Source organism: Peribacillus sedimenti, assembly GCF_046237635.1.
GTDB classification, from domain to species: domain Bacteria; phylum Bacillota; class Bacilli; order Bacillales; family DSM-1321; genus Peribacillus; species Peribacillus sedimenti.
On the sequence record NZ_CP143547.1, the window covers coordinates 159,240 to 216,910 of the forward strand.

The window sequence follows — 57,671 nt, forward strand, 5'->3', positions numbered from 1 at the left end:
GGGATATCAAATCGTCCTACCGTTAGAGAAAATAAAATTATTCCTGTGGAACGTTTTGGGGTTAAAATCATGTCTATGGGATTTTTCGTCGAGGACAATGCCCCAATCATTTGGAGAGGCCCTATGCTTGGCAAGATGCTTAACAGCTTTTTTAATGAAGCGGAGTGGGGAGAGCTTGATTACCTGCTGTTAGACTTACCGCCGGGAACTGGAGATGTAGCTTTAGATGTGCATACTATGCTTCCTGCCTGTAAAGAAATTATCGTCACTACACCGCATCCTACAGCGGCATTTGTTGCTGCTCGCGCAGGGGCGATGGCAATCAAAACAGAGCATGAGGTTATTGGCGTTATCGAAAATATGGCATACTTTGAGAGTAAGCTGACTGGTGAAAAAGAATACGTATTCGGACAGGGCGGCGGACAAAAGCTTGCGGAGGAACTTAGGACACAAGTATTAGGACAGCTGCCGCTTCAGCAGCCCGATTGGAATGAAGAGGATTTTGCTCCGTCCATTTACAGTGAGGACCACAGGTTAGGAAAAATATACACAGAGATAGCGAACAAAGTCATTGATATAGTCGAAAGGTAAAAAAAGCTGGCTCTCACCTGAGCCGGCTTTTTCTGCATTTTAACTTCATTCTAAGGGGAAATCCCCTCACTTCTTCTGCTGCTGTGCAGCAGCCTGGACAAGGATGTCCTGTATTTTTGCCCGAACCAGAGGGCTATCCATTGTCTCAATCAATGTTTCCTTCGTTAATTTACGCATCTGTGTGCTTTTTGCTAAGTCACTAAATTCTTTTTGGATTTCTGGATCCTGCATCAATTCCATTACCATTGCCCTGTATTCCGGATCTTTCATCATATCTTTTAACAGAGCCTGGTGCTGGTCTTTCATACTGCTGGCATAAGCAGCCGCAAATTTAGGATCCTTAAAGGCATTTTGCCAGAATTGCTTATTCTTATCGGACGTCATCGTCTTTTCAATTGTATCTTTCACTGCTTTTTGATCCATAATGATTTGTGTGCGGATTGCTTCATCTTTCATAATTTCCTGTATAGCTTTTATCCCATCGTCCGTTTTTAATATATCAACAACCATTTTCTTTGTTTCTTGGTAATTCATTTCGTTGCCACTTGACTCATTCTGGGCACAGCCAGTCACGAGTAAGCCAAGAATGGAGGCGAGTAACAAAGAAACTCCAGATTTCATATAAAAGAGCCCCTTTCACCACTTTGTTTCATCATTAATATGGATGTTTCTCAGTTCGTTTATTCTCTAGATTTTTAATGGGCGGATTGGTACAATCAAAGGAGTGAAAAGAAGAATATGGGGGAGCATAATGAATAGCCGAAACATAGTACGTTTATTTTTGAGTACTTTGCTGATTGGCGGACTGACGGCAGGAATCGTAGGTTTCATACCTCGTTGGAGTTATTTCCAGCCAATGTTCACATCGCTTCAATTGGGAGAAATATTTTCATCGTTTACGTGGATGGTGGGGGTCGGGTTGATCTTTAGCTTGATTAGCCAAGCCGGTTATTTCGCTTATTTAACTGTACATCGTTTTGGGCTGGGAATCTTTAATAGCGTCTCGCTCTGGAACGCGGTTCAGGTTGTGTTTATTATTTTTGTAATGTTTGATCTCGTATATTTACGTTTTATAACCTTTTCCAAGGGGGAAGGATTAGTATCCTATCTTGGCTGGGCTGTGTTGATTTTGCTAATCGGGCTAATTACGGCTTATCTGAAAATGAAGCAAACAAATAAACAGGCTTTTGTACCAGCTTTGTTTTTTATGACCGTGGTTACAATCTTAGAATGGGTGCCCGTATTAAGGTCGAATAATGAGAGCTGGATGTACTTCATGCTATTTCCTCTCTTAGCCTGCAACGCTTATCAGTTATTAATCCTGAATAAGCTTATAGCTAATTCCCGGAAGGAGCTATCTGAAAAGCGGGTCGGAGGTAATGGCTCTAGAGCTGTAAAGCAAAAAACTAATGGGAATTCCAAAGCAGTCCTTAAATAAGCTGGCTGCTGAAAGTATTATTCAACAGCCAGCAGGCCAGGGGGAAAACCTTTGGCCTTTTTTGTTCACTTTATTTCCTCGTTTTTGGCAGTTGAATTGGAAATCATTTCAGAAACAGTCACCATGGGAATATTCTTATCTCTAATCTCCTGTATCAAACCAGGCAAAGCCTTATTCGTTTGTTTAGCCGAATCGGAGGCATGAAGAAGGACAATGTCTCCTTTCCCGGCATGATCGACATTTTGTATGATCTTATTCACACCTGGGTTAGTCCAATCCTTTGAATCGATGCTCCAATGTACTACAGTATAGCCATAACGCTCGCTTATTTTTAACAGACGTTTGTCAAAATGCCCAGTCGGAGCTCTAATCAGTTCAATGTTTTTTACGTTTAGTTTTTTAAATACAGTCTGTGCTTTGGTTATATCCCGAAGGATTTCTTCATCCTTTATGCTGGAATAATCTTTATAAGAGTAACCAAGCATTCCGATTTCGTAGCCCTCTTTCACAATCTGGCTTACAATGTTTGGATGTCGTTCAGCCCATGAACCTGAAAGGAAAAATGTCGCTGATTTTATTTTTTCCCGTTTTAATGTTTGTAAAATGGGCTCGGCCTTTTCATCTCCCCAGCCGATATTAAAAGTCAGTGCAATATTCTTCTCTCCTTTATAAACCGCTTTTGGTCCAGTCGGAGTCGAGAACACAGGTGCATGTATAATGTTTTGGACAAACAAGAACCAGGCTGTAAATAGAGCGGTTAACAAAACGATTGAATATTGTTTTAACCTTCGGGCATTGAAAACCATAAAAAAGTTCAATTCCATCACCTCGTCCCAACACTCTTGTGTCCATCATATGGCTCCGGCTATCTGTTTATGCTAAATAACGAAAGTCTTAAACATAAAAATAAAGGTTTTGGAAAACTATAAACATAAAATATCAATTGCACCTGAGGTGATCTCATGCTAGGGTTCCTAATAAATGATCAGGAAAAGAAAGAGATGGAGTATATTGTAAAACGCGAATTAGATGAAATTCTATTCGACCTTCAGGATGGCCGAATAGATGCTTTGGTCAAGCGGGCAATGGAAGACAGATACAAGGTCCTTTTTAATATTTTTAAAAGAGTCGCCTCTTCAAAGGAATGCATGAAGTATATAAGAACAAAAACTGCCTCCAGGAGAGATCATATATAAAACAATTGTTTTACCTTTTTAAAGAATGGGTATTGACGCGTGGTTCAAACGCTGTTATATTATAAAAGTTGCTGTTGAGACATTGTTTTAAATTGTTAACACAACATTAAAATTAAAATGTGTTGACATTAACTTTTTAATTTGATATTATAATAAAGTCGCTTCTGAGAGAAACGGCATTAGGATTGCTCTTTGAAAACTGAACAAAACAAGCGCCAGATTCTTGTTTCTTCTATAAGAAATAAGACGTCTAAATAATAGTGAGTACACACTTTAAAAGTACAAGAGTTAAGGATCATCGGCTAAGATCGTCACGTCCTGTGACAACGCCGATGTTAGCACATCCATGTGCGTCACAAATTCTATCGGAGAGTTTGATCCTGGCTCAGGACGAACGCTGGCGGCGTGCCTAATACATGCAAGTCGAGCGGACAGAAGGGAGCTTGCTCCCGGAAGTCAGCGGCGGACGGGTGAGTAACACGTGGGCAACCTGCCTGTAAGACTGGGATAACTTCGGGAAACCGGAGCTAATACCGGATAGGTTCTTCCCCCGCATGGGGGAAGATGGAAAGACGGTTTCGGCTGTCACTTACAGATGGGCCCGCGGCGCATTAGCTAGTTGGTGGGGTAATGGCCCACCAAGGCGACGATGCGTAGCCGACCTGAGAGGGTGATCGGCCACACTGGGACTGAGACACGGCCCAGACTCCTACGGGAGGCAGCAGTAGGGAATCTTCCGCAATGGACGAAAGTCTGACGGAGCAACGCCGCGTGAGCGAAGAAGGCCTTCGGGTCGTAAAGCTCTGTTGTCAGGGAAGAACAAGTGCCAGAGTAACTGCTGGCACCTTGACGGTACCTGACCAGAAAGCCACGGCTAACTACGTGCCAGCAGCCGCGGTAATACGTAGGTGGCAAGCGTTGTCCGGAATTATTGGGCGTAAAGCGCGCGCAGGCGGTCCTTTAAGTCTGATGTGAAAGCCCACGGCTCAACCGTGGAGGGTCATTGGAAACTGGGGGACTTGAGTGCAGAAGAGGAGAGTGGAATTCCACGTGTAGCGGTGAAATGCGTAGAGATGTGGAGGAACACCAGTGGCGAAGGCGACTCTCTGGTCTGTAACTGACGCTGAGGCGCGAAAGCGTGGGGAGCGAACAGGATTAGATACCCTGGTAGTCCACGCCGTAAACGATGAGTGCTAAGTGTTAGAGGGTTTCCGCCCTTTAGTGCTGCAGCAAACGCATTAAGCACTCCGCCTGGGGAGTACGGCCGCAAGGCTGAAACTCAAAGGAATTGACGGGGGCCCGCACAAGCGGTGGAGCATGTGGTTTAATTCGAAGCAACGCGAAGAACCTTACCAGGTCTTGACATCCTCTGACTTCCCTAGAGATAGGGCGTTCCCCTTCGGGGGACAGAGTGACAGGTGGTGCATGGTTGTCGTCAGCTCGTGTCGTGAGATGTTGGGTTAAGTCCCGCAACGAGCGCAACCCTTGATCTTAGTTGCCAGCATTCAGTTGGGCACTCTAAGGTGACTGCCGGTGACAAACCGGAGGAAGGTGGGGATGACGTCAAATCATCATGCCCCTTATGACCTGGGCTACACACGTGCTACAATGGATGGTACAAAGGGCAGCGAAGCCGCGAGGCCGAGCCAATCCCATAAAGCCATTCTCAGTTCGGATTGCAGGCTGCAACTCGCCTGCATGAAGCCGGAATCGCTAGTAATCGCGGATCAGCATGCCGCGGTGAATACGTTCCCGGGCCTTGTACACACCGCCCGTCACACCACGAGAGTTTGTAACACCCGAAGTCGGTGAGGTAACCTTTTGGAGCCAGCCGCCTAAGGTGGGACAGATGATTGGGGTGAAGTCGTAACAAGGTAGCCGTATCGGAAGGTGCGGCTGGATCACCTCCTTTCTAAGGATATACAGACGTCAGGCGCTTATGTTTTGTTCAGTTTTGAAAGAAGCAATTCTTTCAAGCTTTAAATATTGTGAGTCTTAAATGAGTCTTCTTTTAAGACGATTGCTCCTGCGCCACAGCATTTTCGAAGAGGTAACTCTTCAGCTCGTCGCATGGCAGCACGCAGTATCGCTACCGTTGGTGAATCACGATGTGATTGAAATCCGTAGCCATGTTCCTTGAAAACTAGATAACAGTAATAAGGCAAATTTTTTGCGTCAATTTTCAAAACACCGAGATGTAAAACTGATAATTTGTCAGGACCGAGGGATTCGAGGAAGCAATCGAGCGAGCACCGGAGCGTATTGCACATACGTGAGGAGTGAGCGAGTGAAGCTGACGAAGAAGGCCGACGGTCATCACAAATTAGCAATGGTTAAGTTAGAAAGGGCGCACGGTGGATGCCTTGGCACTAGGAGCCGATGAAGGACGGGACTAACACCGATATGCTTCGGGGAGCTGTAAGTAAGCTTTGATCCGGAGATTTCCGAATGGGGAAACCCACTGCCCGTAATGGGGCAGTATCCTTACCTGAATAAATAGGGTATGGAAGGCAGACCCGGGGAACTGAAACATCTAAGTACCCGGAGGAAGAGAAAGCAAACGCGATTTCCTGAGTAGCGGCGAGCGAAACGGAATTAGCCCAAACCAGAAGGCTTGCCTTCTGGGGTTGTAGGACACTCTATATGGAGTTACAAAGGAACGGGGTAGATGAAGAGGCCTGGAAAGGCCCGTCAGAGAAGGTAAAAACCCTGTAGTCGAAACTTCGTTCCCTCCTGAGTGGATCCTGAGTACGGCGGGACACGTGAAATCCCGTCGGAAGCAGGGAGGACCATCTCCCAAGGCTAAATACTCCCTAGTGACCGATAGTGAACCAGTACCGTGAGGGAAAGGTGAAAAGCACCCCGGAAGGGGAGTGAAACAGATCCTGAAACCGTGTGCCTACAAGTAGTCAGAGCCCTATGGTCTTTTTAAGACAACGGGTGATGGCGTGCCTTTTGTAGAATGAACCGGCGAGTTACGATTTCATGCAAGGTTAAGTTGATGAGACGGAGCCGCAGCGAAAGCGAGTCTGAACAGGGCGAATGAGTATGAGGTCGTAGACCCGAAACCAGGTGATCTACCCATGTCCAGGGTGAAGTTCAGGTAACACTGAATGGAGGCCCGAACCCACGCACGTTGAAAAGTGCGGGGATGAGGTGTGGGTAGCGGAGAAATTCCAATCGAACCTGGAGATAGCTGGTTCTCTCCGAAATAGCTTTAGGGCTAGCCTCAGCGTAAGAGTCTTGGAGGTAGAGCACTGATTGGACTAGGGGCCCCCATCGGGTTACCGAATTCAGTCAAACTCCGAATGCCAAAGACTTGTCGCTGGGAGTCAGACTGCGAGTGATAAGATCCGTAGTCAAAAGGGAAACAGCCCAGACCGCCAGCTAAGGTCCCAAAGTATACGTTAAGTGGAAAAGGATGTGGAGTTGCTTAGACAACCAGGATGTTGGCTTAGAAGCAGCCACCATTTAAAGAGTGCGTAATAGCTCACTGGTCGAGTGACTCCGCGCCGAAAATGTACCGGGGCTAAACGTATCACCGAAGCTGCGGATTGACACCGATGGTGTCAGTGGTAGGAGAGCGTTCTAAGGGCGTCGAAGCCAGACCGGAAGGACTGGTGGAGCGCTTAGAAGTGAGAATGCCGGTATGAGTAGCGAAAGAAGGGTGAGAATCCCTTCCACCGAATGCCTAAGGTTTCCTGAGGAAGGCTCGTCCGCTCAGGGTTAGTCGGGACCTAAGCCGAGGCCGAAAGGCGTAGGCGATGGACAACAGGTTGATATTCCTGTACCACCACTTCATCGTTTGAGTGATGGGGGGACGCAGGAGGATAGGGCAAGCGCGCTGTTGGATATGCGCGTCCAAGCAGTCAGGCCGGAAACGAGGCAAATCCCGTTTCCACAAAGGCTGAGCTGTGATGGCGAGGGAAATATAGTACCGAAGTTCCTGATTCCACACTGCCAAGAAAAGCCTCTAGCGAGATGAATGGTGCCCGTACCGCAAACCGACACAGGTAGGCGAGGAGAGAATCCTAAGGTGTTCGAGAGAACTCTCGTTAAGGAACTCGGCAAAATGACCCCGTAACTTCGGGAGAAGGGGTGCTTTTTAGGGTGAATAGCCCGGAAAAGCCGCAGTGAATAGGCCCAGGCGACTGTTTAGCAAAAACACAGGTCTCTGCGAAGCCGCAAGGCGAAGTATAGGGGCTGACGCCTGCCCGGTGCTGGAAGGTTAAGGGGAGAGGTTAGCGTAAGCGAAGCTTTGAACCGAAGCCCCAGTAAACGGCGGCCGTAACTATAACGGTCCTAAGGTAGCGAAATTCCTTGTCGGGTAAGTTCCGACCCGCACGAAAGGCGTAACGATCTGGGCACTGTCTCAACGAGAGACTCGGTGAAATTATAGTACCTGTGAAGATGCAGGTTACCCGCGACAGGACGGAAAGACCCCGTGGAGCTTTACTGCAGCCTGATATTGAATTTTGGTACAGCTTGTACAGGATAGGTAGGAGCCTTTGAAGCCGGAGCGCAAGCTTCGGTGGAGGCGTCGGTGGGATACTACCCTGGCTGTATTGAAATTCTAACCCGCGCCCCTCATCGGGGCGGGAGACAGTGTCAGGCGGGCAGTTTGACTGGGGCGGTCGCCTCCTAAAAGGTAACGGAGGCGCCCAAAGGTTCCCTCAGAATGGTTGGAAATCATTCGCAGAGTGTAAAGGCACAAGGGAGCTTGACTGCGAGACCTACAAGTCGAGCAGGGACGAAAGTCGGGCTTAGTGATCCGGTGGTTCCGCATGGAAGGGCCATCGCTCAACGGATAAAAGCTACCCCGGGGATAACAGGCTTATCTCCCCCAAGAGTCCACATCGACGGGGAGGTTTGGCACCTCGATGTCGGCTCATCGCATCCTGGGGCTGTAGTCGGTCCCAAGGGTTGGGCTGTTCGCCCATTAAAGCGGTACGCGAGCTGGGTTCAGAACGTCGTGAGACAGTTCGGTCCCTATCCGTCGCGGGCGCAGGAAATTTGAGAGGAGCTGTCCTTAGTACGAGAGGACCGGGATGGACGCACCGCTGGTGTACCAGTTGTCTTGCCAAAGGCATCGCTGGGTAGCTATGTGCGGACGGGATAAGTGCTGAAAGCATCTAAGCATGAAGCCCCCCTCAAGATGAGATTTCCCATGGCGCAAGCTGGTAAGATCCCTGAAAGATGATCAGGTTGATAGGTCAGGGGTGGAAGCGTGGTGACACGTGGAGCTGACTGATACTAATAGATCGAGGACTTAACCAATATATATCGGTTCGCTGGCTAATGGCGTCACATCCTGTGACAACGCCAGCATGACCCACATCCTGTGGGCCTGGTGACTGCTTAGCTTCGACAGACGTTGGAGAGCCGGACCGCAAATCCCTCGGATTTGTGAGGACGGATCGAAACGGCCGAGAAGTTAGGAGCCGTAGCTGGACAACATTCATTGTTTTGAAAACATGCAAAAACCTTACCTGTTATCTAGTTTTGAGGGAACAAAATTTCCTCTTGAAAAACTATATCAAAAGAATTATAATAAATATTGTCTTTTGATAGTTAAAAGAATAATGTCTGGTAGTGATGGCGAAGAGGTCACACCCGTTCCCATTCCGAACACGGAAGTTAAGCTCTTCAGCGCCGATGGTAGTTGGGGGATCTCCCCCTGTGAGAGTAGGACACTGCCAGGCAGCATTATTCTAAGTAATGCGAAGACGAGTATTAGGAAACATTATATTATTCCGCAGTAGCTCAGTGGTAGAGCATTCGGCTGTTAACCGAACGGTCGTAGGTTCGAGTCCTACCTGCGGAGCCATGCTTCCATAGCTCAGTAGGTAGAGCACTTCCATGGTAAGGAAGAGGTCAGCGGTTCGAGCCCGCTTGGAAGCTCTCTATTTAAAAGAATTTAGTTATGGCCCCTTGGTCAAGCGGTTAAGACACCGCCCTTTCACGGCGGTAACACGGGTTCGAATCCCGTAGGGGTCACCAGTTTCATATATTTGGAGGATTAGCTCAGCTGGGAGAGCACCTGCCTTACAAGCAGGGGGTCGGCGGTTCGATCCCGTCATCCTCCACCATATTTATGCCGGTGTAGCTCAATTGGTAGAGCAACTGACTTGTAATCAGTAGGTTGGGGGTTCAAGTCCTCTTGCCGGCACCATTTTATGTGGAGGGGTAGCGAAGTGGCTAAACGCGGCGGACTGTAAATCCGCTCCCTCCGGGTTCGGCGGTTCGAATCCGTCCCCCTCCACCATTTTCAGTGACTGATTATATTTTCTTATATTTGGGCATTATATAATTAGTCGATGAATCTGCCTCATAATTTTTGGGCTATAGCCAAGCGGTAAGGCAACGGACTTTGACTCCGTCATGCGTTGGTTCGAATCCAGCTAGCCCAGCCAAGAGCCATTAGCTCAGTCGGTAGAGCATCTGACTTTTAATCAGAGGGTCGAAGGTTCGAGTCCTTCATGGCTCATTAAAACATAAATATATTTCACTTTCTGCAAGAAATTACGATTATTTATAATTAAATGCGGAAGTAGTTCAGTGGTAGAATACAACCTTGCCAAGGTTGGGGTCGCGGGTTCGAATCCCGTCTTCCGCTCCACTGCAAATGTTCAATTGGGGCCTTAGCTCAGCTGGGAGAGCGCCTGCCTTGCACGCAGGAGGTCAGCGGTTCGATCCCGCTAGGCTCCACCATCTAACTACATAACACCAAATATATCGTCTTAAACCGTTAGGTTTAAGGCTTTTTTTATGCATTAAAGATGGGATTGCTAGATGATAACCTATAGTATTCATAGCATCTCGGTTTTTCCTGTGGCCATTTTTTTAATATTCGCTGTATCATATCATCCCCGTGAATTTAAAGAACGTATTGAATATCGTTTTTCTGTTAATCGGAAAACGTATACTTATACATTTTTTTGTCGAGTTGAACCATCTGAATTTTCAGTTATAAAATAGAGAAAAGGAGGATGGATTTATGAGTGTCAAAAAGATAACTATGATTGGGCTGCCGATGGACCTTGGGCAAACCAGGCGGGGAGTCGATATGGGTCCTAGTGCAATCCGTTATGCAGGTGTGGTAGAGAGGTTAGAACGTTTGAATATAGAAGTAGATGACTTGGGAGATATAGCAATCGGACGGCCTAAATTGGTACATAATCCAAACTCAAATCTGAAAAATTTAAAGCTTGTTGCAGAGGCCAACGCATTGCTGGCACATAGAGTCGATGAAATTATTGAAAGTGGCTCCTTTCCGTTGGTACTTGGCGGTGACCATAGCATTGCGATTGGTACACTTGCCGGAACCGCTAAACATTATGAAAACCTGGGTGTTATCTGGTATGATGCACATGGTGATTTAAATACAGAAGAAACATCTCCTTCAGGAAATATTCATGGTATGCCATTGGCTGTAAGTCTCGGATTGGGACATGAGGATCTAGTGAATCTGCATGCCTACACACCGAAAATAAAACCCGAAAATGTAGTGATCATAGGGGCCAGATCTCTTGATGAGGGAGAACGCCAGTTGATTCGTGAGAAAGGCATAAAAGTATTCACCATGCATGAAATTGATCGTTTAGGCATGACTAAGGTGATGGAGGAGGCTATCCGTTATTTAAAGGATAGAACAGATGGTGTTCATTTATCACTTGATTTGGATGGTTTAGACCCGTCAGATGCTCCAGGTGTAGGGACACCGGTCATTGGCGGGATCAGCTACAGGGAAAGTCATCTGGCAATGGAAATGCTGGCGGAAGCAGGTATCATTACATCTGCTGAATTTGTTGAGGTAAACCCTATCTTGGATGAGAGAAATAAAACGGCAACAGTTGCTGTTGCGTTAATGGGTTCGCTTTTCGGCGAAAAACTCCTATAGGCGGTTAAGCTCAATATTAAAAAAACAGTAACCTTCGGGTTACTGTTTTTTAGAAAGATCGAAGTATTTTATGATTAATTTATCTAATTCAGTACTCGCTTCTACAACTTGCTTATCGATCATGGAAGAATAGGATGCCAAGTTTATCATTTTCCTTCTGGATTCCTCTATGCGGTTTAATAAATTTTCCCCTGTCATCACAGCTTCCCTCATTTCCAATCAATCTTTAATTGCTTTTTACCCATATAAGCAATTAGCAAACATAAACTGTAAATCTTTGTTAAAATTAAAGGGGTAATTTTGTAACCTTTTAGCTAGCGATTCGTAAATATCGTATAGCCGCATGAGCGGGGGTAATTTAATTAAATGGAAACAGTCGTTAAAGCGAGAATTAAACAGGTTTTAAAGGGAGACCAAAATGCTTTTGGAGAGCTCGTCGAACTCTATAAGGATAAGGTTTATCAGATTTGCTACAGGATGCTTGGAAACCGACATGAAGCAGAGGATATGGCCCAGGAAGCTTTTGTGAGAGCTTACGTAAATATACGTAGCTTTAATATCAAAATGAAATTTTCCACTTGGCTTTATAGAATTGCGACGAATCTTTGTATCGACCGTATAAGGAAGAAAAAACCGGATTACTATTTAGATGCGGAGGTAGCAGGCACCGAAGGGCTGGATATGTATTCTCAAATAGCAGCCGATTCCGCCCAGCCGGAGGAAGAATTGGAATCTTTAGAGCTTCGGGAAGCCGTACAGGCAGAAATCCTGAAACTGCCTGATAAATATAGATCAGTGATCGTGCTTAAGTATATGGAAGAACTATCGTTGAAAGAAATCAGTGACATTCTTGACCTCCCGGTGGGCACTGTGAAGACCAGGATACACCGAGGCCGGGAAGCATTAAAAAACAAGCTGCGGCATTTATAAAGAGTAGGTGAGCGAAATGAAATGTCCTCAAGAGATAATAGTTTATATGCATGAATTTTTAGATCAAGAAATTAGCAAGGAGCATGAGAACGAATTGAGGCAGCATTTAAAGGGCTGTGAATCATGCCAAAAATACTTCCAGGAATTAAAAAGAACAGAGGCACTTGTGCAAAGTACTTCCAGAATCACAGCTCCCGCTGACTTTACACAAAAGGTCATGTCCAGTCTGCCTAAGGAAAAGCGTAACGTTGGGGCAAGGCGCTGGTTCCGCAACCACCCACTGGTGACTGCAGCATCGCTTTTTATCCTTCTAATGGGAAGCGCTATGTTTTCCACATATAAGCAGGATCAAAATTTCTCGGTAACAAAACAGCCTAACTTAATTGTTCAGAATGAGACGGTAATCGTTCCCCAAGGAAAGACCGTGGAAGGGGATATAGAGGTCCATAATGGGGATATAAGGATTGAGGGTAAAGTAAATGGAGATGTCACCGTCATTAATGGACATCAATATATGGCAGCAGCGGGCAATGTGACTGGTGAGATTGAAGAGGTAGACCAAGTTTTTGAATGGTTATGGTTTAAGATTAAACATTTATTCTAAAAACGAAACTTCAAATATTAAGCTATCCCAGGCTTGCTTGGTTAGATGGACAGTTAGCAATTCACATCAAACCAGCCGGCATCGCGGGATAGCTTTTTTTGGACATCCTATCTAGTATGAATCTATAATGTTTAGGAAAAAGACCGATAAAACTATGTTATAATAATTAAGTTATCATTTTTGAATCAATTGCCTAAAAGCATTGCCGACTGGAGGAAGTAACATGTCGTTAACTAACTTTACTTTCCTTGACTCCTTAGTTAATTTAATTGATATTCTCCTGGTCTGGTTCGTTATATATAAACTCTTGATGGTAATTCGGGGCACAAAGGCGGTTCAGCTTTTAAAAGGGATATTTGTGATTGTTGTAGTCCGAAGCTTGAGCAGTCTTGTAGGATTGAATACCCTCAAATGGTTAATGGATCAGGCTATGACTTGGGGATTTCTGGCGATTATTATCATTTTTCAGCCAGAGCTGCGGCGTGCATTGGAACAGCTGGGGAGAGGAAAGCTTTTCTCACGAAGTGCCGCTCAGGAGGAAGAAGAGCAAGACCGATTAGTTGAAGAAATAGTTAAGGCCACTGCCTATATGGCCAAACGTCGCATAGGTGCTTTAATCTCAGTTGAAAGAGAGACAGGGTTAAGCGACTATATTGAAACTGGTATTCCGCTGGGATCCCTTGTTTCAAACGAATTATTAATTAATATCTTTATTCCGAACACCCCGCTCCATGATGGAGCTGTTATTATCCAGAATAACCAGGTTGCCGCTGCAGCTTGTTATCTGCCTCTTTCAGAGAGCCCATTTATTTCGAAGGAACTAGGTACAAGGCATAGGGCTGCTCTAGGAGTAAGTGAGGTAACAGATAGCGTTACAATTATCGTGTCTGAGGAAACCGGCAATATCTCTCTTACGAAAAATGGAGAATTGCATCGAGACTTGGATCAAGAAACATTCAGAGCTATTCTAATGGATGAACTTGTTAACGATAATAAGGCTGCTTCTTCGACACGCTGGAATTGGAGGGGGAAGAAAAATGGATAAATTCATGAATAGCACCTGGTTTATCAGAGCTGTTGCTCTTGCATTGGCTGCGTTGTTATTCACATCTGTTAACATAGATCCTGAATCCAATAAGAATACACTAGGGTTCTCTTCTCCAGAAATTGATACAGAAACAGTAAAAGACGTTCCGGTCGAGATTGTGTATGATAGAGAAAACCTTGTTGTGACAGGGGCTCCCAAGACAGTGGATGTCACTTTAAAGGGTGCAAGACCGCTTGTTATCAATGCCAAAAATTTAAGGGAGTTCAAAGTTTATATAGACTTGTCTGATCCAAAAATTTTATTGGGCAAAAAGCGAGTTCCATTAAAGTTAAAGAATATTAATGAAAAATTATCCGCTACTATTAATCCTGGTTATGCCGAAGTGACTATTCAGGAAAGGGTTACCAGAGAGTTTCCTGTAGAACCAGACTTTAATCGTTCATTATTAGAGGAAGGTTATACAGCCGACAAAGTAATGGTGGACCCCCAGTCAGTCAAGATTACCGGAGCAAAAGACATCATTGATCAAGTTTCGGTGGTTAAAGCATTGGTGGAATTAAATAGAGGAATTGACGAAACTGTGCACCGTGAAGCAAGAGTAAGTGCGCTTGATAAAAACTTAAATAAACTTAATGTGGTAATCGAGCCGGAGGTTGTAAATGTTTCTGTGGTTGTCAGTATAGCTTCAAAAACCGTTCGCATTATACCTGTGCAGACTGGATCTCCAGCAGGTGACACCGAAATTGCAAGCATAAATGCAGAGCCGAGGGAAGTCACATTGTATGGGAAACAGGAAGTGCTTCGAAATATTGACCAGATCACCGTCCCGGTTGACGTAAGCGATATAACGGATGACGAAGAAGTGACGGTGCCCCTTCCTCTTCCTGATAATGTAGCCAGGATGTCGAGGGACACAGTAAAGGTAAACATCAAAACATCAAGAGCGGCGCCCGACACAGCACAGGAGCAAAAAGATAACGCAAATAGCGATCAAGAGGCTGCAGCTGAAACGACAACAAAAAATATAGACAATCTGACAATAGAGACCGTGGGCATCCCGGATGGCAAACAAATCGAATTCCTTACTCCGAATGATGGCAAGGCAGGCATAATCCTCACGGGCAATCCAGACGAGCTGGATCAGGCAGATACAGACACAATACAATTATCTGTCGATGTGAGCGGACTGGATAATGGGAAACATGATATTCCCATCCAAGTGAAGGTGCCAAGCGGAATAAAGTGGGAACTTGAGAATAAAACTGCGACCATCTCGGTGAGTGACGCCAACGCAGAATAATAGAAAGCATAAGTGAAAGCAATTCAATGCATAATTCCACGAAGGAGCGAATCGAAATGGGTAAATATTTTGGTACTGACGGAGTAAGAGGAGTTGCCAATAGTGAATTGACGCCCGAAATGGCGTTCAAACTTGGCCGTTTTGGAGGATATGTATTAACAAAAGATAAGGAGCGCCCTAAAGTTTTGATTGGACGAGATACAAGAATATCCGGACATATGCTTGAAGGTGCCCTTGTGGCAGGACTGCTTTCCATAGGGGCAGAGGTGATGCGACTGGGAGTGATCTCCACTCCGGGAGTCGCTTACTTGACAAAGGCTCTAAGTGCCGAGGCCGGTGTAATGATTTCTGCATCGCATAATCCGGTAGCTGATAATGGAATAAAGTTTTTTGGCCCAGACGGCTTTAAGCTTTCTGATGCACAGGAAGAAGAAATAGAAAAACTTATCGATATAGAGGAAGATCGGTTACCTAGACCTGTTGGCAAAGACTTAGGTCATGTGAATGATTATTTTGAGGGCGGGCAGAAGTATATCCAATATCTGAAGCAAACGGTAGATGAGGATTTTACAGGTATCCACATTGCACTTGACTGCGCTCATGGAGCTACGTCATCGTTAGCTACTCATCTTTTCGCTGATTTGGATGCTGATATATCGACAATGGGTGCTTCCCCAAATGGATTGAATATTAACGAAGGAGTAGGATCTACCCACCCAGAAGCTTTGGCGGCCTTCCTTACTGAAAAAGGTGCGGATATAGGACTTGCGTTCGACGGGGATGGCGACCGTTTAATTGCTATTGATGAGAATGGAAATATTGTGGATGGCGATCAAATCATGTACATCTGTGCCAAATATTTAAAAGAACAAAACCGATTAAAGCACTCTACTGTGGTCTCCACTGTAATGAGTAATCTTGGTTTTTACAAAGGGTTAGGGGTGCATGGCATTCAAAGCGTGCAGACTGCAGTAGGGGATCGTTATGTAGTAGAACAAATGAAAAACGGCGGTTACAACCTCGGCGGCGAACAATCGGGACATATTATTTTCCTCGATTACAATACAACAGGCGATGGGTTATTAACAGGTTTACAGCTTGTTAATATTATGGCTGTAACCAAAAAATCTCTGTCTGAGCTGGCAAGCGAGATGAAGAAGTACCCACAGGTGCTGATAAATGTCAGAGTGTCAGATAAATATGGGGTTACTGAAAATGCTAAAGTACATGAAGTCATCCGACAGGTTGAGGAAGAGATGGATGGAAACGGCAGGATTTTAGTACGCCCTTCCGGTACTGAGCCATTGGTCCGTGTTATGGCTGAAGCTCCAACTGAAGAATTATGCCGGGAATATGTAGAGCGGATTGTTTCTGTGGTAGAGGCAGAAATGGGTCTGGAAGGGTAACCTTCATACGGTGCACGTATCATGCATAAGAGGAACTACTTTTCCTCTTATGCATATTTTTATATAAAGGAGGTTTAGCAAGTGACCTACCAGGGTAAAAGTGTTGGAAGTGCCTTTTGCTGGTATATCCATTGTTCCTAATTTAGACTTGAAAATCTCAGCCATAGGCAGCCATGGCGATAATTCCTATTGACGGATCCCGGTCTATAAGGTATGATTATCCTGTTTTTGATGGTTCATTTGCAAAAACATATCCTATAAAGAAGGGCGGGCAGTATAAAGTTTAAATAATTATAGCGCCTGGACTAAGCAGGACGAAAAGCTTAGTTGACGAGGAGGAGGTTTATCGAAGATTCGGCGGATGCCTCCCGGCTGAAAGTGCACAGCCGCAAGAATTTCTATTTTAAAACAGTCTGGCAACGGGCTGCACAAAGGATGGAAAATGCACAAAACTAAAATTTTACAGAGATGAGGGGGCAGGTCTGCCCCCGGCAAGGCCTGTTCCCCCTAATCGGTATAGGAGGAACGCCATTTATGTGTGGTATTGTTGGATATATAGGAAAACAGGATGCGAAAGAGATTCTGTTGAAGGGCTTGGAAAAGCTGGAGTACAGGGGATATGATTCTGCAGGTATAGCAGTGAAGAATGCGGATGGAATCCAAGTATTCAAGGAAAAGGGGCGTATTGCTGACCTGCGTGCCATCGTTGATGAAAATGTTGCTGCTAATACAGGTATCGGCCACACTCGATGGGCAACCCATGGAGTTCCAAACCGAAGCAATGCACACCCTCACCAAAGCACTTCCGGCCGTTTAACCCTTGTGCATAACGGCGTCATTGAAAACTATGATCTTTTAAAACGTGAATATTTACAGGATGTGGCATTCCAAAGTGACACGGATACTGAGGTTGTCGTTCAGCTTATAGAAAAATTCGTCAATGACGGATTGGAAGTTGAGGAAGCATTCCGTAAAACGTTGACGCTGTTAAAAGGGTCATATGCATTCGCATTGTTAGATTCACAAAATGAGCAAACCATTTTTGTAGCTAAAAACAAAAGCCCTCTATTGGTAGGAGTTGGAGAAGGCTTTAATGTGGTAGCGTCTGACGCAATGGCAATGATTCAGGTAACTGACCAATTCCTTGAACTTATGGATAAGGAAATGGTAATCGTAACGAAGGACAGCGTCTCTATTCAAAAGCTGGATGGAGCAGAGGTCACTCGTGAACCGTTTACTGCGGAGCTTGATGCAAGCGATATAGAAAAGGGCACATATCCTCATTATATGCTAAAGGAAATTGATGAGCAGCCGGCTGTGATGCGTAAAATCATTCAAGCGTACCAGAATGATGAGGGCAAGCTGACCATTGATTATAATATTGCTGAAGCCATGAACGAGGCTGACCGAGTTTATATCATCGCATGCGGAACCAGTTATCATGCCGGTCTCATCGGTAAGCAATTGATTGAAAACATGGCTAAAATACCGGTAGAAGTTCACGTAGCTTCTGAGTTCGTATACAATATGCCATTACTGTCTGAAAAACCTTTGTTCATCTTCATTTCACAAAGCGGTGAAACTGCAGATAGCCGTGCGGTTCTTGTTGCAATTAAGGAGCTTGGCTATAAGGCTTTGACCATTACAAACGTGCCTGGCTCTACACTTTCACGTGAAGCAGATTATACATTATTGCTGCATGCCGGTCCTGAAATTGCAGTTGCCTCCACAAAGGCATATACCGCACAAATTTCAGTTCTTGCTATTCTTGCAAATGTCACAGCTGCATTCCGTAACCAGGAAGTAAACTTTAACCTTGTGAAGGAACTAGGTATTGTTGCATCTGCAATGGAAGCACTTTGTGATTCCAAAGAAGCAATGGAAGAGATCGCTCGCGAGTATTTATCTGTTACTCGAAATGCCTTCTTTATCGGCCGTGCAATGGACTATTTTGTAGGACTTGAGGGTGCCCTTAAGCTGAAGGAAATCTCTTACATTCAGGCTGAAGGTTTTGCTGGCGGTGAATTAAAGCACGGAACAATTGCCTTGATTGAAGACGGTACTCCGGTTATTGCCCTAGCGACACAGGAAAACGTAAACTTAAGCATTCGCGGTAACGTAAAAGAAGTAGCAGCCCGCGGAGCAAACCCATGCATTATCTCGATGAAGGGTCTTGAAACCGAAGGAGACCGCTTCGTAATTCCAGAAGTGCATGAATTATTAACACCTCTTGTCTCTGTTATACCGTTGCAGTTATTAGCTTACTATGCAGCATTGCATAGAGATTGTGATGTTGATAAGCCACGTAACCTTGCAAAATCAGTTACTGTGGAATAATATAAGTAAAAAAGCTGCCTCTTAATTACCTTCCTTTCCAGGCAATGGGACTAGATGTTTGAAAGATTATCCCCGAGCAAGGAAAGAATGGAGGCAGTTATGTTTACAAAATAGCACAAAGAACCGAGCGTGTATGATTGATATCGCATCTCGGTTCTTTTTTAATCAAACGTTTGATTAAAACGGAGGAAATCCTGATATATAAGCAATTGTGGCGTTAATCAAACGATTGATTAAATGTCCATCGCGCAACGTCATACTTATGGGAATGTCATTCTTCAAATCAGACCCATTTGCTACCTGATCATACGAAAAAAGAGAGCGATTGTCGCTCTCTTTTTGTTTATATAAAATTGACCATGTGTTTCTATTTTGCAGGAGCTGCCTTTGCGTCTGTGATTGTTGCTTCATTTCTTATCAGATAAGACGTCACTAAAGCCAAAATGCTTCCGAAGAATCCAAAAATAAATAAATGATGGATGCCTTGCATGAAGCTTGATTCGCTTGCTAGAAGTGCACCCATGATCGTGACTCCAATCGCCGTACCCATGTTTCTGCAGAACATGAAGAATGAAGTGGAAATACCCTTTTCATGCGCTCCAACCAGCTGCTGAGATCCAATCAATCCCACAGTAGACAGCAGACCAAAGGCTAATCCCTGGACAATCATAATTCCAAATACATACCAGAAACCATGATTTTCATTTAAGAGCAGGAGTAAAATTCCTGAGAACAGTAACAATGCGTTCCCACTGATAAGCAAAATGCGATATCCATATTTCATGATCCATTTTCCTGCAGGAACCGCGACTGCCATCCAGCCTGCAGCGACTCCCAAGAGAGCAAACCCGCTCAGGAATAGAGAAAGACCGGCTATGTTTTGCAGGAACAGGGGAATGAAGCTTGATGTACCGAAAAGTGCTGCCGTCCCTATAAAAGCATTGATATTGATCCATGAAATCGTCTTATTTTTGAACATCGTCAACGGTACAATTGGAGAAGCCTGTTTTTTCTCATAGAAATAGAAAGCTATAAGAAGAGCTATTCCCAAAATGGTATATAATAATTTGTTTTCTTCGACTACCGTAACGAGCAGCAGGAATGTTACACCAGCGGCAAAGAGCAGTGCACCGATATAATCTATGCTAGCTTTCTTTGGCTGATACTCTTCCTTATAAGGCATAAGGGTAAGGAATGCGATTATGCATATAGGCAAATTAATAAAGAAAATCCATCTCCATGTCATAAACTCGACGAACAAGCCCCCAAGAAGGGGAGCAAGAATGGCGGATATTCCCCACATCGCTGTGAAAAGTGCCTGGATCTTCCCGCGTTTTTCCATGGGGAATAGATCGCCTGCAATAATAGCAGGAAACGGCATCATAAAGCCCGCTCCAATGCCCTGCACGGCGCGGAAGATGACTAATTGAACCATATTGGCTGATATACCGCAAAGTAATGAGCCTGCCAAAAATAATAGAATGCCTGAAGCAAAGACTCTTTTCCTGCCGAATAAATCAGATAATCTGCCGGCTACAGGAGACAATATCGTAGTAGTAATCATATAGGCTGCAAACGACCACGCATAAAGGTCAAATCTGCCCAGCTCCTTGGAAATGACAGGCATTGTTGTATTCATGATTGTCGTATCGATGGATGCTACCAGCATAGCGAGTACGATACTTATCATTACAGAAGTTCTGCTTTTCATATATTTGATTCCTTTCTTTTCATGTAGAGAAGGATTATACCATAACTTTATAAAATATAGTGTGTATAATAGCTCATAATTTTTTATAACATACCGTTTCAAAAGGTAACGGGCTGATATCAAATTTCTAAGGGGTGAAATGATGAAAGACTATGTAAAATTTGATTTGCATACGCATCATGAACGATGTGGCCATGCTAAGGGGACAATTCGCGATTACATAGAGAGTTCCATTGAAAAAGGATTACAGATAATCGGCATTTCCGATCACACTCCCTATTTTTCAAGTAAAGAGGACCAGCCACACCCAAATATTGCGATGGCAAAAAGCCAATTTGAAGAATATATAACCGAGGTGCTCCGTTTAAAAGAACAGTATAAAAATCAAATAGAAGTTCTGCTTGGGATAGAAGCAGACTTCTTTCCGGAATATGCAGAAGCCTATCGCAAAATCTTCAAGCCCTATCCATTTGATTATATTATCGGTTCAGTGCATCATCTAGACGGTGTAAGCATCTTTGACAAGAACCGTTGGGAGGGGCTTAGCAGTCAGGAAAAAATTAAAACAAAGGAATCCTATTATGAGCTAATTGAGCAATCTGCCAGCAGCGGCATGTTTCAGGTACTTGGCCATATCGATGCTATGAAGGGCTATTACCCGGCCTTTTCTGCTATTGAGACGGATGTGGTTGAGAAGACCTTAAAGACCATTGGGGAGAATGATATGGCAATAGAAATCAATACATCCGGCAAAACCAAATATTGCGGTGGATGGTATCCAGCAAATGAAATTCTGGAAAGGGCTCTTTTTCATAATGTGAAAGTGACATTTGGCTCAGATGCCCATAACCCTGACCGTATTGCTGACGAATTTGAAGAGGTAAGGAAGCTTCTGAAGGAGATAGGTTTCAGACAATGGGCTTATTTCAGACAGCAGAAAAGGGTCATGACAGACTTATGAAGCTATGCTTGATTAACGCGAAAAAGACAGATATACGAATAGAAACCGGAGAGTTTCCACATAGAGATTAACACAAATGACAAATATTATATTATTATTGATGGGAACACATTCTTAAAGGGAATGATTTTGATGTTTCGATACCAAAATATAATTATTGAATTTATATTTTGGGAGGGCAGCTATCTGATACCTAAGGCACTTGCTCCAATAACCGTCAATTTCGAAAAAAATTTAGGAGCATATATCGAGCCCAATGACTGGATGGAACATATTCTGTAAAATGATGCAATAAGGGATAGACCAGCCATCTTCGGCTGGTCTAAATTTTTTGATGTTCAGTACTCTAGCATCGTTTCTCATTCCTGTGTTTTTTCAATGAATTCATATAGGAAGGATTCTCCGTTACGATAAAAACGGGGGTCATAGATTCCTAATTTTTTGTCATCATCGACAATTACCACGAATGGTGACCATTCATATAAAGTCTTAGCTCTCGGGTTTTCAGCAAATAACCGATCCAGGCTTGCATCTTCGCTGGAATGAATCCTATTTTGCAGTTTTCCTTGTGTAAAAATAGAATCGGTAATAATGTCAACTGTTTGTTTATCTTTCGCAATTACTGTGAACTGCCATGGGATAAACCTTGCTGATAATGCCACCTGTTCATAGCCTGGTTTATATTGTTGATAGAGCAGATAACCTTGTGCGGACTGAATGACTACGTGCAGCACTACCATCACCCAGGCCAGTCGAAAAATGGAATAGTCCTTCATTGAGTTTCGCAGTTTTGATATGACAAAGGCTAATAAAAATATAAACCAAAAGACGAAATCTATAATAGAAATGGTGCCAGTTGCCAGACGCACTGATATGAAAGGTTCTAAATATCCAGTTCCCCAAGCATTCAAGACATCGCTGGTATCGTGAATAAAGACTGCAATGAGCGATATATAGAAATGCCTCATATTTTTTTGGCGGAATATCAGGAAATTCAGCAGGAACAGCAATAAAGCCCAAACCGGAATCATGATCAGGGAATGCGTAATCCCTCTATGCCACATTTGATACTGCCCGCTCGAATCCCAAAACTGTGAAATAATATCTATATCAGGGATTTGACTGGCCGCAATCGAAGTGAAAAGCAATGCGTATTTTTCCTTTTTGCTCATTTCCTCTTTATTGACAGCTTTATAAATGCCAACACCAAATAATGTATGTGTTACAGAATCCATTTCAACACCAGCCTATATATTTTTTTTATCGATATAAATATTGTCACAAAAAATAAGTAATCTAGCGAGCATTTTGCGCTCAGAAGGCGATTGTGTAAATATTGAAAGAATAGTAATGTGGATTCTATAAGAGCTAGAAGCGATAGTACAAACTGTATAAATGCGATATACGAATAAAAATTATTTAGGAGGATGATGGAATGGTTAAACATAATAATGTGATTGAAGAAGCAATGAAATCACTGGCGGCAACCAAAGAAAAGGTAAGCACTGACCCGTGCAGGCTGAAATTCCATGTAACAGCGCCTGCTTTCTGGATAAATGATCCTAATGGTTTTAGTTTTTTTAAGGGGGAATACCATTTATTTTATCAGCACCATCCGTACTCGCCCGAATGGGGACCGATGTATTGGGGGCATGTAAAAAGTAAGGACCTGGTCCATTGGGAACAGCTGCCGATTGCCCTTGCGCCTGATCAGGAATATGACAAGGATGGATGTTTTTCGGGAAGCGCCATTGAAAAGGATGGGGAACTTTACCTCATGTATACAGGGAATGTATGGACAGGTCCGGATCATGATACCGATTTAAAACAGGTTCAGTGCCTGGCGTTTAGCGAGGATGGGGTACATTTCAAGAAGCTTCTGGAGAATCCGGTTATAAAGGAGGCTCCGGACGGCGATGTCCATCCGTTTCATTTTCGCGATCCAAAAGTATGGAAGCAGGGTGAATTCTACTACTGCATTTTGGGTTCGAGAACCAAAAGCCATATTGGACAAGTATTGTTATATAGGTCTCATGATTTAATAGTGTGGGAATTCGTAAATATTGCCGCTAAGGCCGAAGGGAACTTAGGGTATATGTGGGAATGCCCTGATCTCTTCCATTTGGGTGGTTATGATGTATTGATGATGTCGCCTCAAGGCATGGAACCCGAGGGGAACCTGTATCATAATTTACATCAAGCTGGTTATGTTCTTGGTTCCATGGACTATGATAAAGGAATTCTAAGCCATGGGGAATTCCACTTGCTGGACTATGGATTTGATTTTTATGCTCCGCAAACCCTGACGGATGACCAGGGAAGAAGGATTATGATTGCCTGGATGGCAATGTGGGAAAGCGAGATGCCTGAACAGTCAAATTCATGGGCCGGAGCCATGACGATCCCTAGAGAGTTGAAGATGAAAAAAGGCAAAATTTTTAGCACGCCAGTTGCGGAATTGCAGCAGCTTCGTACAGATCAGGTTACATATGAGAATATAAAGATCAGCGGGGAGCAATCCCTTGATGGTATCAGTGGAGAAGTATTTGAATTGGAGGTTGCTATAGATCCAAAAAGTGCAATTCAATTTGGTCTTAAGCTTCGCGTAGGAAACCAAGAGGAAACAGAATTGCTATATGACAAAGACAGCGGGACGCTTTCGCTGGATCGCAGCGTTTCTGGTTCTGGGCCAACTGGAGTCCGTTCTGCTGATATTGACTTAATTGATTCTATGCTTAAGTTACATATATTCATCGATTCTTCTTCCGTGGAGGTTTTTGTTAATGGAGGCGAAAAGGTGATGACAGCCCGTATTTATCCCGATAAACAGTCGACAGGAGTCACTTTCTTCAGTGATGAGCAAATAGAAATCATAAAAGTGAATAAATGGGGGCTATCCAGGTAGCCGCATTGCCCTTTGATGCGTGAATTTTATTCTGCATCAAAGGGTGTTTTCGTTTTATTTGTGATTAAACAAATATAACGAGACAAACAGCAGAAGGATTGCCATTATTTTTTTTCCATCCAACGGGATTTGGTTACCCCCAAGGAGACCGAAATGGTCAATAAGGGCCCCAATTACAATTTGTCCTGCAACCACGCCTATAAGAGTGGAAGCAACACCTATTTTCGGTACAACCAGAACAGACATATATACATAAAATGCACCTAACAGACCACCGAACAATTGCCATTTGGGAACAGTACCGACAGATATTATATTACCCCTACCAAAAAACAAAGTCATAAAAAACAATGCTGCTGTTCCAATACAAAAGGATACGAATGCTGATTCAATTGCCCCGACCCTCTTGCCTAATGTACCGTTGATTTGTACTTGAAAGGCGATTGCGATGCCCCCAATGACAGCCAGTAATGGAAAGATAAATTTCACGTTCTTAACTCCTTACTCCCTTTTTGCTAACCATTCCATTATACTGCAATAGAAATAACTATACCTTGTAAATTGCTCGTATTTAAGAAACATAGGTACTATAGTACATATTGCAAGACAAAAGGAATCCTATTGTTATTATAAAAAATGTCTCATCTTTTTTGTTATAATTCCTGCAATGTCTAAGCACTATAAGGGGGAGTTGAACGATTTAGGGTGTATATGAAAAAAATTATATAAAGATGAGTAGACGCTCAAGTCGTGTTAATTGACTTTAGGGCGTATAAATGTGAAAAATGGGTAATATCCCAATGAGAAATGCAACAATTATTTTGAATAAGGGAAAAAAAGCAGCGAAAGGATGTACCTTGCATGCCAACATTATTAGATTCATTTCAACTCAAGGGACTACAGCTAAAAAACAGGATTGTTATGCCTCCGATGTGCCAATACTCTGTTATGGCAAAGGATGGCAAGCCGAATGATTGGCACTATACCCATTATACAAGCCGCGCTGTTGGGGGTGCAGGCTTAATCATCATGGAGATGACAGATGTTGATCCAGACGGGCGTATCACAGATTACGACTTGGGCTTATGGTCGGACGAACAAATTCCTGCATTCAAGCGAATTGTAGAATCATGCCAAGCTTACGGAGCAAAGGTGGGCATACAAATTGCTCATGCCGGAAGAAAAGCAGAGGACGCAGAAGTGCCAGTTTCCTCATCAGCGATTCAGTTTTCCGAGGATTATAAGCAACCGAGAGAATTGACCACGGACGAAGTGAAAGAAATGGTAGGCAAATTTGAATCGGCTTTTAAACGTGCCCTCGAAGCAGGAGTCGATGTAATTGAGATTCATGCAGCACATGGTTATTTGATTCACCAATTCCAATCTCCGCTAACCAATAAGCGTGAAGATGTTTACGGACAGGATAGGAGCCTTTTTGGGGTGGAAATCGTGAAGGCAGCCCGCCGGGTAATGCCTGAATCAATGCCGCTTATTATGAGGATTTCTGCAGTAGAGTATGCTGATGGCGGTTACGACCTTCCATACTCAATTGAGCTGGCGAAGCGATTCCAGGAGGCTGGAGTTGATATATTCCATGTATCCTCCGGCGGAGAAGGTACAAAAGGCCCAGCGTCAGCTGGTCCGGGGTATCAGCTGGATTTAGCCAAGGAAATCAAGGGCGCATTGAATATTCCAACGATTGCTGTGGGAAGAATGGAAGATATTCAGCTAAGTGATGAGGCAGTACGTGAAGGCAAAGCAGATCTAGTAGCAGTAGGCCGGGGCATGCTTCGAAACCCATATTGGGCCAATGAAGCGTCCATAGCATTGGGAGGAAAACCTCTGACTCCGAAGCCAGTTGCTGCAGCCTACAGTATTAGATAGGAAATAAGATTTAACAAATGGCGGAGTGCAGATATGCGGCCTCCTCTAGAGAGAACTAAGTATTTAGTAATCATCTTCAAAAATACGGGAGGTACTTAAGATGGCTGATTCAAAACGTGTTCTTATGGTTGTTACAAATCATACTACGATCACAGATGATCATAAAACTGGACTGTGGTTAGAAGAGTTTGCAGTACCGTATCTGCTTTTTAAGGAAAAAGGCTATAATGTGAAAGTGACAAGTATTGAAGGTGGAGAAGTTCCGCTAGATCCAAATAGCATCAACGAAAAAAATCCTGACTGGGAGACAGCAGAACAGGAACTTAAAGATACTGCTAAACTGAGTGCGGATGACGCAAACGGGTTTGATGCGATCTTCCTTCCAGGTGGTCATGGAACTATGTTTGATTTTCCCGATAATGAAATCCTGTTAAATATCCTGCAGCAGTTTGCAGAAGAAGGCCGTGTGATTGGTTCTGTGTGCCATGGTCCTGCAGGCCTGGTCAATGTCACTTATAAAGATGGCACGCCTTTAGTTAAGGGAAAAACTGTGACTGCGTTCACCGATGAAGAAGAAATCGAAATGGAGCTAGATGTGCATATGCCATTTATGCTCGAGTCTACCTTAAGGCTGCGGGGTGCAAACTTCGTATCCGGGGAAAAATGGACAGATTTCTCTGTACGTGATGGAAATCTGATTACAGGGCAAAACCCTCAATCAAGCAAAAGCACGGCTGACAAAGTCGTAGAAGCTTTAGAAAATCAAGCTTAATTATGTTTAAAAAGTACCGGCCGCACCGGTACTTTTTCAATTAAAAATAGAAGGAGGAGACACAATGCCATTTATAACGGTTAAAGTACTGGAAGGAAAAACGGAGGAACAAAAAAGGACTTTGGTTAAGAAAATGACAGAGGCGGTAACAGAATCCTTTGGAGTGGAAGCGGAAAAGGTATTTATCTTTTTTGAAGACCTCAAAAAGGAAAACTACGGGAAACAAGGGGAGTTATTCTCCTATTTGGACAATTCATCTGATAAATAAAATAGTACAGAAAAAACGTTTTGTCCCCAAATTATGACAGAGAGAAATTAACATAAAGATGTATGAGAACCTCCTGATTTGCTTGGGAGGTTTTTAATTTTTCACCAGAATTTTCCCGTATTATTTACTTTTTTAACCCGCGGGTTTGTCGAAACAATTATTGAATATTTCACAATTGTTTGTTGAAATATCAAATATAAAATTGTATGATACATCTGAAAACGTTTTCATGAAATCGATTTCAGAAATAAGTGCTTGCGTAAAAAGGGGGAGGGTTGATTGGCTACGATTGCCGATGTAGCCAGAGCGGCAGGGCTATCCAGTGCTACGGTTTCAAGAGTGATTAACAATCATCAGTATGTTTCTGAAGAGAAAAAACAACTGGTTTATCAAGCAATGGAAGCTTTAAACTATTTTCCTAACGCATCTGCCCAAAAGCTGCGCAGTAAAAAAACAAATACAATTGGTGTCATGATCCCACAGCTAACCAATCCGTTCTTCACGTATCTGCTTGAAGGAATTGACCGAATTGCGACCGAGCATGATTATCAGCTATTAGTTTGCCAAACAAAAAATAACAGATTTAAGGAACTGCACTTTTTAAATTACTTGAAGGCAAAGCAGGTAGACGGCATCATTTTAACATCTATTGAAAATGATTGGGCGACTATTGCTGACTATCATACATACGGTCCAATCGTTTTGTGTAATGAATACACATACCAAATGCTTGTTCCGATGGTCCGGTTAGACCAGCAAGAAGGGGCTTACATTGGAACACGCCATTTAATTGAAAAGGGTCATCGTGCAATCGGCTATTGCTTTGGAGGGAATACTTCACAGCTTACGATTGACCGGCATGCAGGATACAGAAGGGCATTGAATCAATTTGGAATTCCTTACAAAAAGGACTGGATTTTTAGAGATGCCTATGATTTGGAGGACGGAAAAAGGGTCTTTCGGAACACGCTTGAGATGGACAACCCGCCAACTGCGTTCTTTACGGGCAGTGATCAGGTTGCAGCAGGAATTGTTAAAGAAGCAATAAGCCATGGTTTTTCAGTACCCGGGGATATATCAGTGATCGGGTTCGATGACCAGCCGATTGCCAGTGTCTTGGAGCCGACACTGACTACTATAAAACAGCCTGCTGAAGAAATAGGCTCCAATGCAATGAATTTGATGATCAAATGCCTGGAAAATCATATTGATCCGAGTGAAATGGATATTCAATTACCGTTACAGCTGATTGTACGCCAATCGACTTAATCGAAAAATAATAGGGGGCCAAACAATGAAGAGGCTTAAGAAAATGAAACTCTTTTCTGGTGTATTAGCTGCTTCACTTATGCTTGCTGCATGCAGTTCTAATGAAACCGGAAGCGATACCAAGAAAGATGATACGAAAACAGACAATAAAGAAGAAACAGTAACGCTGGTATATGCACGCGGTAAGGATGTAACAAAAGGTACATCGGAAATGGTCAAGGCATTCGAAGCTAAACACCCAAACATTAAGATTAAGTTCCGTGAAATGCCGGCAGATACTGGCCAGCAGCATGACCAATATGTCACGGCATTCAACGCAAAATCCTCCGAGATTGATGTTATTGACATGGATGTTATTTGGCCGGCAGAATTCGCACAGGCAGGGTATGTATTGCCACTGGATCGCTTTATCGAACAGGATGGCATCGATTTGAACACGTATAACCAGGGTGCTCTTGCTGCTTCCCAATTCAACGGCAAGCAATGGGCATTGCCAAAGTTCATTGACGGCGGGCTATTGTTCTACAGAAAAGACCTTGTTAAAGAAGATGAAATTCCAAAAACATGGGATGACCTGATTAAACAGGCTAAAGCGAAAAAGGGGCAAGGCGGAACAAAATTCGGCTACATCCTTCAGGCCAAACAATATGAAGGGCTTGTATGTAATACGATTGAATTCGTTGCCTCATATGGCGGTGCATTCATTGACGAGAACAGCAACGTAGTGGTTAACTCACCTGAAACAATTAAGGGTCTAAAGAAATTAGTTGAAATCGCGAAGTCTGATTTTGTACCGGGGAATGTAACAACATTTGCAGAAACAGAATCTGACCAAGCGTTCATTGAAGGACAAACAGTGTTCTTGCGTAACTGGCCGTATGAATTCGCAAGTGCGAATGATCCTTCCAAATCAAAAATTGTAGATAAAGTAGGCATTGCTCCGCTTCCTGCTGGAGACAAAGGGTCTGCAGCTGCCCTGGGCGGCTGGCAGGCAGGAATCAACAAATATTCCAAGCATCCAAAAGAAGCATGGGAATTCCTGAAGTTCATGGCAGGACCTGAAGGGCAAAAGATTGATGCAATCCACGGAGGCCACGCACCAACTATTACAAGTCTTTACCAGGACCAAGAAATCTTAAAGGCAAACCCTACATTTGGGGATAAAGGTTTTGTTGAAGGTCTAAATTCAGCAGTATCTCGTCCAGTGGCACCAAACTATCCGGAAATCTCCGAAATTATTCAAATCGAGGTTTCAAAAGCCATTGCTGGACAGCAAACAGTGGAAGAAGCAGTTAAAAACATGGAAACACAAATGAAAGCAAAACTAGTCAAGTAATGTTCTCTTTTAAAATGGAATAGCCTCGTTTCTTTGGAGGCTATTCCATTTTCTGTAATTTTCATACAGTTTGAACGGCCAGCTAAAACATCGGCGTCAGACGCTTTTTCACAAGTCAAGGAGCGCATGATTATAAAGTATCTGGTCGTTTCCAAAAATAAAGGAGGGTGCCCCTTGGATAACCAACCCGTGGTAATTAATAAAGAAAATCAAAGCGGGGTTATTACGCAGAAGACCAAGAAGAGGACAAAAAAGGGCAAAGCGTCAGAAAGCAAACTTGGATATTTACTGGTCGCACCTGGACTGATCCTTATTTTAGTCATTGCTATCTGGCCGGTATTGCAATCATTTTACTTTAGTCTTTTTGATTTGAAATTGAATAATCCAACAAAGTCGGAAGCCCATTTAAACTATAGCATAGATCTGGATCGGTACTTAAACAATTATCCCTTCCTTGTAGGCGGAATCAATAATGAAATCCGGGCTGGAAACGCTCCTGAGCAATTGACGGAAATAAAAGATAGGCTTACTAAAATTGATGAGAAAATCCAGTCCTCCGATGGAGTAAAAGCTCCTTATCAGAAGGTGGATGAGCAGCTGGCCAATTTTGAGCCGGTCGACGCCGAGCTGAGCATCGCTGAATTGGAGCAGGATGTTGCGGAATCAGTACTAAAAGAAGTGAATGATATAAACGGAGATCTTACTAAGCTTGCAGCTGAAACAGAGTTTGCCCAGAAGGACAAGCTGCTTGGCCTGTCAGCCGGCCTTGCAGATTCCATTATTGAGCCCAACTTCATTGGCTTTAGGCATTATCAAGATAACTTCTCGGACAGCCGCATGTGGAAAGCTCTTGGAAATACTTTAATGTTTACTGTGATCTCAGTGGGAGTCGAACTAGTGTTAGGACTTGCCATTGCTCTATTGATCAATAAAGCCTTTTTTGGGCGTGGATTAATTCGGGCAAGCATATTGATCCCGTGGGCCATTCCAACGGCTGTGTCTGCTTTAATGTGGAAATTCTTATACGATGGGCAAAACGGGATTGTGGCGAAGATTTTTGAAGAGGTTGGCCTTGTAGACAGTATGACTAAATTGCTGACCACTGATGTTGGGGCATTTTTCTCTGTCATATTCTCGGATGTTTGGAAAACGACTCCATATATGGCTCTATTATTGCTTGCAGGCTTGCAGACCATCCCGGCGTCATTATATGAGGCAGCTTCAATTGATGGTGCGGGTAAATGGAAGCAATTTAGTACGATTACACTGCCATTATTGAAATCCAGCATACTTGTAGCCCTTCTGTTCCGTACACTGGATGCATTCCGAGTCTTTGACCTGATCTTTGTATTAACAGGGGGAGGCCCAGCCAACTCCACCGAAACCATTTCCATCCTCGCCTATAAAGTCATGTTCTCACAGACTAATTTCGGAGAAGGATCGGCGCTTTCAGTTATTGTCTTTATCTGTGTAGCGATTATATCGATGATCTATATTAAATTCCTGGGCAGGGACCTATTAAATGACGGCTCAGGAAGATAGGAAAGGAGTGTAGGCAACGATATGCAGAAAAAAGCAGGACCTTGGTTTTACCTGTTTCTCACTGTGTTTGTCCTGGTTGTGATGTTTCCCTTTCTATGGATGGCGATCAGTTCTGTAAAGCCATTGACTGAACTGTTTGGAGACAAGGCATTTACGCCGTACACACAAAATCCGACTTTTGATAGCTATCTATCTGTATTTCAGGACTATCCATTCTTACGCTATATGTGGAACAGCTTTGTGGTTGCCAGCATTACAACCGTATACACCGTATTTGTAGCTTCTTTTGCTGCATATGCGATAGCCCGTCTGAACTTTCGAGGAAAGACAATCATCCTGGGCCTTGTTTTGTCAGTCACAATGTTTCCGCAAATTGCAACCATTGCACCCATCTATATTGTCCTAAAAAATATAGGGCTGACAAATTCCTATCTTGGCCTTATTATCCCGTATACAACCTTTACTCTGCCTCTATCCATCTGGCTTCTTGTTACATTTTTCAGGAAAATACCTTTTGATCTCGAGGAAGCAGCTAAAATTGACGGGGCAACGATGATGCAGACCTATTGGAAAGTAATATTGCCGCTTGCATTGCCAGGATTATTTACCACTGCGATTCTGGTGTTCATTGCGGCTTGGAACGAATTCTTATTTTCTTTAACTATTAATACAGACGACAAATACAAAACGGTGCCAACCGGGATTGCAATGTTCCAGGGCCAGTACACGATACCATGGGGAGAGATAGCAGCCGCAACGGTTGTTGTGACGATCCCGCTGGTTGTGATGGTACTGCTGTTCCAGCGCCGAATTGTTTCTGGTCTTACATCCGGTTCAGTCAAAGAATAGATTAGGAGTTGACGAAGCATGACAAAAGTTACAGTCTGGAATGAAAATCGACACGAAAAAAAGAATCCCGTTGTCAGTGAGATTTATCCTAAAGGAATTCATGGAGCTATAGCTGAATTCCTGGAACAGGACAACCTTGAGGTTCGTACAGCGACTCTTGACGAACCCGAGCATGGGTTATCAGAAGATGTGTTAAACAATACAGATGTACTGGTATGGTGGGGACATATTGCTCATGAGGAAGTCAGCGACGAAGTGGTGGAAAGGGTAAGGCAGCGTGTACTTGATGGTATGGGCCTTGTTGTCCTCCACTCTGGCCATTTTTCGAAAATATTTAAGAAGCTGATGGGTACATCCTGTGACCTGAAATGGCGGGAAGCTGATGAAAAGGAAAGAATCTGGGTAGTAAACCCCGCGCATCCAATTGTAGATGGTGTGGGTGAATTCTTCGAATTGGAGAAGGAAGAAATGTACGGTGAACACTTTGACATCCCTGCACCGGATGAACTAGTGCTGGTGAGCTGGTTTGAAGGGGGAGAGGTGTTCAGAAGCGGCTGTACCTACATTCGGGGCAATGGAAAGGTATTCTACTTCCGGCCAGGCCATGAAACTTATCCAACCTATTACAATGACAACGTTCAACGAATCATAACCAATGCTGTCAATTGGGCTAAGCCAATAGATAGGGCTAGGCCAGTGTACGGAAATGCAAAGCCGTTAGAGGAAATTGGCAATTAAAAAACGGGAGGACGAGAAAATGAAAAAGATTAAAGTAGGGGTTATTGGAGCAGGAAGCATTGCGCAGCACCGTCACCTTCCGGAGTATGCAGCCAATGATTCAGTAGAAATCGTAGCGGTCTGTGATGTTGTGGAAGAGCGTGCGAAGGAAGTAGCTTTAAAATATAATGCGAAGGCATATAACGATTATAAGGAATTACTGGCAGATGAAAATATAGATGCAGTCAGTGTCTGTACACCGAACTATCTGCATGCACCGATTTCGATTGACGCACTAAATGCAGGCAAGCATGTATTGTGTGAAAAACCAATGGCTACTTCCATGGAAGAAGCCAAAGCGATGATTGAGGCTGCAGACAAAAATGGCAAACAGCTCATGATTGGGCACAATCAGCGATTTGTATCTTCTCATCGAAAGGCAAGAGAAATGATCAAGAAAGGTGATATTGGAAAGATTTATAGTTTCAGAACAGCATTCGGGCACCCAGGCCCTGAATCATGGAGCGTGGACGGCAAGGAGAGCTGGTTCTTTATTAAGGAAAAGGCCTTTATTGGAGCAATGGGGGATCTGGGCGTCCATAAAACAGATTTGCTTCGTTATCTTCTCGATGAAGAATTCTCTGAAGTTGCTGCATTCGTGGAAACTAGTTCCAAGACGAATAGTGATGTAGACGATAATGCTGTGTGTATTCTTAAAACAGAGAGCGGAATTATCGGTACCCTGGCAGCCAGCTGGTCATACGCTTCAGAAGATAACTCTACTATCATATACGGCGAAAAGGCCATCCTTCGTTTGGAAGACAACCCTAACTACTCACTGGTTGTCCAATACAAGAATGGTGATGTAGAAAACCATGAACTTGGAAAAATCCAGTCCAATGAAGAAGGCGGACAGAGCAATTCACATGTAATTGATGAGTTTGTTTCAAGCCTGACAGCAGAGAAGGAAGTCCCTGTACCCGGTAAAGAAGGAATGAAGTCGCTGAATGTAATTATTTCGGCACTGGATGCACATGAAACAAAAACGATTGTAAAAATTCAATCATAAAAAAGCAGGTTGCAAAGGCTATGCTAGTGAACAACTTTACAAAATAAATTTCTATGACAGACCATCTGTAAGGCTAGCATTTCCATTCTCTTCGGCCAATTCCAATCGTGATGGAATCATTCTTCAATAGTAAGTTCCAGAGAATGTAACAGTCCGAACTGGTTGTTAGTTCTCACATAACCATCCTGATTGATTCCCGTTGCTGTATTACCAGATAGTCTGAAAGAGGTGTATTGACAATGAATAAATTGCGTGTGGGATTAATTGGGGTTGGTGGAATTGCGGTGGGAAGGCATATTCCCACTCTGCATAAGTTATCAGACAGGACAGAGATCAAAGCTGTCAGCGATATCAATATGGAGCGTGCCCACCAGGTTGCTTACCAATATGGCATTTCCGGAGTTTATCAAAACTATCAAGATATGTTTCATGAAGTGGATGCTGTTATCGTAAGTACGCCAAATAAATTCCATGCCGAGATTGCCATTGCCGCTCTCGACAAAGGGCTACATGTATTTTGCGAGAAGCCTATGGCACTGACAACAGCTGAGTGTGAGGCTATGATCGCAGCGGCAAAACGGACCGGAAAGGTGCTTTCAGTTGGATATCACTATAGGTTCATGAAGGAAGCGCAGGGTGCAAAAAAAATCATAGACGCTGGAGAGATTGGCAGGCCTCTGGTAATAAGGGTCCAAGCATTAAGAAGGAGAAAAGTGCCTGGCTGGGGTGTATTTACGAATAAGGAACTTCAGGGAGGCGGAAGTTTGATAGATTATGGCTGCCATTTGCTAGACCTTGCCCTATGGTTGATCGGAAATCCTGAACCCGTTGAGGTAGCTGGAGCAGCTTACAATCAGTTAAGCCGGATCCCTGGACAAGTAAACATGTGGGGGAGTTTCAACCACGAAACGTTTAACGTGGATGACCACGTAACAGCTTATTTAAAGTTTGCGAGCGGTGCCTCACTTTTAATGGAAACTTCATGGTCCAATAATATTTCACAGGATGTTATAGAAAATATAAGCATTTCCGGCGATAAAGCAGGAATTGATGTCTTCCCTCTCCGCTTGAATTATCCTAAACACGGAATGCTGTTTAATAGCGAGGCTGTCTGGATGCCAGGGGAGGATGATCCGAGCATTCCACAGGCCCATAATTTTATTAATGCATGCTTGGGGCTTGAAGAGCAGGTAGTTAAGCCTGAGCAAGCCATGCAGGTTTCCTCTATCATTGAGAAAATCTATGAAAATAGTAAGGTAATTTCATAGCTATAAAAAATGAAAGGACTGGTACAATGAAGCTTGGCGTTTTTACTGTATTATTTGCAGATAAAACTTTTGAAGAAATGCTGGATTATGTGAAGGCAGCGGGAGTTACTGCTGTTGAAATTGGAACAGGTAACTACCCTGGCAATAAGCATTGCGATCTTGACGGCTTGCTGGAAAGCGAGGAAAAGCGCAAGGATTACTTGAACCAGATAGAATCGCGGGGACTGACCATAAGTGCATTTAGCTGCCATGGAAATCCTATTTCCCCAGATTCGGAATTTGCAAGGACTTCGCATGAAACCTTTGTAAAAACCGTGAAACTTGCCTCTTTAATGAGCGTGCCTGTGGTGAACTGCTTCTCCGGAACAGCAGGCGACCACGAAGGAGCCAAGTACCCCAACTGGCCGGTTACCCCCTGGCCAAATGAATACGGCGATGTTTTAAAATGGCAGTGGGAAGAAAAACTGGTTCCTTATTGGAAGGAATGGGGCAAGTTTGCCAGTGATCATAATGTCAAAATAGGTTTAGAGCTTCATGGAGGGTTTCTTGTCCATACGCCTTATACTCTATTAAAGCTCCGTGAATTGACTTGTGATGCAATAGGCGCTAACCTCGATCCGAGCCATTTATGGTGGCAGGGAATTGACCCGGTGGCAGCTATAAAAATACTAGGAAAAGCAAATGCCATCCATCATTTCCATGCCAAGGATACATACATTGACCAGGAAAATGTCAATATGTATGGATTGACTGATATGCAGCCATACGGTGAAGTGCAGACCAGGGCATGGACATTCCGTTCTGTCGGCTGCGGCCATGGCATACAGGATTGGTCAGATATGATGAGTGCCCTTCGCACCTATGGCTATGACTATGTTGTAAGCATTGAGCACGAAGATGCACTTATGTCCATTGAAGAAGGATTCACTCGTGCTGTGCGCAATTTGCAGTCGGTATTAATTGAGGAACAGCCAGGCTCCATGTGGTGGGTGTAAAAACAGCTAAATACTTTTGAGACCTCCTGCCTACGGGCAGGTTTTTTATTATTAAAGAATCTTTCGTCGCTGTTTGTGATGACCAGGCCTTATAGTATTATATTGAAGTTTGCTGCCGTGAACAAAATGAACAATATGAAGGAAAGATTTTAAATGCACCTTAATTACATAATCTAGCAAATTTCTTTTTATTTTGTAAAATAAAGAAAACGCTTACAAAAGAGGAGGATACATATGGTATCTATTAAAAAGTTTTCTGCCGTTCTTAGTGCAGGAGTGCTCGCTTTGGGCCTGGCAGCCTGTGGCAGTGATACATCCGGAAGTGGAGGCAAAAAAGAAGAAAGCACAGGTTATCCAAAGAAGGCAATTACAGTTGTAGCGCCTTCTGGTGCAGGTGGTGGCTGGGACTTGACAGCCCGTTCATTTACAAAGGTACTAAGTGAGACAAAATTGGTAAAACAGCCAATGACCGTCGAAAATAAGCCTGGAGGCGGCGGAGCTGTTTTCATGGCTGAATATGCTACGGCACAGGCTGAAAATAACGATATGCTTTTCATTAATTCCCCACCTATCATTATCAATAATTTGAAAAAAGAAGGAAATAGTCCTTACGGATATAAGAACACAACTCCACTAGCACAATTGACAAAGGATTTTGGGGCCATTGTTGTTAAGGCAGACTCCAAGTTTACAGATTTAGAGTCTGTGTTGGAGGAAGTTAAAAAAGATCCAAAAAAGTTAACCTTTGCGGGTGGATCCGCCCCTGGTTCCATGGACCATCTGGTTTCCGTTTTGCCAGCTTACAAGTATGGAGTAGACCCTACTAAAATAAAATATGTTTCCTATGATGGCGGAGGAGAAGCGATCACAGCATTGCTTGGAGGAAATGCAGATGTAATTGGTACAGATGCTTCCAGCGTTAAAGAATTTTTGAAGGCAGGCAAAGTAAAAGTTTTAGCAATCACTTCAGCTGAAAGGCTTGGAGGAGACTTCAAAGATATCCCTACCGCCAAAGAACAAGGTGTTGATGCAGAATTTACAATTTGGCGCGGCGTTTTCGGTCCTGAAAAAATGTCCGAAGAAGCCAAGTCCTACTGGGAAAAAACCATTGATAAGCTAGTTGCTTCTCCTGAATGGAAAACCGAAGTTGAAACTCAAGGCTGGGAAATGGAATACAAAAATAGTGGCGAATTCAAGACTTTCTTGGATGAACAAGAAAAGCAAGTTCAACAATTGTTAGAGGCATTAGGAATGCAGAAGTAATAATGCGAGGAGAGGGAGAATGTGCTCCTTCTCTTCTCCTTTATACAGTGCAATGCTTTGCTTTATTAATGCTCTGCGGGGAGTCTGACCCCCGTGCCTGAATGTGCAAAGAAAGGTGATGTGTGTAACTATGAAATTCGATCGTATAGCAGCCGTTTTGTTTCTTGCAGTGGGGGTTCTTTTTGTAATTGGAAGCAGGCAATTGGGCAGCTCTTCCTACGGCAGCGAGGTGGGACCAGATATTTTCCCGATGTTTCTTGGAATCATTCTTGTGTTGCTTAGCGTCCGACTATTCATTGAAACATTGCGGAGTGATTCTGGCTCCAAAGAGAAGGAAAAGATTGATTACAAACCGTTCCTTATTATATTTGCAGCAACACTTGTCTACATTCTCACACTGGAAACAATAGGATATGTTATTACAACCTTTCTTTTTCTATTTATTTGCTTTCAGACAATGGAAAGAACCAAGCTGTTTGCCTCGCTTCTAATATCTGCTTGTTTCTCAGGATTGGTCTATTACGTATATGTAGATGTGTTAAAAGGAACGCTGCCAGGATGGCCAATCTGGTTCAGCTGATGAAGGGAGCATAATCATGAGTACACTAGATTATTTAATACAAGGTTTCGGAACCGCATTTATTTGGTATAATCTAATTTTTGCTTTTGTCGGCGTATTAATTGGAACAGCTGTCGGTGTTCTTCCAGGTATTGGACCGATGAGCGGTGTAGCCCTTCTGATCCCGGTAACCGCATCCCTGACCGGGGGCCTTGCTCCGGAGCAGGCAGCGACAAGCGCCATAATACTCCTGGCCGGCGTCTATTATGGAGCCATGTATGGAGGTTCGACAACCTCCATTCTCTTAAATACCCCAGGTGAATCCTCTTCTGTTGTAACCACTCTGGATGGCTACCAGATGGCGAAAAACGGAAGAGCAGGAAGCGCACTTTCGATTGCAGCCATTGGTTCATTTGTAGCAGGGATTGTAACGCTGCTTGCACTGATTGCATTAGCTAAGCCGTTATCCAATGTAGCATTGAAATTCGGTCCTGCCGAATACTTCTCCCTTATGCTGCTGGGTCTGGCAGCAGTTAGCGGACTTGCTGGAAAATCTGTGACGAAAGCATTGATCATGACAGTTTCAGGATTGCTGCTCGCCACTATTGGCATCGATAACGTTTCTGGAATTGCACGATTCACATTTGACGTACCATGGCTGTATCAAGGGATCGAATTCTTAACAATCGCTGTGGGTCTTTTTGCTCTCGGTGAAGTGTTTAAAACAATATTGGAAAAAGAAGAAGAAGATGGGGACATTGCTAAAATCAACAATCTTGTACCATCTAAGGAGGAGCTTAAAGAATCCGCAGGGCCAATTGCAAGAGGTTCCTTGCTCGGCTTTTTTGTCGGGATCCTCCCAGGAGCGGGCGCAACTCTTGCATCGTTTTTCTCTTATATTCTAGAAAAGAGGATTTCTAAAAATCCTTCTAAATTCGGTACAGGGACCATTGCAGGAGTAGCGGCGCCAGAGTCAGCAAATAATGCCGCCTCCGGAGGGGCCATGATTCCTTTATTGACATTGGGGATACCCGGTTCTGGCACGACTGCAATCCTGATGGGAGCTTTGATGATGTACAATGTACAGCCGGGCCCCCTTTTATTTGAAGACCATCCAGGTGTAGCATGGGGCCTTATCGCAAGTATGTTTATCGGAAACCTGATGCTGCTTGTTCTCAATCTGCCTCTTGTAAAAGTGTTTGCAAAGATTATCCAAACACCAAAACAGTTTTTGATTCCTATTATTATAGCGATTTCCATTTTCGGTGTGTATGCTGTGCAGGTATCGGCAAATGATCTGCTGCTCTTGTTGGCATGCGGAATTCTAGGCTATTTCTTTACTAAGCATGATTATCCGATTGCCCCTCTTGTTTTAGGTCTTGTATTAGGGCCGATGATTGAAAATAATATGCGCCGGGCATTAACCATTTCGAACGGGGATTACAGCATTTTCTTCACTCGTCCCATTTCAGTATTATTCTTGGTCATTACTGTACTGTGGCTTCTGGTACCAGTCTTTTTGAAAATGAGAGGAAAAAGTGTAATCATCAATGTGGAAGGATAAACAAAGGAATACCATCGTAATGATAATTTTCAAAAAACTCCTTTTTTTAAGGAGTTTTTTTTACTATGATGAATATGAGGTGTTTGAATGCGTTTGCACAGTAAGTTAATGCTTGGAATCATTATAGTTATTCTTCTGATCGCAGGAATTTTTGATATAACCTTTACAACTATGCTGGAATCAAATCTAAAAAAGGAAAAAGGGAATAAGGCATTATCGATTGCTCAAACCATCTCCTCCATGCCTGAGATACAAGAGGCATTTCAAATGGAAGACCCGGCTGCCTATATCCAGCCGATTTCAGAAAAAATACGGAAACAGGTAGGGGCAGAATTCATTGTTGTAGGGAATAGGAACGAAGTGAGGTACTCACATCCCAATCCTAAAAGAATAGGACAGAAAATGGTGGGCGGAGATAACGCCAGGGTATTCAAAGGTGAGTCTGTCATATCGGAATCTGTTGGGACACTTGGTCCTTCATTAAGGGGAAAGGCTCCCATTTATCACAATGGAGCGATTATCGGAGTAGTTTCAGTAGGATATTTACAGACCGATATTGAAGACGAGATGTCCGCCATACAAAATAAAGTATTTCTGGCTACCCTATTTATACTGATGGGGGGACTTCTTGCCGCGCTATTAATTTCCTTGAATATAAAGAGGGCGATCTTTGGGCTTGAACCAAGGGAGATTGCCCGGATGTACCAGGAAAAGCACGCCATATTGGAATCCATCCATGAAGGAATTATTGCCATAGATACAATGGGAAGGATTACAGTTGTAAATGAGACAGCGCACAAAATATTACAAGTGCCATTTGAGGTCCTTCTCCGCGGGGAGAAGATTGAGGAATTCATTCCGGATACTCATCTTCTAGCCGCAGTAAATAATGGCGGGGCAGAATATGATCGTGAAATTGTAATCCATGGTGAGACATTTTTAGCAAATTACATTCCAATCATCAACAAAAGAGGTACGGTAATTGGTGCTGTAGCAAGCCTGAGGAATAAATCGGAGCTATATAACCTATTGCAGGAACTATCCCAGGTGAAGACGTATGCTGAGGGATTACGTGCCCAAACTCATGAATATTCGAACAGGCTGTACACGTTATTGGGACTAATCCAGCTTGGCTCTTATAAAGAGGCGATCGATTTGATATCGAAAGAGGCTGATATCACGCAGGGATTTATCCACTTTTTAATGAAGGAGGTACCTGATCCAGTTCTTGCAGGGTTTATTTTAGGGAAGCTAAGCCTCGCAAGTGAGCTTAAAATAGAGCTTTCGATAGATCAATATAGCAGCTTTAAGGATGTTCCTGAGGTTATAAGCAGAGATTTACTTGTAACCATTTTAGGCAACCTGATCAATAATGCATTTGAAGCAGTGAGAGAGAACGGGAAGAAAGAGAAAAAGGTATCGTTATTTTTAACTGATCTAGGCAAGGATTTGATTATTGAAGTGGCTGATAATGGGAATGGAATAGCGGCTGGCACTGAGGACAATATCTTTAATGAAGGCTTTACAACAAAAAGCGGTAGCGCAAACGCCGGAATCGGCTTAAGCCTCGTACGCAAGGCTATTGATAATTTACAAGGAACGCTGACCTATTCATCAAGCAGGGAGGAGGGAACTGTTTTTACGGTCTCTATACCAAAAGGCAAGGAGGTTTCAAATGAACGAGTGGCGCGATTTAGAAGTATTAATAGTGGAGGATGATTTACGAATCGCAGAAATCCAGAGAAGGTTCATTGAACAGATCGATGGCTTTCAAACAATAGGAATTGCGGCTAGTTATATGGAAGCAAAAAGCTTTATGGAATTGATGCAGCCAGACTTGCTTCTGCTGGATGTGTATTTTCCAGATATGAATGGGATGGACTTGCTTAAAGAGATTAAACAGTTTCACAGTCAAATGGACGTTATTATGATTACGGCTGCCAAGGAAATCGATAATGTTCAAAAAGCCATTTCCTTTGGTGTCTTTGACTATGTAATCAAGCCAGTAATATTTGAACGGTTTAAGCAATCCCTGCTTCGCTATAGGAATTATCGATTGAAGCTTGAGCATTTGACAGAAGAAAAATATGCACTTTCACAACATGATGTCGACAAGTTGATGCGGCGAGAACTCGACTCCTCTGATGACCGGCCTCAGTTGCCAAAAGGCATTGATCCCCTTACGCTTGTAAAGGTCCTTCATGTTCTCGGCAAGGGAGGGGGAGGACTTACTGCAGAGAGCGTAGCTAAGGAAATAGGAGTAAGCAGAACTACTGCACGCAGGTATTTAGAGCATTTAATATTTGAAGAGAAAATTGAAGCGGATTTAGCCTATGGCACTGTTGGCAGGCCGGAGAGAGTGTATGTGGTGAAACAGTAAACGCCGGGAGCGGGAGGGACCAGCGATAGTTTTTATGGCGGTGCGGCTAATATGGATACGATTGAAAAAACAAGACCCCTTATTCGGACGAGGCATGAATTTGCCAGGAACCGAAAAGGGGTTGTTTTAGACTAAGCCCGAGGATATTCCCAGTTCAATTATTTTTGGGCTTCTGTCACTGTAACTTCTGCTTTTGTATCTGCAGCTGCCTGCACAGCAGAATTTTTTGAAGCGTGCACCTTTGCGTTTGCACTTGCATTTAGGGAAGCATGAGAATGTGCTTTGTTTATGAAAGATTTGTTTTCTTTTGCAGCTTCCTTTACAGCATCTGTTTCTTCAGTTGCTTTGTCCGCGTCTTCTTTAACAGTTTCTGTTTCTTCAGTTGCTTGATCAGCATCTTCTTTTGCATCTTCCGTTTTGTCAGTGACTAATTCAGTATCCTTACTCATTAGGCCTGCAATTTGTTGTTTTAACGTTGCGAGTGCTTCTTTCACAGTGTTTTGGAAAGACTTCACTGCATCTTTGACAGCATTTTTAACGCCGCTGTTTTCAAAGGTCTCTTCTGTTTTCACATCGTCGGCTTCTTTAACTGCCTCTGCTTTATCTTCTTCTTTTTCAGCTGTCTCTTCTTTTTCAACAGCATTTTCTTTATTTGCTGTCTCTTCTTTTTCAACAGCCTCTTCTTTATTTGCTGTTTCTTCAGCTGCTTCAGAAGCCTCTTCTTTTACACTGCTATCTTTTGTTTCGGTTACAACCTCAGTTTCTTCTTGTTCTGTGTTCTCTTCATTTTTTGCAGTCTCCTCTTTTACAGGAGTTGCATGAACAGCAGATTGTGGTGCTGCGTGCTTTTTCGCTGTGGCACTCGCGTGTGCTGCAGCTTGAGAATTCGCTTTGTTTGCAGCCGATTTATTTTCTTTTGCTTTTGGTTCCATTGATCCCTCAACCACTGGTGGTGTAGTTGTTTCTTCAGCTTTAGGTTTAGCAGTTTCAACCTTTTTTGCTGGTTTTACTTTCACGGCTTTTACAGGTTTAACTGTTTCTTTAGCTGGTTTTACCTTGGCAGGTTTTGGAGAAGCTGGTTTATGTACCGCTGAGTTTTCAGCTGCTTTTGACTTAGCAGTTTCAGATGCATGAAGTGATGATTGCGCTTTTACTGTCTTGTCACCAGAAGCCTTTACTTTTGCAGAAGCTTTTTCATTTACTGCTTTTTCGACTTTTACTTCCTGGTCATTCTTTGCAGCCTCACTGATTTGTGCCCCAGCGAAAAACCCTGCAGATAGAACTCCTGCCAATACCACAGATTTAACAGCCTTTTTACGATTAACGTTGTTTTTCATTATAAATTCGCTCCTTTTATCTTATCCTTGGTATGTGTTAAAAAATATAAGTTAAAAGACAAGGAGCGTTTGTGGCGGCTTTGACGGCGGCGCATTTGTCCATTGGTTACTAAATTCCTGAAACCTTGAATTATGTAACTGGTTGAATCCCAGTATTAATTGCTGATCCCATTTGAACACTTTATCCGTGAATAGCAGTTTACCAGGTTCGAACTTTTTTCGTTCCTTGGAAGATGATGCTGTATTGTGATTGGTTTGGCCTGTATTAATGGCCTTTGTGCTGCCGGGAATCTCTTTGTCAGCTGGTTTCCCCTTACCAGCTCCCGGCTGGAACTGTGTAGATACTAGCTTTTTTACATAATGAGGTTTGCTTTGTTTCCTGTATGTTTTGTTAGTAACTGCTTCGGAAACTGAGTCAGGCAGCTGGGAGCTCACACGAACATGTTCCCTGCTCTCTAAAGGCTTGGTAAGCTTTTTTGGAGTGTTGCGCTCTCTGCTTTTCTGGACAGAGTTGACGGCACTGATTTTTTTGGTCTGTGCCTCCACGATAGGCGGGTTTGTTTTTTCCTGAGCCTTAGGTGTGTGAACTTTCGGTTGAGGTCCACTAGTATTAGATTTGTGTGTGGTTGCCTTTTTTATTTGTTTGCCTTTAGGCGGCAGAATTTTTTTCTGTTTGGTGCTGCTATCCACCTGAGCTTTGCTGCCTTGAGCTGGTTTAGCTGGATTTTTCGCAGCGCTTTTTTTTAAGTCCATTAGGGTTGGCTGAACCTTTTCTTTCATTTTTTGTTGCTTGTTATTGGAAAATGATTTGGGTTCTTTGCCGGCTGGAACAGGTATATCAGCCTTTTTTGCCTTTTCAGTGACCTGTTCAGCTTGTACATCCTTTGGAAGAGGTTTTTCACCAGGCTTAGCAGCAAATGCTAGATTGGGAAGCAGTATCGCTCCGCCTATTAATATTGCTGATAATATGAATTGCCGGAAGTGCATTTCATCCACCTCCTTTCAAAAAAAGTTCAATGGCTTTAACAAATAATTCTTATCTTTTTGTGATTATTTGGCCGTTTAACAAATAAATAAATCAATGTGCCTAGTTTAGAAATACAAATTGTTTGCGTAAAAGGTTTTCATAGCCTACATTCATGGGTAAAAATGGCTGATTATGTCCTTTGACGTCATATAACTGTAAAAAATCATCTCTAACCGACAATATTTTTGGTATAATATTCATATAAAGGTACAACCAGGGAAACCTGGTGTCACAAAGCTATCGGGGCTAAGGAGAATATCTATGCCAGCCAGCTGCCGTTACCAAGGAGGAGCAGGTAATGAAAACAAATAAGTTTTCAAAAGTATTAACAGGTATTGTAGCTTCATCGTTAATTTTCAGTTCAGCTTCTATAGCGAATGCCAAAGGGCCGGAAAAGGGCAAACCTGAGCATAAGCAGCGCGTTGCTGAAGCACCCAAAGATTCAACAACTGTAGAAAAGGGTAAGTCTCAGCACAAGCAGGAAGTCGCAGAAGCATATAAACCACAGCCGGTGAAAGATAAAGGCAAGCCATCTGTATCAACTAAGAAAGAAACTCAGAAGAAAGTGGTTATTCGTTCAAAAGTCGGAAAATCACTTGAGAAGCAAGTCCTTTCATCTCAATCAGCAATTAATGGAATCTCAAAATCAATCAATACACATTTTGCTGTTCAGAAAGACGGATACACAGATAAGAAATTAAGCAAGAGCACAGCAAATTCTAGATATAATAGCTTCAGAGGAAAGCTTAACGCCGAACTGAATAAGCTTAAGGCAAAGAAAAAGCAGCTTGAAGGATATAAGAAGAAATACAAGTCATCCGCGGCGGAAATAGATGCATTAATTGCAGAAGTGAATCAACTTGAGACATTGATCAAAGGTGAATTAGAACGATTAAAAACACTGGTAGCAGAAGTTACTGCCCCTAAGAAGGAAACAACAAAGCCGAAGGAAGAGGATGGGTCAACTTCAATTCCAGGGGATAACACTACTTCACCAGGCGGAGCCACAACACCAGCTGATTCAACTACCGCACCTTCGCCAGAACCGGTTCCACCAGCACAGCCTGCTGACTCAGAAGTACGGGCAACCTAAGTTATTAATCAACATATAAATCAAAGGGAATCCAGCAGCTGGATTCCCCTTTTGTTATTAAAAAGCAGCCAATACTGCACCCCCTATAGCGCCTAAAACCACGATTACCCAAGGCGGCATTTCCCAATATGCAAGCAGACTGTACAGCACGGCGGCAAACACAAAATCAGAGGCATTGAAGACGGAACTTTTCCAAATGGGGTCATAAAAGGCGGCAATCAGTATACCGACCACTCCTGCATTGACCCCGAGAACAGCACCTCTTATTTTTGGATTGTTTCGCAAGCTATTCCAAAAAGGAAGGGTACCTAAAATCAGAAGGAATGCAGGGAGAAAGATGGCCGCCGTCGCAAGTAAAGCCCCTTTCCATCCATCTATTACCGCTCCTATATAGGAAGCGAATGTAAATAAAGGGCCGGGCATCGCCTGAGTCGCTCCATATCCTGCAAGAAAGGCTTCTTTATCAAGCCAGCCAGACGGAACAAATTCCTTTTCAAGCAAGGGAAGCACCACATGGCCACCTCCAAAAACCAGCGAACCAGATCGATAGAAGCTATCGAACATTGCTAGCCACTTAACATCTGTCATCTTATTTGCGATTGGCAGAAGGATGAGCAAGGCGAAAAAAAGTATCAGGCATATCGACGCAAAACGGCGTGATAAAGGAAAATCCTTTTCATTTAGATCAGTGCTCTGTTGATGCTTATACAAGATAAAACCTGCCAATCCTGCAGCTGCGATCACCAGCACCTGAGCAAGGGTGTTTTGCCATAACAGTACGCAAGCGAGAGCAGCTAATGCCATTGCTTTTCTAGGCAGGTCTGGCGTAAGGTTTTTGGCCATGCCGACTATAGCATGGGCAACCACAGCTACAGCGACCAGTTTTAAACCATGAATCCAGCCAGATTGTCCCAGCTCTGTTCCTTGGGAAATCAAAGCGAAAATGGTGAGGGCAATCACGGAAGGGAGGGTGAAGCCGATGAAAGCCAGCAGCCCTCCCAATAACCCGCCCCTGTATACGCCGATGCCAATTCCGACCTGGCTGCTGGCCGGGCCCGGCAGAAATTGAGCTAACGCTACTAAATCCGCATACTTATCCTCTGCAATCCACTTTCTTTTCCGGACATACTCTTCATGAAAATATCCCAGATGAGCTATAGGACCGCCAAATGAGGTCAGTCCAAGACGAGTTGACACAAGAAGGATTTTTAATAGTGTTTTCAAGTCTTTTGCTGATTTGGTTTTATTCATTTTTGCCTCCCCGGTAATGCCGCTTGCTTTTTTTTCTGAAAGTCATAATAGCTAAGATAAATACGGATATTAAAGCAAACATAAGCTGGCCTTGCCAATTCCAGTTTAGGACTTGCATCACAGAATAGGATTCAATCAGCAGAGCGGGTATTTTGCCAATGGTACTGGCCAATGCAAATGAGAGGATATGAATTTTGCTCCATGATCCTGCCAAAGTAACTAGTCCCGAAGGAATGAATGGAAAAATTCTTAAAGCTATAATCAGGAAAAATGCTTCCATTCCATCGGCATCTTTCAATTTGGTTAGGAGCTTATTCTTTGTTGTGAAGCTTTTCATATGTTTTAGCCCAGCTCTATATATGTAAAAGCTTATGATGGAACCAAGTGATTCACCTGCGGCAGAAATCAGAACTCCCTGCCCAAAACCAAAAAATGAAATATTCGCAGCTGTGAGGAACACACTTGGAATTACCCCTGAAATGCTGATGATTATATTCAGGCCAATGCTGAGAAGAAGGGCCAGCGGACCCCATTCAGCGAGCCACTCCATTACTATTTCTTTCATAGGACCACCTGTCAAACTCGTTTACTTTTACGATAATTCATTTAATTGGAACGGTCAAATTCTTGCGGGAAATGCTTTTGTCAATAAAAAAAGCAATGGTTAATACCATTGCTTCGCGGATAGTCTACTTCAAAGTATAGACAGTGCTGGCACTGCTGGTTTCATAACCGGACAATGCTGTTGCCGTGCGGATTGTATATAAGCCTTTTTGAGAGCGTTTCGAGGTGTAAATGGCGAACTGGAGAATACCTTTATTGTTGGTCACTCTCTGGTATTCCGCTACCTTTCCGTTTGGAAAAGTTACCGAAAGATCTACAAAGGCATTGTGCAATTTATTGCCGGCTCCGTCTGTCACAGCAACCGTCACATCTACGCGCTCCCTTGCATAATACACCTTTTTATTGGTTTTTAAGGCAGTCAGGGTTTTTTTGGGCAGTGGTTCGGCATTGATAGCCTGAACAGCTATATGAGCCTGAACCAACCCATATCCAAAAAGGCTGTCCCTTCCCGGTGTACCCAAATCCAGGGCGTAATTTTTTAGTTTTTCTCTTATTGCAATGTTGGTGGCTGCAGGGTTTGCTTCTTTCAGTAATGCCAGGGCACCGGCTGCGAAGGGTGCAGCCATTGAAGTACCGCTTGCCCTTGCATATGAGCCATTTAGGAAAGTGCTGACAATATTTACTCCAGGTGCAGCAACCTCAATGGAATCCCCGCTAGATGAAAAAATTCCCCTGTTATTATATTCATCTGTTGCAGAGACAGCTATAGCAGAAGGGAATTTTGCAGGATAATCTACAGTATCACCTGAACCATCAGCGGTTCCGTCATTTCCAGCAGCCGCCACTACCAAAATTCCTTGATTATAGGCTCTATCAACCGCATCAGCTAAGGCATAGGAAGGAGTGGGAATCCCCAGGCTCAGATTAATGATGTCCATCTTGTTTTGAATGGACCAGTCTATACCGGCGATGATATCGGAAAGGTACCCTGACCCTCTGCCATCCAACGCTTTTACTGCATATAAACTTGCGTCGGGAGCGACCCCGACAGTACCGATTGTATTGTTTTTGGCTCCTATAATACCCGCCACATGTGTACCATGGCCATTATCATCAGCATAAGAGCTCGTATATGACACCACGGATGTTCCACCGGATAGGGCTAAATCAGGATGATTGGCAATTCCGGTATCTATAACCGAAACTTTGACTCCCTTGCCAGTCAATGAGGTTTTCCAGGCCGAGGCTGCCTGGATTTTATGTGTGCCCCAATCCATATATTGCGATTTTACTTGGACTCTAATGTCCTTTTCTATTGAAAGTACGTCAGGATCCTTTCGTAATTGTTTAATAGAAGTCTGTGATGCATTAATGGTAAGGGCTTTAATATGTTTAAATTGTTTTTTTACTTTCGCATTTGCCTTCTTAATTGCGTTCTGATCTGTTTTATCCTTAAAAACAACGATCACTCTTTCGGATGAGACAGAAGAAGCATTTACAGAAGCTGCGGCTAAATCAGGAACAACCGGAAGCAAGAGGGTCAACGACAGTAGCAATGAAGAAATTTTACGCAAAATACACAACCTCCAATAATAATGTCCATGAAATAGGGCTACAAAAATAATAAACTATTAATTTTAATTATTGATATTATCGGCACAAGAAAGTAATAGATTAGGCTACCTCACAAATCTTTGCTGAAATTTCATAAAAAAAAAGCCTCTGAATTGAGGCTTCTTTCTTAAGAGATATTATGATTTCAACCTTTTAAGCTTGTTTTTTCTTTCTAAAGAATAAGATGGCGAATATAATAATCCCAATTGCAATTAAGATATATGCAATATTGGAATAAATATCCATAAAGTGCGTGATCTTTTCCCAGTTTTCGCCCAGAGCTGCACCTACTGATACCAGGATAATATTCCAAATTAATGTTCCGATAGCAGTAAATAGCAGAAATAAAGGAAATTTCATATTGGACATTCCCGCAGGAATCGAAATAAGGCTTCTGATTAACGGGATCATCCGGCAAAAAAGAACCGTCCAATAGCCATATTTATCAAACCATGCGTCTGCTTTTCGAATATCGTCTTTGGTAATGCGAAGAATATGTCCCCAACGGTCCACTATTTTTTCCAGCCGTTCCACATCCAATAGGAGTCCGATTCCATATAAAATAACTGCGCCAAGAATTGAACCCGCAGTTGCCGCTGCAATTACTCCTGCTATACTCATGTCTGAATAAGTGGTCATGAATCCTCCAAACGGAAGGATCACCTCAGAAGGTATAGGGGGGAACACATTTTCCAATGCAATAATCAAAAAGATACCCAAGTATCCAAACTGTTCCATGAAATCCGTAATCCAGCTTTGCATAATAGACCTCCAGCATTCATTCGTGCCTGTATGTTTGTGTGGGAAATGGTATACAGGATATCCAAACACATCTTATGTATAACATAAGTGGCGATGCTGTTCAATAATATGTATTGATATAAAGGGGTTCAGAGGAGTTGGATGTACGGGGATTTTTAGCTTTTTATGCAATGTGGCGGCATTTACGTGGCTTAGGGAATGAGAAGTCAGTCAAAAACCCTGCTGCAGATGAAAAAGGATCGCAATTTAATCATGAGGCAGCAAACGCAAGGAAATGGTTTACCCGTTAAAGGAAATAATACAGAGTAGATGGTGTTTGCTGTACCATATACAATATTAGTTTATTTAGTATTCCCATCAAAAATAAAACAATAAAAAACAGCTGCAGGGACAGCTGTTTTTTTGTTGCATGGATTTATTCTTCTTTTTTAGACAGGCAGCGGTCGCATTCCATTAGATAGGATTCTGCTTGCTCCATAATACTAGCTCCGCAATCCGTACATGTTTTTGGCGGCAGGCTCCTAAAGAATTCAACTGGGTTAATCATTTGCATAATAAAATTCCTCCTTTTTATAATACAGTTTATTTTTTTATTATTTGTTATAATACAGTATATACCCAGAATTCTAAAAAGTATAGTAAGAAGTCAGAAAAAATAAATTTTTTATTCGTTTTTGCAAACAAAGAAGAATGCGAGTTTAATGGAGGACGAGCAGAGGTAGTTTTTTAATAGCCGAACTTTTTTGAGAAGGAGCAATTAGATGACTAAAGCCATGATTATTATAAATCCAACGTCCGGCAAGGAAAAAGCTGCTGAAAATTTGTCGCTTCTTACAGCGCTACTCCAGCAAACTCATCAAGAAGTAGTGGTACGGAAAACTCAAAAGGAGGGTGATGCCATCTCCTTTGCAAATGAGGCCTGTACTAATGTTTATGAAACAGTGATAGCTATGGGCGGAGATGGCACGATCAGTGAGACCATCAATGGACTTGCTGAGCAGGAGCATAAACCGTCTTTTGGAATCATTCCGCTAGGAACCGTAAATGATTTTGCGCGTGCCTTGAATATTCCGTTAAATCCTGAAGAAGCCATAAGAATATTGGGGCGCCAGAATAGGAAGGCAGTAGATATAGGAAAGGTTAACGATCTATACTTTATGAATGTTCTGGCAGTAGGTGCCATTGCGGAAGCAACCTATTCAGTTTCCCCCGAGCAAAAGACCAAACTTGGGTCTTTTGCTTATTTCGTTGAGGGAGCTAAAGCCCTAATAAATAAAACGCCATTTAAGCTAACGGTCGAACATGATGGAGGATCTTGGACCGGAGATGCATTTCTGATGGTTTCGGCACTTACAAATTCAGTCGGAGGTTTCGAATCGCTTGCACCACAAGCAGAAGTAAATGATGGCATGATCCATTGTTTTATCATAAAGGAACTCTCTGTCCCACAAATGATAAAAATTGTTCCGCGTCTGTTAAAAGGGCAATTAGCGGAGCATGATGGTGTGGAATATATTCGTTCTCGCACCCTTCATGTTTCGTCGGAGGAAGACATGGCCGTTAATTTGGATGGAGATGAAGGACAGCAGCTGCCTTTTGATGCCACCGTGTTACCTGGCCATTTAAATATTTTTGTGCCATAAGGATCGAATTCCCAATTTATAAGAGGTATGTGCATTGGCATAGTATATATATAATAATAAAGACAAGGCAAATACTTTAGGGGCCTTAGAACGGTAACAAAGTGAAGGTTTCCTAAAATGTCAAAAAGTCCACATGAAATTATTTTGCAATTCTGTTATAATGTTTGCTTGTAAGAGAAAAGTGTAACAATGAGCCATCCTAAAAATACCTTTATATCTTGCAAATATAAAATCGATAGGTGGTAATTAATATGACAGAAAGTAAAGCCTACAGGATTTTGCTGTACTATAAGTATGTGCAAATTGATAACCCTGAAGAATTTGCGGCAGAGCATAAAGCTCTTTGTAATGACCTTGGATTAAAGGGCCGTATTTTGATTGCAAATGAGGGAATCAATGGAACCGTATCTGGTACAGTTGAACAAACTGAAAAATACATGGAAGCGATGAAGAATGATTCTCGTTTCGCCGACATGGTTTATAAAATTGATGAAGCCGATGAACATGCATTTCCAAAAATGAAAGTACGGGCTCGGAAAGAACTTGTAACACTTCGCCTGGAGGATGACGTGGATCCACTAGAGTTGACAGGTAAATATTTAAGCCCAAAAGAATTCTTCCAGCAAATGCAGGATGAAGATACTGTAGTGCTTGATGCAAGAAATACTTATGAATATGATCTTGGCCATTTTAGAGGAGCAATTAGGCCGGATGTAGAGAACTTCCGCGACCTTCCTCAATGGGTAAGAGATAATAAGGATCAATTAGAAGGAAAGAAAATTTTGACGTATTGTACAGGCGGTATCCGTTGTGAGAAATTCTCCGGATGGCTGGTAAAGGAAGGGTTCGAAGATGTCGGACAACTTCACGGCGGAATCGCGACATATGGAAAAGATCCCGAAGTTCAGGGAGAATTATGGGATGGCCAGATGTATGTGTTCGATGAAAGAATTTCTGTGCCAATCAATAAAAAGGAACATGTGATTGTGGGCCGTGATTACTTTACAGGCGAACCATGCGAACGCTATGTAAATTGTGCAAATCCAGAATGTAATAAAAAGATACTTGCTTCTGAAGAAAGCGAGCATAAATATATGCGCAGCTGCTCACATGAGTGCCGGGTTCATCCAAGAAACCGATATGTAGCAGAACACAATTTGACAGAAGAAGAAGTAGCAGAAAGGCTCTCTATAATTGGAGATGCAGTAAAAGCATAAAAACAAGAACGCCTCTGACCCGGAAAAAGCCGGTACATCAGGGGTGTTTTTTTATTGTAATTGCTACTATATGTACCATAAGTAATGAGGGAATATGTTTGGCATGGATTGAATCTAGGACTTGCCAGAATTCCGTGTGTCTCTCAGTTACGTTTGGTGTGTGGCACGGTTATAAATATTGATGTTCCATCATATACTTGTGGAGTTTTATCCTAAATTTAATTTTATAATTTTATATTGGTCCAACTAGTTGGTAATTCAGCTTAATTTAATTATATTAGGAGGAGGAGAGCGTTTATAAACCAGATTTTCGACAAAAAGTTTCACGGGAAACAAGTTTACTGAATCTTTTGTTATTATTTTAAATTTAATCAATCGATTGATTAAATTCCATTAATTTAATTTGGGTACATATGGTACTTAGATATTCCATAGCATTTGTATCAGGGCTTATCTCTGAAATTGTATAAAAACTAGTTTTTTCAAAAAGTAGTCTTTCGATTTTTGACAGATTATGCGCAATGTTTTACCATTTTAAGTAAAAATATATTTTGATAGCGAAAAGGAGTTGAATCTATTGTTTGTAAGATTTGCTCGAAGCGTATTCATAAGAGGGTAATTGGGGGAGATTGGAGCGAGGGCTATTCCAGACAAGAATCATCTCAGATTCAGTAGCATCCTTGGGCCAGCTATGCTGTTACATCACAGGTTACTATACTATCTATAGGGAACCGCCGTTAAACCTGTTCTTATATTAACTATTTGTCTACTCGGCAGATATATAAAAATAGGAGGTCCATATGACAGAACAATCCATTATCCGGTTTGAGAATGTTACAAAACAATATGATTCAGACAATGCAATCCTTGATAATATTAGTTTTGATATTCAACGCGGGAAATTTTATACATTGTTAGGCCCTTCCGGTTGTGGAAAAACGACGATTCTGCGCTTGATTGCCGGTTTTACTGGACCGTCTTCGGGTAACATTTTCTTTGATGGAAAAGTGATTAATGACGTACCGCCTAATAAACGGCAAGTGAACACGGTATTTCAGGACTACGCATTATTCCCCCATCTAAATGTTTTTGAAAATGTGGCATTTGGCCTCAGAATTAAGAAGCTAAAAAAATCCGATATCACAGCAAAGGTTAAGGAAGCCCTTAAATTCGTAAACCTGGCCGGATATGAGAACAGAGAAATTAGTGAAATGTCGGGAGGGCAGCGCCAGCGGGTGGCGATAGCACGTGCTATCGTAAATGAACCTCAGGTGATTCTTCTGGATGAGCCGCTTTCTGCACTTGATTTGAAGCTGCGGACAGAAATGCAGTATGAGTTGCGGGAGCTGCAGCACAGGCTTGGAATTACATTCATTTTTGTTACCCATGACCAGGAGGAAGCGCTTGCCATGTCTGATGAAATATTCGTGATCAACCATGGGAAAATTCAACAGAGCGGCACCCCCATCGATATTTATGATGAACCGATTAACCGGTTTGTAGCTGATTTTATTGGAGAATCAAATATAGTGACAGGCAAGATGATAAAAGATCATTTAGTGGAATTCGGCGGCAAACAGTTTGAATGTGTCGATCAGGGATTTCATCAAAATGAAACGGTAGATGTCATTATTCGGCCGGAGGATCTAGAAATTACTGCATTTGATCAGGGCAAGCTGCAGGTACACGTCGATTCGCAGCTGTTCCGGGGAGTGCACTACGAAATATCAAGCTATGATAGGGAAGGTAATGAATGGCTTGTTCACTCCACGAAGAAGGTGGCGGTAGGGGACGAAATAGGCCTCGATTTTGAGCCAGCCGCTATTCATATAATGCGGCTGGGGGAAACGGAAGAAGAATTTGACAGGCGTCTTGAGGCTTATAGCGATGGTGCGAGCCAATGAAAGATAGAGCTTATCGAAACCTGTATCTAGCCCCGTATGCAATATGGATATTGCTATTTGTAATGCTTCCGCTCCTGCTAGTCTTATATTATTCTTTTATTGATATCGAAGGTAATTTCTCTCTGGCCAATTACCGAAAATTCTTTACGCCCGTATACTTGCAAATGGCGCTGAGTTCATTTTGGTATGCTTTACTGATAACAGTATTTTCATTGCTTATAGCTTATCCTACAGCATTATTCCTTACAAGAACGAAACATAAGCATTTATGGCTGCTGCTTATCATTCTTCCATCATGGATTAATCTTTTGCTTAAGGCATATGCATTTTTAGGCATCTTTGGTACGTACGGTGCAGCTAACAGCCTGCTGGAGGTAATCGGGATTGGTACCAAACAAATTCTGTTTACAGATTTCAGCTTTTTGTTTGTTTCTGTGTATATTTTTATCCCGTTCATGATATTGCCGATATTTAATTCACTGGACGAACTTAGTCCTACGCTTATCGATGCGGCCAGGGACCTGGGTGCATCGCCGTGGATCACATTCAAGACTGTTATTTTCCCGCTTACTTTAGATGGTATCAAATCCGGCTGCCAGGCCGTTTTTATCCCGGCGCTATCGCTTTTTATGCTGACCAGACTTATAGCGGGCAACCGGGTTATTACATTGGGGACAGCAATTGAACAGCATTTTTTGGTTACCCAGGATTGGGGAATGGGTTCTACAATAGCAGTATTTTTAATCCTGGCCATGTTTATCATCGTGGGATTGACTGGAAGCAGGAAGAGGAGGCTGGTTAAGTGAATAAAAAAATTTCTCCTTTCGCTTCCATCTATCTGGCTATTGTTTTCTTGATTTTATATGCCCCTATTTTTTTTCTGGTATTTTACTCCTTTAACAAAGGAGGCAATATGCATGATTTTAAAGGGTTTACACTTGATTGGTATAAGGAGCTGTTTAGTGATACCCGATTGTTAATCATCGTCCTTAATACACTTATAATCGCCCTGTTGTCGGCTGCCATCTCTACCGTAATAGGCATTCTAGGCGCGCTTGCCATTCGCTATGTCCGAAGGCAGCAAACAAAGAATGCACTTCTTTCATTGAATAATGTTCTAATCGTTAGTCCGGATGTTATTATTGGTGCTTCATTCTTAATTCTGTTTACGATGGTTGGGCTCAAGCTAGGCTTTACATCTGTATTAATATCTCACATCGCGTTTTGTATCCCAATCGTAGTGATTATGATTTTGCCAAAGCTCCAGGAAATGAGCCCAAGTTTAATAGATGCAGCCCGGGACCTTGGAGCGAGCAGAATGGATGTATTGACGAAAGTCATTTTGCCTTATATCACACCGGGAATTTTTGCAGGTTTCTTTATGGCGCTGACCTATTCGCTGGATGACTTTGCCGTTACGTTTTTTGTAACCGGAAATGGGTTTTCTACACTTTCTGTTGAAATTTATTCACTTGCACGCCGAGGAGTTTCCTTGAACATCAATGCATTGTCATCTCTGCTTTTTGTTTTCACGATCATTCTGGTAATAGGGTATTACTTTATTGCCCAGCATAATGGGAAGCCAGGCAAAATGGGGGTTCGAAAATGAAACAGTTAATCCGCGCCTTTATAGCAGTTCTGCTTGTATCAGCAATCCTTCTGGCAGCCGTATCACATTTGAATTCTTCGCAGGGCTTCGCCAATGGCAACGTTCTTACTGTATATAATTGGGGAGATTATATCGATGCCGGCCTGGTCAAGCAATTCGAAAAAGAGACAGGAATTAAAGTCATTTACGAAACCTTCGATTCAAATGAATCTATGATGACGAAGATTCAGCAGGGAGGCACTTCCTATGATATTGCCGTCCCTTCGGAATATATGATTGAAAAAATGCAGGAAGAGAATCTATTAATCCCGATTGATCATTCGAAGCTGCCTAACCTGAAATATATCGATTCTCGGTTTATGGATCTGCCGTTTGATCCAGAGAATAAATACTCCGTCCCATATTTTTGGGGGACAGTCGGAATCGTCTATAATTCAAAAAAGCTTGGCGGGAAAAAAATCAGCAGCTGGGACGATTTATGGGATGAAAATCTAAAAAATGAAATTCTGCTTACGGACAGCGCCAGGGAAGTGATGGGGATGGGATTGAACAGCCTAAATTACTCCTTAAATGATATAAACAAGGAGCATTTACAGCAGGCGAAGGAAAAACTCGACAGGCTCACTCCCAATATTAAAGCCATTGTTGGAGATGAGATCCGGATGCTGCTTGAAAATGGTGAAGCATCGATTGGACTCGTCTGGTCTGGAACCGCCTCTGAAATTATGTATGAAAATGATGACCTGGAATATGTCATTCCTAAAGAAGGCTCAAACCTATGGTTTGATAATATGGTCATACCTAAAACAGCGAAGCATGTGGAAGAGGCACACAAGTTCATTAATTTTCTGCTGGACCCCAAAATTGCTGCGAAGAATACAGAGTATGTTTCTTACTCAACGCCCAACAAAGGAGCCTTGAAGTATCTGCCGGATGAGATTGTGAACGATACGCGCTTTTATCCTTCTCAGGAAATGGTCAAAAGGCTGGAGGTATATGAAAATCTGGGCAAGAAAAACCTCGCATACTATAATGAATTATTCCTGGAGTTTAAAATGCATAATAAATAGATAAAAACGGTTAGGTGCAGCGCTTTTGCAGCCTAACCGTTTTTTGTAAATTGCGGGAGGACCTGATTCCACTGTTAAAAAGCACCCATACTTAAAACCAGATTTAAGCTATAATTTGGCCTTTGCGGACCATCTATAAATTGCTTCCCTCAATTCCATAGCATAAGGTTCAAGCTCCGGCATTCCCATTCTCCGGGCTATTTCTATTTCTGCTTCGATATCATAAGGGACTCGTATGGTTTCCACAGAAAAAGGCGCAGGTATGTCTGATTGATAGATCCCTCTTAGTATTGTATAAGTTGCCTCTGGGATATCAAGCGGGTTGCCAACGCTGCCAGCATTGAACAAAATTTTATGCGGTGACAGGTGTTTTACAAATGCGGCATGGATGTCTCCGTAACCCACAACATCAGGAGTTCTTTCATTTATAAATGGGGTGATATGTTCAGTATTGTCAAACATTGCCCAAAGTTCTGCTTCTGAATCTCTCCAAGGGCTAACCCTATGATGCACACTTT

Annotated in this window: 49 protein-coding genes, 10 tRNA genes, 3 rRNA genes, 1 pseudogene and 1 riboswitch (2 of these 64 cut by a window edge); of the genes and pseudogenes, 49 read left to right on the forward strand and 14 right to left on the reverse strand. The window is 42.8% G+C overall.

Going from position 1 to position 57,671, the window contains the following annotated elements; translation table 11 throughout:
- Positions 1-591 carry the 3' portion of a P-loop NTPase gene (locus tag V1500_RS00890; protein WP_409303803.1) on the forward strand. Its footprint begins 471 nt before the window's first position, so only the last 591 of its 1,062 coding nucleotides appear in the window; the start codon falls outside the window, past its left edge; it ends in the stop codon at positions 589-591.
- A 66-nt stretch (positions 592-657) separates the two neighbouring features.
- On the opposite strand, the gene gerD is transcribed toward V1500_RS00890, so the two are convergent.
- Positions 658-1,212 (reverse strand): spore germination lipoprotein GerD, encoded by a 555-nt coding sequence (gene gerD / locus V1500_RS00895; RefSeq protein WP_409303804.1) that lies wholly within the window; start codon positions 1,210-1,212, stop codon positions 658-660.
- A gap of 130 nt (positions 1,213-1,342) precedes the next feature.
- On the opposite strand from gerD, the gene V1500_RS00900 reads away from it, so the two are divergent.
- Complete coding sequence (locus V1500_RS00900; RefSeq protein WP_409303805.1) at positions 1,343-2,029, forward strand: KinB-signaling pathway activation protein; 687 nt, start codon at positions 1,343-1,345, stop codon at positions 2,027-2,029.
- A 65-nt stretch (positions 2,030-2,094) separates the two neighbouring features.
- Here V1500_RS00900 and pdaB read toward each other — a convergent pair whose 3' ends face one another.
- The gene (gene pdaB, locus V1500_RS00905) at positions 2,095-2,847 is read right to left on the reverse strand and encodes a polysaccharide deacetylase family sporulation protein PdaB (RefSeq protein WP_409303806.1); all 753 of its coding nucleotides are present in this window, start codon (positions 2,845-2,847) and stop codon (positions 2,095-2,097) included.
- A 144-nt stretch (positions 2,848-2,991) separates the two neighbouring features.
- On the opposite strand from pdaB, the gene V1500_RS00910 reads away from it, so the two are divergent.
- The 15 genes from V1500_RS00910 to rocF all read left to right on the forward strand — a co-directional run bounded on the left by V1500_RS00910 (position 2,992) and on the right by rocF (position 11,125).
- Positions 2,992-3,225, forward strand: coding sequence for a hypothetical protein (locus V1500_RS00910; protein ID WP_409303807.1), 234 nt, complete (start codon positions 2,992-2,994; stop codon positions 3,223-3,225).
- A 362-nt stretch (positions 3,226-3,587) separates the two neighbouring features.
- Positions 3,588-5,137: ribosomal RNA gene (locus V1500_RS00915) — 16S ribosomal RNA — on the forward strand.
- A 419-nt stretch (positions 5,138-5,556) separates the two neighbouring features.
- Positions 5,557-8,502, forward strand: a 23S ribosomal RNA gene (locus V1500_RS00920).
- A gap of 308 nt (positions 8,503-8,810) precedes the next feature.
- A 5S ribosomal RNA gene (gene rrf, locus V1500_RS00925) occupies positions 8,811-8,927 on the forward strand.
- Together the 16S, 23S and 5S rRNA genes with 10 tRNA genes alongside form the textbook arrangement of a ribosomal RNA operon.
- Positions 8,928-8,977: 50 nt before the next feature.
- Positions 8,978-9,052, forward strand: a tRNA-Asn gene (locus tag V1500_RS00930).
- A 1-nt stretch (position 9,053) separates the two neighbouring features.
- Positions 9,054-9,126, forward strand: a tRNA-Thr gene (locus V1500_RS00935).
- A 24-nt stretch (positions 9,127-9,150) separates the two neighbouring features.
- Positions 9,151-9,225, forward strand: a tRNA-Glu gene (locus V1500_RS00940).
- A 13-nt stretch (positions 9,226-9,238) separates the two neighbouring features.
- A tRNA-Val gene (locus V1500_RS00945) sits at positions 9,239-9,314 on the forward strand.
- Between the two features lie 7 nt (positions 9,315-9,321).
- Positions 9,322-9,397: transfer RNA gene (locus V1500_RS00950), tRNA-Thr, on the forward strand.
- Positions 9,398-9,405: 8 nt separating this feature from the next.
- Positions 9,406-9,490, forward strand: a tRNA-Tyr gene (locus tag V1500_RS00955).
- 73 nt (positions 9,491-9,563) lie between these two features.
- Positions 9,564-9,638, forward strand: a tRNA-Gln gene (locus tag V1500_RS00960).
- Position 9,639: 1 nt separating this feature from the next.
- Positions 9,640-9,712 (forward strand) — tRNA-Lys (locus V1500_RS00965).
- A 57-nt stretch (positions 9,713-9,769) separates the two neighbouring features.
- Positions 9,770-9,844, forward strand: a tRNA-Gly gene (locus V1500_RS00970).
- 16 nt (positions 9,845-9,860) lie between these two features.
- Positions 9,861-9,936, forward strand: a tRNA-Ala gene (locus V1500_RS00975).
- 286 nt (positions 9,937-10,222) lie between these two features.
- Complete coding sequence (gene rocF / locus V1500_RS00980) at positions 10,223-11,125, forward strand: arginase (protein WP_409303808.1); 903 nt, start codon at positions 10,223-10,225, stop codon at positions 11,123-11,125.
- A 39-nt stretch (positions 11,126-11,164) separates the two neighbouring features.
- Here rocF and V1500_RS00985 read toward each other — a convergent pair whose 3' ends face one another.
- The gene (locus V1500_RS00985) at positions 11,165-11,323 is read right to left on the reverse strand and encodes an aspartyl-phosphate phosphatase Spo0E family protein (RefSeq protein ID WP_409305878.1); all 159 of its coding nucleotides are present in this window, start codon (positions 11,321-11,323) and stop codon (positions 11,165-11,167) included.
- Between the two features lie 168 nt (positions 11,324-11,491).
- On the opposite strand from V1500_RS00985, the gene sigW reads away from it, so the two are divergent.
- From sigW to glmS, 6 genes are all read left to right on the forward strand, one after another.
- On the forward strand, positions 11,492-12,055 hold the full coding sequence (gene sigW, locus V1500_RS00990) for an RNA polymerase sigma factor SigW (protein ID WP_409303809.1): 564 nt from the start codon (positions 11,492-11,494) through the stop codon (positions 12,053-12,055).
- Between the two features lie 16 nt (positions 12,056-12,071).
- Positions 12,072-12,659, forward strand: coding sequence for a zf-HC2 domain-containing protein (locus tag V1500_RS00995; RefSeq protein WP_409303810.1), 588 nt, complete (start codon positions 12,072-12,074; stop codon positions 12,657-12,659).
- A gap of 223 nt (positions 12,660-12,882) precedes the next feature.
- Positions 12,883-13,704, forward strand: coding sequence for a diadenylate cyclase CdaA (gene cdaA / locus V1500_RS01000; RefSeq protein WP_409303811.1), 822 nt, complete (start codon positions 12,883-12,885; stop codon positions 13,702-13,704).
- Positions 13,697-15,007 carry a YbbR-like domain-containing protein gene (locus tag V1500_RS01005; protein ID WP_409303812.1) on the forward strand — a complete coding sequence of 437 codons (1,311 nt, stop codon included), beginning with the start codon at positions 13,697-13,699 and terminating at the stop codon, positions 15,005-15,007. Before cdaA ends, V1500_RS01005 begins: the two co-directional genes overlap by 8 nt.
- 56 nt (positions 15,008-15,063) lie before the next feature.
- Positions 15,064-16,413, forward strand: coding sequence for a phosphoglucosamine mutase (gene glmM, locus V1500_RS01010; RefSeq protein ID WP_409303813.1), 1,350 nt, complete (start codon positions 15,064-15,066; stop codon positions 16,411-16,413).
- 534 nt (positions 16,414-16,947) lie between these two features.
- On the forward strand, positions 16,948-18,750 hold the full coding sequence (glmS, locus tag V1500_RS01015; protein WP_409303814.1) for a glutamine--fructose-6-phosphate transaminase (isomerizing): 1,803 nt from the start codon (positions 16,948-16,950) through the stop codon (positions 18,748-18,750).
- A gap of 367 nt (positions 18,751-19,117) precedes the next feature.
- On the opposite strand, the gene V1500_RS01020 is transcribed toward glmS, so the two are convergent.
- A complete protein-coding gene (locus V1500_RS01020) occupies positions 19,118-20,461 on the reverse strand; it encodes an MFS transporter (protein WP_409303815.1) in 1,344 nt (447 codons plus the stop codon).
- A 142-nt stretch (positions 20,462-20,603) separates the two neighbouring features.
- Between V1500_RS01020 and V1500_RS01025 the strand changes: the two genes are divergently transcribed.
- Positions 20,604-21,422: a histidinol-phosphatase gene (locus V1500_RS01025; protein ID WP_409305879.1), complete on the forward strand. Its 819-nt coding sequence runs from the start codon at positions 20,604-20,606 to the stop codon at positions 21,420-21,422.
- Positions 21,423-21,781: 359 nt separating this feature from the next.
- On the opposite strand, the gene V1500_RS01030 is transcribed toward V1500_RS01025, so the two are convergent.
- The gene (locus tag V1500_RS01030; RefSeq protein WP_409303816.1) at positions 21,782-22,657 is read right to left on the reverse strand and encodes a metal-dependent hydrolase; all 876 of its coding nucleotides are present in this window, start codon (positions 22,655-22,657) and stop codon (positions 21,782-21,784) included.
- Between the two features lie 200 nt (positions 22,658-22,857).
- Between V1500_RS01030 and V1500_RS01035 the strand changes: the two genes are divergently transcribed.
- A complete protein-coding gene (locus tag V1500_RS01035; protein WP_409303817.1) occupies positions 22,858-24,327 on the forward strand; it encodes a glycoside hydrolase family 32 protein in 1,470 nt (489 codons plus the stop codon).
- Positions 24,328-24,381: 54 nt separating this feature from the next.
- Here V1500_RS01035 and V1500_RS01040 read toward each other — a convergent pair whose 3' ends face one another.
- Positions 24,382-24,816: a DMT family transporter gene (locus V1500_RS01040; protein ID WP_409303818.1), complete on the reverse strand. Its 435-nt coding sequence runs from the start codon at positions 24,814-24,816 to the stop codon at positions 24,382-24,384.
- Between the two features lie 372 nt (positions 24,817-25,188).
- Here V1500_RS01040 and V1500_RS01045 point away from each other — a divergent pair, with 372 nt between their 5' ends.
- From V1500_RS01045 to V1500_RS01120, 16 genes are all read left to right on the forward strand, one after another.
- Positions 25,189-26,211, forward strand: a complete 1,023-nt coding sequence (locus tag V1500_RS01045) for an NADH:flavin oxidoreductase/NADH oxidase (RefSeq protein ID WP_409303819.1) — start codon at positions 25,189-25,191, stop codon at positions 26,209-26,211.
- 100 nt (positions 26,212-26,311) lie between these two features.
- Positions 26,312-26,983 (forward strand): type 1 glutamine amidotransferase domain-containing protein, encoded by a 672-nt coding sequence (locus tag V1500_RS01050; protein ID WP_409303820.1) that lies wholly within the window; start codon positions 26,312-26,314, stop codon positions 26,981-26,983.
- A 64-nt stretch (positions 26,984-27,047) separates the two neighbouring features.
- Entirely contained in the window at positions 27,048-27,251 is a 204-nt protein-coding gene (locus tag V1500_RS01055) for a 2-hydroxymuconate tautomerase (protein WP_409303821.1), read from the forward strand.
- Between the two features lie 279 nt (positions 27,252-27,530).
- On the forward strand, positions 27,531-28,520 hold the full coding sequence (locus V1500_RS01060) for a LacI family DNA-binding transcriptional regulator (RefSeq protein ID WP_409303822.1): 990 nt from the start codon (positions 27,531-27,533) through the stop codon (positions 28,518-28,520).
- A 25-nt stretch (positions 28,521-28,545) separates the two neighbouring features.
- A complete protein-coding gene (locus V1500_RS01065) occupies positions 28,546-29,856 on the forward strand; it encodes an ABC transporter substrate-binding protein (RefSeq protein ID WP_409303823.1) in 1,311 nt (436 codons plus the stop codon).
- A 222-nt stretch (positions 29,857-30,078) separates the two neighbouring features.
- On the forward strand, positions 30,079-31,398 hold the full coding sequence (locus tag V1500_RS01070) for a carbohydrate ABC transporter permease (RefSeq protein WP_409305880.1): 1,320 nt from the start codon (positions 30,079-30,081) through the stop codon (positions 31,396-31,398).
- Between the two features lie 21 nt (positions 31,399-31,419).
- Positions 31,420-32,247 (forward strand): carbohydrate ABC transporter permease, encoded by an 828-nt coding sequence (locus V1500_RS01075; protein WP_409303824.1) that lies wholly within the window; start codon positions 31,420-31,422, stop codon positions 32,245-32,247.
- 18 nt (positions 32,248-32,265) lie between these two features.
- Positions 32,266-32,985 (forward strand): ThuA domain-containing protein, encoded by a 720-nt coding sequence (locus tag V1500_RS01080; RefSeq protein WP_409303825.1) that lies wholly within the window; start codon positions 32,266-32,268, stop codon positions 32,983-32,985.
- Between the two features lie 19 nt (positions 32,986-33,004).
- On the forward strand, positions 33,005-34,033 hold the full coding sequence (locus V1500_RS01085; protein WP_409303826.1) for a Gfo/Idh/MocA family protein: 1,029 nt from the start codon (positions 33,005-33,007) through the stop codon (positions 34,031-34,033).
- A 239-nt stretch (positions 34,034-34,272) separates the two neighbouring features.
- Positions 34,273-35,301: a Gfo/Idh/MocA family protein gene (locus V1500_RS01090; RefSeq protein WP_409303827.1), complete on the forward strand. Its 1,029-nt coding sequence runs from the start codon at positions 34,273-34,275 to the stop codon at positions 35,299-35,301.
- A gap of 26 nt (positions 35,302-35,327) precedes the next feature.
- Positions 35,328-36,296 (forward strand): sugar phosphate isomerase/epimerase family protein, encoded by a 969-nt coding sequence (locus V1500_RS01095; protein ID WP_409303828.1) that lies wholly within the window; start codon positions 35,328-35,330, stop codon positions 36,294-36,296.
- A gap of 234 nt (positions 36,297-36,530) precedes the next feature.
- Complete coding sequence (locus V1500_RS01100; RefSeq protein ID WP_409303829.1) at positions 36,531-37,559, forward strand: Bug family tripartite tricarboxylate transporter substrate binding protein; 1,029 nt, start codon at positions 36,531-36,533, stop codon at positions 37,557-37,559.
- A 130-nt stretch (positions 37,560-37,689) separates the two neighbouring features.
- Positions 37,690-38,139, forward strand: coding sequence for a tripartite tricarboxylate transporter TctB family protein (locus tag V1500_RS01105; protein ID WP_409303830.1), 450 nt, complete (start codon positions 37,690-37,692; stop codon positions 38,137-38,139).
- A 16-nt stretch (positions 38,140-38,155) separates the two neighbouring features.
- On the forward strand, positions 38,156-39,682 hold the full coding sequence (locus tag V1500_RS01110; protein WP_409303831.1) for a tripartite tricarboxylate transporter permease: 1,527 nt from the start codon (positions 38,156-38,158) through the stop codon (positions 39,680-39,682).
- Positions 39,683-39,769: 87 nt separating this feature from the next.
- Positions 39,770-41,401: an ATP-binding protein gene (locus V1500_RS01115; protein ID WP_409303832.1), complete on the forward strand. Its 1,632-nt coding sequence runs from the start codon at positions 39,770-39,772 to the stop codon at positions 41,399-41,401.
- Positions 41,358-42,062, forward strand: a complete 705-nt coding sequence (locus V1500_RS01120) for a response regulator (RefSeq protein ID WP_409303833.1) — start codon at positions 41,358-41,360, stop codon at positions 42,060-42,062. The genes V1500_RS01115 and V1500_RS01120 overlap by 44 nt, the downstream gene beginning before the upstream one ends.
- Positions 42,063-42,220: 158 nt before the next feature.
- Here the strand turns inward: V1500_RS01120 and V1500_RS01125 are convergent, their stop codons facing one another.
- Entirely contained in the window at positions 42,221-43,399 is a 1,179-nt protein-coding gene (locus V1500_RS01125) for a hypothetical protein (protein ID WP_409303834.1), read from the reverse strand.
- 51 nt (positions 43,400-43,450) lie between these two features.
- Positions 43,451-44,386: a hypothetical protein gene (locus V1500_RS01130; RefSeq protein WP_409303835.1), complete on the reverse strand. Its 936-nt coding sequence runs from the start codon at positions 44,384-44,386 to the stop codon at positions 43,451-43,453.
- Positions 44,387-44,622: 236 nt separating this feature from the next.
- Positions 44,623-44,706: riboswitch (cyclic di-GMP riboswitch) on the forward strand.
- 18 nt (positions 44,707-44,724) lie between these two features.
- On the opposite strand from V1500_RS01130, the gene V1500_RS01135 reads away from it, so the two are divergent.
- Positions 44,725-45,519: a hypothetical protein gene (locus tag V1500_RS01135; protein WP_409303836.1), complete on the forward strand. Its 795-nt coding sequence runs from the start codon at positions 44,725-44,727 to the stop codon at positions 45,517-45,519.
- A 57-nt stretch (positions 45,520-45,576) separates the two neighbouring features.
- Here V1500_RS01135 and chrA read toward each other — a convergent pair whose 3' ends face one another.
- From chrA to V1500_RS01155, 4 genes are all read right to left on the reverse strand, one after another.
- Positions 45,577-46,770 (reverse strand): chromate efflux transporter, encoded by a 1,194-nt coding sequence (gene chrA / locus V1500_RS01140; protein WP_409303837.1) that lies wholly within the window; start codon positions 46,768-46,770, stop codon positions 45,577-45,579.
- Complete coding sequence (locus V1500_RS01145; RefSeq protein WP_409303838.1) at positions 46,763-47,335, reverse strand: TVP38/TMEM64 family protein; 573 nt, start codon at positions 47,333-47,335, stop codon at positions 46,763-46,765. Before V1500_RS01145 ends, chrA begins: the two co-directional genes overlap by 8 nt.
- 124 nt (positions 47,336-47,459) lie before the next feature.
- On the reverse strand, positions 47,460-48,908 hold the full coding sequence (locus V1500_RS01150) for a S8 family peptidase (protein WP_409303839.1): 1,449 nt from the start codon (positions 48,906-48,908) through the stop codon (positions 47,460-47,462).
- 193 nt (positions 48,909-49,101) lie between these two features.
- Positions 49,102-49,710 carry a DedA family protein gene (locus V1500_RS01155; RefSeq protein WP_409303840.1) on the reverse strand — a complete coding sequence of 203 codons (609 nt, stop codon included), beginning with the start codon at positions 49,708-49,710 and terminating at the stop codon, positions 49,102-49,104.
- Between the two features lie 137 nt (positions 49,711-49,847).
- Here V1500_RS01155 and V1500_RS01160 point away from each other — a divergent pair, with 137 nt between their 5' ends.
- Positions 49,848-50,000 carry a hypothetical protein gene (locus tag V1500_RS01160; protein WP_409303841.1) on the forward strand — a complete coding sequence of 51 codons (153 nt, stop codon included), beginning with the start codon at positions 49,848-49,850 and terminating at the stop codon, positions 49,998-50,000.
- A gap of 125 nt (positions 50,001-50,125) precedes the next feature.
- On the opposite strand, the gene yhfH is transcribed toward V1500_RS01160, so the two are convergent.
- Positions 50,126-50,263: a protein YhfH gene (yhfH, locus tag V1500_RS01165; RefSeq protein ID WP_409303842.1), complete on the reverse strand. Its 138-nt coding sequence runs from the start codon at positions 50,261-50,263 to the stop codon at positions 50,126-50,128.
- Between the two features lie 208 nt (positions 50,264-50,471).
- Here yhfH and V1500_RS01170 point away from each other — a divergent pair, with 208 nt between their 5' ends.
- From V1500_RS01170 to V1500_RS01195, 6 genes are all read left to right on the forward strand, one after another.
- A complete protein-coding gene (locus V1500_RS01170; protein WP_409303843.1) occupies positions 50,472-51,353 on the forward strand; it encodes a diacylglycerol/lipid kinase family protein in 882 nt (293 codons plus the stop codon).
- Between the two features lie 251 nt (positions 51,354-51,604).
- A complete protein-coding gene (locus V1500_RS01175) occupies positions 51,605-52,570 on the forward strand; it encodes a rhodanese-related sulfurtransferase (protein ID WP_409303844.1) in 966 nt (321 codons plus the stop codon).
- An 800-nt stretch (positions 52,571-53,370) separates the two neighbouring features.
- On the forward strand, positions 53,371-54,474 hold the full coding sequence (locus tag V1500_RS01180; RefSeq protein ID WP_409303845.1) for an ABC transporter ATP-binding protein: 1,104 nt from the start codon (positions 53,371-53,373) through the stop codon (positions 54,472-54,474).
- A complete protein-coding gene (locus tag V1500_RS01185) occupies positions 54,471-55,280 on the forward strand; it encodes an ABC transporter permease (RefSeq protein ID WP_409303846.1) in 810 nt (269 codons plus the stop codon). The genes V1500_RS01180 and V1500_RS01185 overlap by 4 nt, the downstream gene beginning before the upstream one ends.
- Positions 55,277-56,083, forward strand: a complete 807-nt coding sequence (locus V1500_RS01190) for an ABC transporter permease (protein WP_409303847.1) — start codon at positions 55,277-55,279, stop codon at positions 56,081-56,083. The genes V1500_RS01185 and V1500_RS01190 overlap by 4 nt, the downstream gene beginning before the upstream one ends.
- Positions 56,080-57,153 (forward strand): PotD/PotF family extracellular solute-binding protein, encoded by a 1,074-nt coding sequence (locus tag V1500_RS01195; RefSeq protein ID WP_409303848.1) that lies wholly within the window; start codon positions 56,080-56,082, stop codon positions 57,151-57,153. Before V1500_RS01190 ends, V1500_RS01195 begins: the two co-directional genes overlap by 4 nt.
- Positions 57,154-57,261: 108 nt before the next feature.
- Here the strand turns inward: V1500_RS01195 and V1500_RS01200 are convergent.
- A pseudogene (locus V1500_RS01200) lies at positions 57,262-57,671 on the reverse strand (metallophosphoesterase family protein) (it continues 345 nt past the right edge of the window).

What these genes read in the sequence shown, in the direction of transcription:
- V1500_RS01175 (WP_409303844.1), top strand. Translation starts at nt 51,605, where the DNA reads ATGACAGAAAGTAAAGCCTACAGGATTTTGCTGTACTATAAGTATGTG.
- V1500_RS01115 (WP_409303832.1), top strand. Translation starts at nt 39,770, where the DNA reads ATGCGTTTGCACAGTAAGTTAATGCTTGGAATCATTATAGTTATTCTT.
- V1500_RS01095 (WP_409303828.1), top strand. Translation starts at nt 35,328, where the DNA reads ATGAAGCTTGGCGTTTTTACTGTATTATTTGCAGATAAAACTTTTGAA.
- V1500_RS01125 (WP_409303834.1), bottom strand. Translation starts at nt 43,399, where the DNA reads ATGAAAAACAACGTTAATCGTAAAAAGGCTGTTAAATCTGTGGTATTG.
- V1500_RS01180 (WP_409303845.1), top strand. Translation starts at nt 53,371, where the DNA reads ATGACAGAACAATCCATTATCCGGTTTGAGAATGTTACAAAACAATAT.
- sigW (WP_409303809.1), top strand. Translation starts at nt 11,492, where the DNA reads ATGGAAACAGTCGTTAAAGCGAGAATTAAACAGGTTTTAAAGGGAGAC.
- chrA (WP_409303837.1), bottom strand. Translation starts at nt 46,770, where the DNA reads ATGAATAAAACCAAATCAGCAAAAGACTTGAAAACACTATTAAAAATC.
- cdaA (WP_409303811.1), top strand. Translation starts at nt 12,883, where the DNA reads ATGTCGTTAACTAACTTTACTTTCCTTGACTCCTTAGTTAATTTAATT.
- V1500_RS01080 (WP_409303825.1), top strand. Translation starts at nt 32,266, where the DNA reads ATGACAAAAGTTACAGTCTGGAATGAAAATCGACACGAAAAAAAGAAT.
- V1500_RS01170 (WP_409303843.1), top strand. Translation starts at nt 50,472, where the DNA reads ATGACTAAAGCCATGATTATTATAAATCCAACGTCCGGCAAGGAAAAA.
- V1500_RS01100 (WP_409303829.1), top strand. Translation starts at nt 36,531, where the DNA reads ATGGTATCTATTAAAAAGTTTTCTGCCGTTCTTAGTGCAGGAGTGCTC.
- V1500_RS01185 (WP_409303846.1), top strand. Translation starts at nt 54,471, where the DNA reads ATGAAAGATAGAGCTTATCGAAACCTGTATCTAGCCCCGTATGCAATA.
- V1500_RS01050 (WP_409303820.1), top strand. Translation starts at nt 26,312, where the DNA reads ATGGCTGATTCAAAACGTGTTCTTATGGTTGTTACAAATCATACTACG.
- V1500_RS01005 (WP_409303812.1), top strand. Translation starts at nt 13,697, where the DNA reads ATGGATAAATTCATGAATAGCACCTGGTTTATCAGAGCTGTTGCTCTT.
- V1500_RS01085 (WP_409303826.1), top strand. Translation starts at nt 33,005, where the DNA reads ATGAAAAAGATTAAAGTAGGGGTTATTGGAGCAGGAAGCATTGCGCAG.
- V1500_RS01145 (WP_409303838.1), bottom strand. Translation starts at nt 47,335, where the DNA reads ATGAAAGAAATAGTAATGGAGTGGCTCGCTGAATGGGGTCCGCTGGCC.
- rocF (WP_409303808.1), top strand. Translation starts at nt 10,223, where the DNA reads ATGAGTGTCAAAAAGATAACTATGATTGGGCTGCCGATGGACCTTGGG.
- V1500_RS01105 (WP_409303830.1), top strand. Translation starts at nt 37,690, where the DNA reads ATGAAATTCGATCGTATAGCAGCCGTTTTGTTTCTTGCAGTGGGGGTT.
- V1500_RS01110 (WP_409303831.1), top strand. Translation starts at nt 38,156, where the DNA reads ATGAGTACACTAGATTATTTAATACAAGGTTTCGGAACCGCATTTATT.
- V1500_RS01055 (WP_409303821.1), top strand. Translation starts at nt 27,048, where the DNA reads ATGCCATTTATAACGGTTAAAGTACTGGAAGGAAAAACGGAGGAACAA.
- yhfH (WP_409303842.1), bottom strand. Translation starts at nt 50,263, where the DNA reads ATGCAAATGATTAACCCAGTTGAATTCTTTAGGAGCCTGCCGCCAAAA.
- V1500_RS01025 (WP_409305879.1), top strand. Translation starts at nt 20,604, where the DNA reads ATGAAAGACTATGTAAAATTTGATTTGCATACGCATCATGAACGATGT.
- V1500_RS01195 (WP_409303848.1), top strand. Translation starts at nt 56,080, where the DNA reads ATGAAACAGTTAATCCGCGCCTTTATAGCAGTTCTGCTTGTATCAGCA.
- V1500_RS01020 (WP_409303815.1), bottom strand. Translation starts at nt 20,461, where the DNA reads ATGAAAAGCAGAACTTCTGTAATGATAAGTATCGTACTCGCTATGCTG.
- V1500_RS01065 (WP_409303823.1), top strand. Translation starts at nt 28,546, where the DNA reads ATGAAGAGGCTTAAGAAAATGAAACTCTTTTCTGGTGTATTAGCTGCT.
- V1500_RS01130 (WP_409303835.1), bottom strand. Translation starts at nt 44,386, where the DNA reads ATGCACTTCCGGCAATTCATATTATCAGCAATATTAATAGGCGGAGCG.
- V1500_RS01035 (WP_409303817.1), top strand. Translation starts at nt 22,858, where the DNA reads ATGGTTAAACATAATAATGTGATTGAAGAAGCAATGAAATCACTGGCG.
- V1500_RS01075 (WP_409303824.1), top strand. Translation starts at nt 31,420, where the DNA reads ATGCAGAAAAAAGCAGGACCTTGGTTTTACCTGTTTCTCACTGTGTTT.
- gerD (WP_409303804.1), bottom strand. Translation starts at nt 1,212, where the DNA reads ATGAAATCTGGAGTTTCTTTGTTACTCGCCTCCATTCTTGGCTTACTC.
- V1500_RS01030 (WP_409303816.1), bottom strand. Translation starts at nt 22,657, where the DNA reads ATGGATTCTGTAACACATACATTATTTGGTGTTGGCATTTATAAAGCT.
- V1500_RS00985 (WP_409305878.1), bottom strand. Translation starts at nt 11,323, where the DNA reads ATGACAGGGGAAAATTTATTAAACCGCATAGAGGAATCCAGAAGGAAA.
- V1500_RS00995 (WP_409303810.1), top strand. Translation starts at nt 12,072, where the DNA reads ATGAAATGTCCTCAAGAGATAATAGTTTATATGCATGAATTTTTAGAT.
- V1500_RS01155 (WP_409303840.1), bottom strand. Translation starts at nt 49,710, where the DNA reads ATGCAAAGCTGGATTACGGATTTCATGGAACAGTTTGGATACTTGGGT.
- V1500_RS00900 (WP_409303805.1), top strand. Translation starts at nt 1,343, where the DNA reads ATGAATAGCCGAAACATAGTACGTTTATTTTTGAGTACTTTGCTGATT.
- V1500_RS01120 (WP_409303833.1), top strand. Translation starts at nt 41,358, where the DNA reads ATGAACGAGTGGCGCGATTTAGAAGTATTAATAGTGGAGGATGATTTA.
- glmS (WP_409303814.1), top strand. Translation starts at nt 16,948, where the DNA reads ATGTGTGGTATTGTTGGATATATAGGAAAACAGGATGCGAAAGAGATT.
- V1500_RS01045 (WP_409303819.1), top strand. Translation starts at nt 25,189, where the DNA reads ATGCCAACATTATTAGATTCATTTCAACTCAAGGGACTACAGCTAAAA.
- V1500_RS00910 (WP_409303807.1), top strand. Translation starts at nt 2,992, where the DNA reads ATGCTAGGGTTCCTAATAAATGATCAGGAAAAGAAAGAGATGGAGTAT.
- glmM (WP_409303813.1), top strand. Translation starts at nt 15,064, where the DNA reads ATGGGTAAATATTTTGGTACTGACGGAGTAAGAGGAGTTGCCAATAGT.
- V1500_RS01135 (WP_409303836.1), top strand. Translation starts at nt 44,725, where the DNA reads ATGAAAACAAATAAGTTTTCAAAAGTATTAACAGGTATTGTAGCTTCA.
- V1500_RS01090 (WP_409303827.1), top strand. Translation starts at nt 34,273, where the DNA reads ATGAATAAATTGCGTGTGGGATTAATTGGGGTTGGTGGAATTGCGGTG.